Source organism: Priestia sp. JSM ZJ58 (assembly GCF_044383985.1).
GTDB lineage: Bacteria > Bacillota > Bacilli > Bacillales > Bacillaceae_H > Priestia > Priestia zanthoxyli.
Genome location: NZ_JBISEM010000001.1, coordinates 3502034 through 3559704, shown reverse-complemented (window position 1 = coordinate 3559704; position 57671 = coordinate 3502034). Strand labels below are relative to the sequence as shown.

Annotated in this window: 55 protein-coding genes and 4 riboswitches (1 of these 59 cut by a window edge); of the genes, 35 read left to right on the top strand and 20 right to left on the bottom strand. The window is 38.7% G+C overall.

Annotated elements, in window-relative coordinates; genetic code table 11:
* Nucleotides 1-139: 139 nt before the first annotated feature.
* Nucleotides 140-475, bottom strand: a complete 336-nt coding sequence (locus ACH6EI_RS18555) for a LapA family protein (protein WP_099000176.1) — start codon at nt 473-475, stop codon at nt 140-142.
* 290 nt (nt 476-765) lie between these two features.
* Nucleotides 766-1518 (bottom strand): M48 family metallopeptidase, encoded by a 753-nt coding sequence (locus ACH6EI_RS18550; protein WP_098112678.1) that lies wholly within the window; start codon nt 1516-1518, stop codon nt 766-768.
* Between the two features lie 261 nt (nt 1519-1779).
* On the opposite strand from ACH6EI_RS18550, the gene ACH6EI_RS18545 reads away from it, so the two are divergent.
* From ACH6EI_RS18545 to ACH6EI_RS18525, 5 genes are all read left to right on the top strand, one after another.
* On the top strand, nt 1780-3024 hold the full coding sequence (locus ACH6EI_RS18545) for a methyl-accepting chemotaxis protein (RefSeq protein WP_176521401.1): 1245 nt from the start codon (nt 1780-1782) through the stop codon (nt 3022-3024).
* A gap of 206 nt (nt 3025-3230) precedes the next feature.
* Nucleotides 3231-3737: a GNAT family N-acetyltransferase gene (locus ACH6EI_RS18540; protein WP_033578344.1), complete on the top strand. Its 507-nt coding sequence runs from the start codon at nt 3231-3233 to the stop codon at nt 3735-3737.
* Between the two features lie 47 nt (nt 3738-3784).
* Complete coding sequence (locus ACH6EI_RS18535) at nt 3785-4939, top strand: amidohydrolase (RefSeq protein WP_394530602.1); 1155 nt, start codon at nt 3785-3787, stop codon at nt 4937-4939.
* A gap of 63 nt (nt 4940-5002) precedes the next feature.
* Nucleotides 5003-5104, top strand: a riboswitch (SAM riboswitch).
* Between the two features lie 68 nt (nt 5105-5172).
* The gene (locus tag ACH6EI_RS18530; RefSeq protein ID WP_028414204.1) at nt 5173-5415 is read left to right on the top strand and encodes a hypothetical protein; all 243 of its coding nucleotides are present in this window, start codon (nt 5173-5175) and stop codon (nt 5413-5415) included.
* Between the two features lie 466 nt (nt 5416-5881).
* Complete coding sequence (locus ACH6EI_RS18525; RefSeq protein WP_098112675.1) at nt 5882-7495, top strand: M20/M25/M40 family metallo-hydrolase; 1614 nt, start codon at nt 5882-5884, stop codon at nt 7493-7495.
* Between the two features lie 18 nt (nt 7496-7513).
* Here the strand turns inward: ACH6EI_RS18525 and ACH6EI_RS18520 are convergent, their stop codons facing one another.
* On the bottom strand, nt 7514-8311 hold the full coding sequence (locus ACH6EI_RS18520) for a VOC family protein (protein WP_098112674.1): 798 nt from the start codon (nt 8309-8311) through the stop codon (nt 7514-7516).
* Nucleotides 8312-8458: 147 nt separating this feature from the next.
* Nucleotides 8459-8818, bottom strand: coding sequence for a CotG/ExsB N-terminal domain-containing protein (locus ACH6EI_RS18515; protein WP_108674507.1), 360 nt, complete (start codon nt 8816-8818; stop codon nt 8459-8461).
* 113 nt (nt 8819-8931) lie between these two features.
* Here ACH6EI_RS18515 and ACH6EI_RS18510 point away from each other — a divergent pair, with 113 nt between their 5' ends.
* Nucleotides 8932-9378 carry a GNAT family N-acetyltransferase gene (locus ACH6EI_RS18510; protein ID WP_028414200.1) on the top strand — a complete coding sequence of 149 codons (447 nt, stop codon included), beginning with the start codon at nt 8932-8934 and terminating at the stop codon, nt 9376-9378.
* A 232-nt stretch (nt 9379-9610) separates the two neighbouring features.
* On the opposite strand, the gene ACH6EI_RS18505 is transcribed toward ACH6EI_RS18510, so the two are convergent.
* Nucleotides 9611-10780 carry an MFS transporter gene (locus ACH6EI_RS18505; RefSeq protein ID WP_028414199.1) on the bottom strand — a complete coding sequence of 390 codons (1170 nt, stop codon included), beginning with the start codon at nt 10778-10780 and terminating at the stop codon, nt 9611-9613.
* 174 nt (nt 10781-10954) lie between these two features.
* On the opposite strand from ACH6EI_RS18505, the gene ACH6EI_RS18500 reads away from it, so the two are divergent.
* The gene (locus ACH6EI_RS18500; protein ID WP_098112672.1) at nt 10955-11149 is read left to right on the top strand and encodes a hypothetical protein; all 195 of its coding nucleotides are present in this window, start codon (nt 10955-10957) and stop codon (nt 11147-11149) included.
* Between the two features lie 31 nt (nt 11150-11180).
* On the opposite strand, the gene ACH6EI_RS18495 is transcribed toward ACH6EI_RS18500, so the two are convergent.
* The 3 genes from ACH6EI_RS18495 to ACH6EI_RS18485 all read right to left on the bottom strand — a co-directional run bounded on the left by ACH6EI_RS18495 (nt 11181) and on the right by ACH6EI_RS18485 (nt 14368).
* The gene (locus ACH6EI_RS18495) at nt 11181-12482 is read right to left on the bottom strand and encodes an NCS2 family permease (protein WP_099000172.1); all 1302 of its coding nucleotides are present in this window, start codon (nt 12480-12482) and stop codon (nt 11181-11183) included.
* Nucleotides 12483-12701: 219 nt separating this feature from the next.
* Nucleotides 12702-13652: a sensor histidine kinase gene (locus ACH6EI_RS18490; RefSeq protein ID WP_394530604.1), complete on the bottom strand. Its 951-nt coding sequence runs from the start codon at nt 13650-13652 to the stop codon at nt 12702-12704.
* Nucleotides 13653-13669: 17 nt separating this feature from the next.
* Nucleotides 13670-14368 (bottom strand): LytR/AlgR family response regulator transcription factor, encoded by a 699-nt coding sequence (locus ACH6EI_RS18485; protein ID WP_108674508.1) that lies wholly within the window; start codon nt 14366-14368, stop codon nt 13670-13672.
* A 175-nt stretch (nt 14369-14543) separates the two neighbouring features.
* On the opposite strand from ACH6EI_RS18485, the gene ACH6EI_RS18480 reads away from it, so the two are divergent.
* The 6 genes from ACH6EI_RS18480 to msrA all read left to right on the top strand — a co-directional run bounded on the left by ACH6EI_RS18480 (nt 14544) and on the right by msrA (nt 19930).
* Nucleotides 14544-15281, top strand: coding sequence for an ABC transporter ATP-binding protein (locus ACH6EI_RS18480; protein ID WP_108674509.1), 738 nt, complete (start codon nt 14544-14546; stop codon nt 15279-15281).
* 1 nt (nt 15282) lies between these two features.
* Nucleotides 15283-16449 carry an ABC transporter permease gene (locus tag ACH6EI_RS18475; protein ID WP_108674510.1) on the top strand — a complete coding sequence of 389 codons (1167 nt, stop codon included), beginning with the start codon at nt 15283-15285 and terminating at the stop codon, nt 16447-16449.
* Between the two features lie 314 nt (nt 16450-16763).
* Complete coding sequence (locus tag ACH6EI_RS18470) at nt 16764-17546, top strand: aminoglycoside phosphotransferase family protein (RefSeq protein WP_108674511.1); 783 nt, start codon at nt 16764-16766, stop codon at nt 17544-17546.
* A 136-nt stretch (nt 17547-17682) separates the two neighbouring features.
* Nucleotides 17683-18183, top strand: coding sequence for a MerR family transcriptional regulator (locus tag ACH6EI_RS18465; RefSeq protein ID WP_108674512.1), 501 nt, complete (start codon nt 17683-17685; stop codon nt 18181-18183).
* A 202-nt stretch (nt 18184-18385) separates the two neighbouring features.
* Nucleotides 18386-18814, top strand: a complete 429-nt coding sequence (locus ACH6EI_RS18460) for a MarR family winged helix-turn-helix transcriptional regulator (RefSeq protein ID WP_108674513.1) — start codon at nt 18386-18388, stop codon at nt 18812-18814.
* A 153-nt stretch (nt 18815-18967) separates the two neighbouring features.
* Entirely contained in the window at nt 18968-19930 is a 963-nt protein-coding gene (gene msrA, locus ACH6EI_RS18455) for a peptide-methionine (S)-S-oxide reductase MsrA (protein WP_028414192.1), read from the top strand.
* Between the two features lie 25 nt (nt 19931-19955).
* On the opposite strand, the gene ACH6EI_RS18450 is transcribed toward msrA, so the two are convergent.
* Genes ACH6EI_RS18450 through ACH6EI_RS18440 form a run of 3 tightly spaced genes read right to left on the bottom strand, consistent with a single transcriptional unit; the run spans nt 19956 to nt 23713 of the window.
* Nucleotides 19956-21080, bottom strand: a complete 1125-nt coding sequence (locus tag ACH6EI_RS18450; RefSeq protein WP_108674514.1) for a GerAB/ArcD/ProY family transporter — start codon at nt 21078-21080, stop codon at nt 19956-19958.
* A gap of 12 nt (nt 21081-21092) precedes the next feature.
* Nucleotides 21093-22178 (bottom strand): Ger(x)C family spore germination protein, encoded by a 1086-nt coding sequence (locus ACH6EI_RS18445; protein ID WP_108674515.1) that lies wholly within the window; start codon nt 22176-22178, stop codon nt 21093-21095.
* 14 nt (nt 22179-22192) lie between these two features.
* Complete coding sequence (locus ACH6EI_RS18440; protein WP_014461104.1) at nt 22193-23713, bottom strand: spore germination protein; 1521 nt, start codon at nt 23711-23713, stop codon at nt 22193-22195.
* Between the two features lie 202 nt (nt 23714-23915).
* Between ACH6EI_RS18440 and ACH6EI_RS18435 the strand changes: the two genes are divergently transcribed.
* The 5 genes from ACH6EI_RS18435 (at nt 23916) to sigI (ending at nt 32408) form a co-directional block, all read left to right on the top strand.
* Nucleotides 23916-25571, top strand: a complete 1656-nt coding sequence (locus tag ACH6EI_RS18435) for an alkaline phosphatase (protein WP_108674516.1) — start codon at nt 23916-23918, stop codon at nt 25569-25571.
* A 751-nt stretch (nt 25572-26322) separates the two neighbouring features.
* Nucleotides 26323-27066, top strand: coding sequence for a LytR/AlgR family response regulator transcription factor (locus ACH6EI_RS18430; protein ID WP_028414187.1), 744 nt, complete (start codon nt 26323-26325; stop codon nt 27064-27066).
* A gap of 159 nt (nt 27067-27225) precedes the next feature.
* Nucleotides 27226-30249 (top strand): PAS domain S-box protein, encoded by a 3024-nt coding sequence (locus ACH6EI_RS18425; RefSeq protein ID WP_226313279.1) that lies wholly within the window; start codon nt 27226-27228, stop codon nt 30247-30249.
* A 76-nt stretch (nt 30250-30325) separates the two neighbouring features.
* A riboswitch (yybP-ykoY riboswitch) is annotated at nt 30326-30421 on the top strand.
* 96 nt (nt 30422-30517) lie between these two features.
* Entirely contained in the window at nt 30518-31333 is an 816-nt protein-coding gene (locus tag ACH6EI_RS18420) for a TerC family protein (RefSeq protein WP_028414185.1), read from the top strand.
* A gap of 364 nt (nt 31334-31697) precedes the next feature.
* Nucleotides 31698-32408, top strand: a complete 711-nt coding sequence (gene sigI / locus ACH6EI_RS18415; RefSeq protein ID WP_099330746.1) for an RNA polymerase sigma factor SigI — start codon at nt 31698-31700, stop codon at nt 32406-32408.
* 52 nt (nt 32409-32460) lie between these two features.
* On the opposite strand, the gene ACH6EI_RS18410 is transcribed toward sigI, so the two are convergent.
* The 3 genes from ACH6EI_RS18410 to phaQ all read right to left on the bottom strand — a co-directional run bounded on the left by ACH6EI_RS18410 (nt 32461) and on the right by phaQ (nt 33927).
* Nucleotides 32461-32658, bottom strand: coding sequence for an alpha/beta-type small acid-soluble spore protein (locus ACH6EI_RS18410; protein WP_013055933.1), 198 nt, complete (start codon nt 32656-32658; stop codon nt 32461-32463).
* A 143-nt stretch (nt 32659-32801) separates the two neighbouring features.
* Nucleotides 32802-33314, bottom strand: a complete 513-nt coding sequence (gene phaP / locus ACH6EI_RS18405) for a polyhydroxyalkanoic acid inclusion protein PhaP (RefSeq protein WP_014461097.1) — start codon at nt 33312-33314, stop codon at nt 32802-32804.
* 172 nt (nt 33315-33486) lie between these two features.
* A complete protein-coding gene (gene phaQ / locus ACH6EI_RS18400) occupies nt 33487-33927 on the bottom strand; it encodes a poly-beta-hydroxybutyrate-responsive repressor (protein ID WP_013055935.1) in 441 nt (146 codons plus the stop codon).
* Nucleotides 33928-34319: 392 nt separating this feature from the next.
* Between phaQ and phaR the strand changes: the two genes are divergently transcribed.
* The 6 genes from phaR (at nt 34320) to ACH6EI_RS18370 (ending at nt 39249) form a co-directional block, all read left to right on the top strand.
* A complete protein-coding gene (gene phaR / locus ACH6EI_RS18395) occupies nt 34320-34919 on the top strand; it encodes a polyhydroxyalkanoic acid synthase subunit PhaR (RefSeq protein WP_028414183.1) in 600 nt (199 codons plus the stop codon).
* An 81-nt stretch (nt 34920-35000) separates the two neighbouring features.
* The gene (gene phbB / locus ACH6EI_RS18390; RefSeq protein ID WP_099000165.1) at nt 35001-35744 is read left to right on the top strand and encodes an acetoacetyl-CoA reductase; all 744 of its coding nucleotides are present in this window, start codon (nt 35001-35003) and stop codon (nt 35742-35744) included.
* Between the two features lie 76 nt (nt 35745-35820).
* Complete coding sequence (locus tag ACH6EI_RS18385; protein ID WP_013055939.1) at nt 35821-36909, top strand: class III poly(R)-hydroxyalkanoic acid synthase subunit PhaC; 1089 nt, start codon at nt 35821-35823, stop codon at nt 36907-36909.
* A gap of 283 nt (nt 36910-37192) precedes the next feature.
* The gene (locus tag ACH6EI_RS18380; RefSeq protein WP_028414182.1) at nt 37193-38548 is read left to right on the top strand and encodes a TrkH family potassium uptake protein; all 1356 of its coding nucleotides are present in this window, start codon (nt 37193-37195) and stop codon (nt 38546-38548) included.
* Nucleotides 38549-38914: 366 nt separating this feature from the next.
* Nucleotides 38915-39073 carry a hypothetical protein gene (locus ACH6EI_RS18375; protein WP_025749458.1) on the top strand — a complete coding sequence of 53 codons (159 nt, stop codon included), beginning with the start codon at nt 38915-38917 and terminating at the stop codon, nt 39071-39073.
* 2 nt (nt 39074-39075) lie between these two features.
* Nucleotides 39076-39249 (top strand): thiamine pyrophosphate-dependent enzyme, encoded by a 174-nt coding sequence (locus tag ACH6EI_RS18370; RefSeq protein ID WP_014461091.1) that lies wholly within the window; start codon nt 39076-39078, stop codon nt 39247-39249.
* Between the two features lie 27 nt (nt 39250-39276).
* Here ACH6EI_RS18370 and ACH6EI_RS18365 read toward each other — a convergent pair whose 3' ends face one another.
* A complete protein-coding gene (locus ACH6EI_RS18365) occupies nt 39277-41046 on the bottom strand; it encodes a B12-binding domain-containing radical SAM protein (protein ID WP_099330747.1) in 1770 nt (589 codons plus the stop codon).
* Nucleotides 41047-41239: 193 nt separating this feature from the next.
* On the opposite strand from ACH6EI_RS18365, the gene ACH6EI_RS18360 reads away from it, so the two are divergent.
* The 8 genes from ACH6EI_RS18360 to ACH6EI_RS18325 all read left to right on the top strand — a co-directional run bounded on the left by ACH6EI_RS18360 (nt 41240) and on the right by ACH6EI_RS18325 (nt 50600).
* Nucleotides 41240-41959 (top strand): FadR/GntR family transcriptional regulator, encoded by a 720-nt coding sequence (locus ACH6EI_RS18360; protein WP_028414180.1) that lies wholly within the window; start codon nt 41240-41242, stop codon nt 41957-41959.
* A gap of 138 nt (nt 41960-42097) precedes the next feature.
* Nucleotides 42098-43618, top strand: coding sequence for a nicotinate phosphoribosyltransferase (locus ACH6EI_RS18355; protein WP_099330748.1), 1521 nt, complete (start codon nt 42098-42100; stop codon nt 43616-43618).
* 35 nt (nt 43619-43653) lie between these two features.
* A complete protein-coding gene (gene nadE / locus ACH6EI_RS18350) occupies nt 43654-44484 on the top strand; it encodes an ammonia-dependent NAD(+) synthetase (RefSeq protein WP_028414178.1) in 831 nt (276 codons plus the stop codon).
* A gap of 283 nt (nt 44485-44767) precedes the next feature.
* Nucleotides 44768-45487, top strand: coding sequence for a (Fe-S)-binding protein (locus tag ACH6EI_RS18345; protein ID WP_028414177.1), 720 nt, complete (start codon nt 44768-44770; stop codon nt 45485-45487).
* 17 nt (nt 45488-45504) lie between these two features.
* Nucleotides 45505-46944 (top strand): LutB/LldF family L-lactate oxidation iron-sulfur protein, encoded by a 1440-nt coding sequence (locus tag ACH6EI_RS18340; RefSeq protein WP_028414176.1) that lies wholly within the window; start codon nt 45505-45507, stop codon nt 46942-46944.
* A complete protein-coding gene (locus ACH6EI_RS18335) occupies nt 46922-47635 on the top strand; it encodes a LutC/YkgG family protein (protein ID WP_028414175.1) in 714 nt (237 codons plus the stop codon). Before ACH6EI_RS18340 ends, ACH6EI_RS18335 begins: the two co-directional genes overlap by 23 nt.
* Nucleotides 47636-47920: 285 nt before the next feature.
* Complete coding sequence (locus ACH6EI_RS18330) at nt 47921-50077, top strand: PAS domain S-box protein (protein WP_224979971.1); 2157 nt, start codon at nt 47921-47923, stop codon at nt 50075-50077.
* 19 nt (nt 50078-50096) lie between these two features.
* Nucleotides 50097-50600 (top strand): methylated-DNA--[protein]-cysteine S-methyltransferase, encoded by a 504-nt coding sequence (locus tag ACH6EI_RS18325; protein WP_028414173.1) that lies wholly within the window; start codon nt 50097-50099, stop codon nt 50598-50600.
* Here the strand turns inward: ACH6EI_RS18325 and ACH6EI_RS18320 are convergent, their stop codons facing one another.
* The 5 genes from ACH6EI_RS18320 to ACH6EI_RS18300 all read right to left on the bottom strand — a co-directional run bounded on the left by ACH6EI_RS18320 (nt 50601) and on the right by ACH6EI_RS18300 (nt 54633).
* Nucleotides 50601-50765 (bottom strand): hypothetical protein, encoded by a 165-nt coding sequence (locus ACH6EI_RS18320; RefSeq protein WP_014461081.1) that lies wholly within the window; start codon nt 50763-50765, stop codon nt 50601-50603.
* Between the two features lie 74 nt (nt 50766-50839).
* Entirely contained in the window at nt 50840-51013 is a 174-nt protein-coding gene (locus ACH6EI_RS18315; RefSeq protein WP_014461080.1) for a hypothetical protein, read from the bottom strand.
* Nucleotides 51014-51205: 192 nt separating this feature from the next.
* A complete protein-coding gene (gene mtnA, locus ACH6EI_RS18310) occupies nt 51206-52264 on the bottom strand; it encodes an S-methyl-5-thioribose-1-phosphate isomerase (protein WP_028414172.1) in 1059 nt (352 codons plus the stop codon).
* Nucleotides 52265-52299: 35 nt separating this feature from the next.
* Nucleotides 52300-53472 (bottom strand): S-methyl-5-thioribose kinase, encoded by a 1173-nt coding sequence (gene mtnK, locus ACH6EI_RS18305; RefSeq protein ID WP_099330750.1) that lies wholly within the window; start codon nt 53470-53472, stop codon nt 52300-52302.
* Nucleotides 53473-53607: 135 nt separating this feature from the next.
* Nucleotides 53608-53759, bottom strand: a riboswitch (SAM riboswitch).
* A 91-nt stretch (nt 53760-53850) separates the two neighbouring features.
* Nucleotides 53851-54633, bottom strand: a complete 783-nt coding sequence (locus ACH6EI_RS18300; protein WP_028414170.1) for a carbon-nitrogen family hydrolase — start codon at nt 54631-54633, stop codon at nt 53851-53853.
* Nucleotides 54634-54745: 112 nt separating this feature from the next.
* Between ACH6EI_RS18300 and ACH6EI_RS18295 the strand changes: the two genes are divergently transcribed.
* From ACH6EI_RS18295 to ACH6EI_RS18285, 3 genes are all read left to right on the top strand, one after another.
* Nucleotides 54746-55918, top strand: a complete 1173-nt coding sequence (locus tag ACH6EI_RS18295; protein ID WP_028414169.1) for a pyridoxal phosphate-dependent aminotransferase — start codon at nt 54746-54748, stop codon at nt 55916-55918.
* 130 nt (nt 55919-56048) lie between these two features.
* A riboswitch (SAM riboswitch) is annotated at nt 56049-56155 on the top strand.
* A 79-nt stretch (nt 56156-56234) separates the two neighbouring features.
* A complete protein-coding gene (gene mtnW / locus ACH6EI_RS18290; protein WP_099330751.1) occupies nt 56235-57479 on the top strand; it encodes a 2,3-diketo-5-methylthiopentyl-1-phosphate enolase in 1245 nt (414 codons plus the stop codon).
* On the top strand, nt 57476-57671 hold the 5' end (the start) of the coding sequence (locus tag ACH6EI_RS18285) for a 2-hydroxy-3-keto-5-methylthiopentenyl-1-phosphate phosphatase (RefSeq protein ID WP_099330752.1). Its footprint extends 470 nt past the window's final position; only the first 196 of its 666 coding nucleotides appear in the window; it begins with the start codon at nt 57476-57478; its stop codon lies off the right edge, out of view. Before mtnW ends, ACH6EI_RS18285 begins: the two co-directional genes overlap by 4 nt.

The following is a 57671-nucleotide window of genomic DNA, read 5'->3' as shown; positions in this document are numbered from 1 at the left end:
GAGATATAACAGTGTTGATTGTACCATTCAGAACTAAAGTTTTCCATATCTATCTGTTTATGCGTGTATCCCGAAAATATGCTTGGCGGAACAAAAAATGAAAAAAGCCGTTATTCTAGAGAATAACGGCTTTTCTTTATTATAACTGAGCGCGCTCAGTTCGAGTAGCTGGTTGATTTGGCTCTTCTTCCACAACAGGCTCAACAGGCTTATGCTGATTGATTTCTTCTTCCAGTTCAGCAATTCGCTTGTTTTTCTGTTTCACTTGTCCTCTTAGTTGAACAATTTTCACAAAGCTCAATGAAGCAGCAACAACTCCTCCAAACACAGCCGTTGTTAAGATGATTAAAATAAGAGGCCATTTTTGTGAACCAAATACATAGTTAAATTGTACAGGATCGTTGTTAATTACAGCTAAAACAGCAATGATAAGAGCAAATATAAGTCCTAAAATAAAAAAGCTCTGTCCTTTCATAAGCTGCACTTCCTTTCTTTACATGGTCATTACAACTTTTATAGCGTAACCACTCATCTTAAGTGTTTGCTATCTTGCTTATAGGTATACGTATCCACATTTAAACAAAATCAAACATTTTCTTGATTATATATATCTTTCTTTTAAAACACAATATATCGATTGGTGTAGAAGCTTTGACATGTCCAAAGACCTGATAGAGGGGGATTTTTGAGGGAAGGGAGTAGGTATAAGGCTTCATTGTCATAAAAAAAGCACGCGTTCGCCGCGTGCTTTTTTTATGTATAAACTTAAAATGCGTTTAGGGTGTTATCGCTTAACCACTGTTTGCGTTCAGCTGCATCTTCGAATAACTCATCTGCATTTGTAAATTGAGAAGCAATGACATATTCAATTGTTGCAAGAGGAGCTGTTAGCAAACGCCAGTTTAATACGATTGTATTATCTTGAGTCGTAGCATATTCTTCACCTAACTCGTCCCACTTAACAGATTCAGGAGCATTGTCAGCTGTTTTTTTAACAGATTTCAAAGCTTCTTGGAATTTTTCACCTGCGCGGCTTTGGTACCATTCTGTTAATAGTTGTCCAATACCTTCATTTGTTTGCTGCTCGTTCCAGCTTTCAGGTACTGTAGCAATGAATTTTGCACGGAATGTCATTTCAGCCTTTGCTACATCTCCACGAACGATGTTTAAGCGGTATTGACGCCCTAGGTAAGGGAATTTGTCTCCTTCTTCAAAAGAACCAGTTTTAGCTGCAGAAGCTGCTGCTTTAGGAGCCTCTTTTTTAGCTGTTTCTTTTTTTACTGCTTCTTTCTTTGGAGCAGCTGGCTTTTCCTCAGCTGGTTGTGAACCGTTTAGTTGTTTTAAAATCCATGTTGCTTTGCGTGCGATGATTGAACGCACATTGTTTTCATTAAGACCTCTTGGGATAATAACTTTTACCCCTTCTTTGTCACAAATTTGCACCGTGATATCGGTTCTATTTGGAACGACTTCAATTTTGTAGTCAATTGTTTGATTGCCTGTTTGATACGTATACATAAAATTTTTCGTACTCCTTTCTACAAATCTTCATTTTATAAGCAAAGGTAGAGTTTGGTCAAATGAAAGAATAATCAGACAGTTATCAACTGCTGTTGCAGCGCCTTGCAGGAAGATATGTATTCCAATATTTAGTGGAAAAGCGCCAATAATAATTGTTTCAATTCTTCTTTAGTTTTTACAAAAAAATATAAAAATATGCCGATACTACTAATATAGATTAGACATTCTATGTCTTTAGATTGTATAGGGGATGAAAAAATGAAAAAAGCTTTTCAAAGTTTACGCATGAAAATGCTATGTATGATTGCAGCCATGATGGCCATAACATCTACTGTAATTGAAGTAACCAATTATTATCTTATTGTGAAACAAGAGCAAGCAGCTTCGATTACGCTAGTGATTACATTTCTGTTTGTTTCTTTTACAACTACCGTGTTCTATTTTATCATACGTCGCTACATAATTGCGGTTGAAAATTTGTCAAAAACAATGAAAGGGATTTCAAACGGCGATTTATCTGTAGATGTTGTTCCTTTGAAAGGGAAAAATGAGATTAGTACACTCATATCTTCATTTAATGAAATGATGACTCACATGAGAATGCTGCGTCAGAAAATAAGTAAAACAAAGAGAACGGTCAGTCATTCCTCAGAGCAATTGCTTGTAAGCATGGAGGAAACAAAAACAGCTGTGACAGAAGTTACGATGTCTATTCAAGATATTGCTGCGGGTTCTGATAAGCAGTTGCTAAGTGTGGTTGAAACCGAGCAAGCTATGGTGGATATGGCCAAGCTGCTTCAGAAAATGACTGATCATTCTTCAAAGGTACAACAATCGATGAACAGAGCCTCTGAACATGCTTCTACCGGAAATGTTGCGGTGAAAGATGTGACGAATCAAATGAATAAAATCTATGAAACCGTTAAGATATCGACCAGTGAAGTAAAGGGACTCGAAGATCGTTCCGCAGAGATTGGCCGCATTATTAATACGATTACAAGAATTGCTGAACAAACAAATCTTCTTGCACTTAATGCTGCTATTGAAGCTGCAAGGGCTGGAGAACAAGGAAAAGGTTTTGCTGTAGTGGCAGGGGAAGTACGTAAGCTAGCGGAAGAATCTAAAACGTCCGCTATACAAATTAGTCATTTGTTAAAAGAAATTGAAGTACAGGCAAAGCGGGCTTATCAAAACATGGAAGTGAATACGGAAGAAGTCACGCTTGGTATTGCCACTGTCGAAGATGTAACGCAACAGTTTTCCACAATTATGGAAGATGTCTTTGCCGCTCAAGAACAAATGAACAAAATGACAAAAGCAACAGGAGAGATTGATGGGTATTCGTTCAAAGTAATGGAGTCCGTCATGACCCTTTCGGAGGTTGCTAAACAAGCAGCTGCTTACGCTGAAGAAGTAGCTGCGGCTTCACAAGAAGAGTTAGCATCTATAGAAGAACTTGTGATGTTGGCAGCTAATTTAAAAGCTACGGTAAGTGAGTCCTGAAGTCTATCTTGATATGTACGTAATACGCGCAGTTTTCTGCGTGTATTCGTTTTATTTATATCTTTTATAGAAAACGATAAATAGAATTGACACGTTATTAAAGCAGTTGTATAGTGAGTACGCAAGGCGGCAGTCTGTCTTTTTTAATTCTTAGTAAACTTATAAGTTAAATAAAATATTTAAGTACTATATAAGGAGACAAAGAGATGAAAAATGAATTCCGTTTGGCAACAAATGACGACGCGGATAACTTATTGAACTTAACTCTACAAGCATATAAGCCTATTCGAGAGCTAGGCATTCCTTTCTTAGCAGCTACTGCTGATCTTGCCCTCGTTAAGAAAAATATTTCTCAAAACCTTTGCTATGTATATGAAGAAGATAAAAGAATCGCTGCCACTGTATCTATACGAATGCCTTGGGGAGAACATCCAGGTCCGTTTGCTGTTCCGCACTTTTGGTGGTTTGCAGTGGACCCGTCGTTTGCCAGGAAAGGCGTTGGATCTAAGCTGCTGCATCTAGTAGAGGAAGAGGTAATAAAGAATACGTTTAAATCGCCAGGTGTGTCTTTAGGAACAGCAAAAGAACATCCTTGGTTAGTTGAGATGTATGAACGAAAAGGATATGTTCAAGCTAAAGAAAAGCACCTTGCACAAGGCTATACGACCGTATTTCTTTATAAAAAATTCAATGAGGTACACTCTTTGTCGTAAAAGATAGAGAAGTGGTCTAAATTAAGAAATGTGAAAGAGTGATAAATATGACAGATCAATTACTACTAAATACGCTAATAGACATACGCCGTGAGCTGCACCGGTTTCCAGAGCTTTCAATGAAAGAATATGAAACAACTAAACGTATTAAAAAGTGGTTAAAGCACTACGATATTTCTATAGCGGATGCATTCCATTTAGACGTGGGAGCAGTAGCGGAAATTGTGGGAGGAAAGCCGGGACCTACTATCGCTATTCGAGCTGATATTGATGCGCTGCCAATTGAAGAAAAAACCAATCTGCCATTTGCTTCTGAAGTGAACGGTGTTATGCACGCATGCGGCCATGATTTTCATACGGCTTCTATAATCGGAGCAGCCATTCTTCTCAAAGAGCGTCAGCAGGAGCTTTGCGGTACGGTTCGATTTATCTTTCAACCGGCCGAAGAAACGGCTTCTGGGGCAAAAATGCTCGTTGAAAAAGGTGTGCTCGAAGGAGTAGAAGCGATATTTGGGATGCATAACAAACCGAATCTTCCTGTAGGAACCATTGGTGTCAAATCGGGACCTTTAATGGCAAGCGTTGATCGTTTTGAAATTGACGTCAAAGGAGTAGGCGGTCACGCAGGTATTCCAGAAAAAACAGTAGATCCGATTGCTGCTGCTGGTCAAATTGTTACTAGTTTACAAACCATTGTCAGCCGTAATCTCAGCCCATTTCAAAATGTTGTTGTCAGCATAACTCAAATCCACGGAGGGAGCTCGTGGAACGTCATTCCTGACAAAGTAACGCTTGAAGGAACGGTGCGTACCTTTCAAGAAGAAGCGAGAGAAAAAATACCGGCTCTTATGAAACGATCTGCTGAAGGGATTGGAGCAGCTTTCGGGGCTTCAGTAGACGTTAAATGGTATCCGTATCTTCCTGTAGTAAACAATGATGATACGCTGGAAAAATTGGTTATTAACGCTGCAGAGAATCTTAGTTATCAATTCGTAGAAGCTGAACAATCGCCTGGAGGAGAAGATTTTGCCGTATATCAGCAGCGTGTACCAGGATTTTTTGTATGGATGGGTACGGCTGGAGAATATGAATGGCACCATCCTTCTTTTTCATTAAATGAAGAGGCATTACTTGTAGCAGCTTCTTATTTTGCTAATCTAAGCTTTGACTTTTTGAATTCATTCCATTACCAAAAAAATTAAAATATTTTTATTTCTCTATTTACGCGGATGGAATTGTTTGATAGAATAAATTTTAAATTAAAAAAGTTATCACGAGTGGACGAGAGATCTGGCTCTTTGACTCCACAGCAACCTACGAATGTAAGGTGCTCCTACCAGCAAAGCATGTGCTTTGGGTGATAAAACGGGTGAAAAACTCATTTTGCATCAAAGCAAAATGAGTTTTTTTTATTTTTCTAAAAGGAGAGGGTTTTATGAGTCATACAGCAGTTGCAGCACATACAGGAGAGAAAGCATTAAAGGAAGCCGTAAAATTATTAGGAAAGCATTATCAAGTAGCTTATCGTGAATTAGAAACATTTTATGAAATTGTGGTCGAAAACCATGTTCGTACATATGCTGTAGGCATAGATATTAAAGATGTACAAAAAGCAAATGAACTAGAAATTTATTCATCATGCTGTTCCAAGCTTGAGCGAGTAGGCTGTCTTTTATAGAAGTCTGCTCGCGCCTCTATTTTTAAAGTGTTTTTAAATAGAAAGCATGTTTTTTGACAATTGAAGAATCTGGTGGGTATAATCATTACTCACTAGGTTTTAAAATTAATCATAAATTGTCGAAATTTTTACACAAATTAAAGGTTACATTCGAAATGAATTGTGGTATGTTATAAAACAAGAATATTTTATGAAAGGAGCATTGAAATGGAAATGTCTCTTGAACATGGAAACGATGCAGGAAGCGAACAGCTTATTGATCGTATCCTAGACTTTTTAGAAGATGACGAAAAGTAAAAAAAAGAGTGTGCGGTGCTAGCCCTAGCCGCGCACTCTTTTTTTATCATGTGCGTCAAGGAAGCGCATACTATGATACATAGGGATAGAATGAAAGGGTCTCTGTCAAAGGGATTGACGAATCGTTTTGTTTGATGGAAAATTTAGAAAAAGGAAAGAGATGAAGGGTATGTCGAACAAAACATCTTTGTATCAAACAAAAGAACAGTTAAAGAAGCTTGTAAGCGAATTGGTTTCTATACCTAGCGTGACAGGAACGATGGCAGAAGTGGAAATGGCTGAATCGATAGCGTCGTATTTATTGAAGCTGCCTTACTTTCAAAAAAACGAGCAAGTTGAGCTTCATTCAACAGGAGACGGGCGATCGATTGTCACAGCTTTTGTTGAAGGGAAAAATACGAATAAAACAGTTGTATTAATCAGTCATTACGACGTAGTGGATGTACAAGATTATGGACAGTGGAAAAAGGATGCTTTTCACGCTGATACGTTAACGAGTACTTTTTATAATGATATGGAACAAGTTCCGGCGCACGTACAAAAAGATATGATAAAAGGAGACTGGCTTTTTGGCCGAGGAACGATGGACATGAAAGCAGGTATTGCTCTGCATATCAGTATGATTGAACGAGCATGCAACGGAGAGTTTGACGGAAACATCCTGCTTCTGTCGGTACCGGATGAAGAAGTAAATTCGCTCGGAATGAGAAAAGCAGTGCCTGTTCTTTTAGAACTTGCGTGCAAACATCAGCTGGATTTTTCTCTCATGCTAAATGCAGAACCGGTATTCAGCCGCTATCCTGGTGATCAAACGAACTATGTGTACTCAGGATCGATTGGCAAGATCATGCCAAGCTTTTTGTGTTATGGAAAAGAAACTCATGTAGGGGAACCGCTAGCTGGTTTAAATGCTAATTTACTAGCTTCTTATTTAACAAAAGAAATAGAACTAAACGTTGATTTTTGCGAAAAAGTAAGAGATGAAACGAGTCCACCTCCTACGGTACTGATACAAAAAGATTTAAAAGAAGAGTATTCCGTTCAAGTTCCGCACTCTGCCGTTGTATTATTTAATTTATTTATGTTAAACCGCTCTCTTAAAGAAGTAACAGATCTGCTGTTGAAATCGGCTGACAAAGCGGCTTTGAATGTAAAAAAACATTATAATAAAGCTGCTAGGCAGTACGCTGCGGGAATGGAGGGTTCATCCCTTGACGTGAACGTATGGACGTATGAAGAACTTTATACTCATGCAGTCAAACAGCACGGTGAAAAATATGTGCAAGAAATGGAAGCAGCACTTTTGGCACAAGAAGATGATGACAGAAATAAAACCATTAAATTAGTAAACTCTTTAGCTGGTTTATGTAAAGAAGCAGCTCCGATGATAGTCTTATTTTTTACGCCGCCTTTTTATCCGGCCGTTTGTTCACATGATGATCTCTTTGTACAAAGGATTTTGTCAAACGTACAGGCAGCTGCCAAAGAGCAATTCCAAGTAGAGCTAGTTGAACAAAGTTATTTTGGCGGAATTTCGGATTTAAGCTATGCCAGCCTGCAGCACCCGCTTCATACATTTAACACGTTAGTAGCCAATATGCCTCTATGGAATAAAGGATATCATATCCCGCTAGAAGAGCTAGAGGAGCTGAAGATGCCGGTGCTGAACATTGGACCGCTGGGAAGAGATGCGCATCAATGGACCGAAAGATTAGACGTTCAGTATTCCTTTGAGATTTTGCCTCACTTCATTTATCAAGCTATAAAAGAAGCACAGAAATAAACATCCGCCCGCGGATGTTTATTTGTTGAATTTAAAAGAAGCTCCTTGTACGGTAATTTGTTGCGGTGTTAGAGCGTGATCCAATTCAACCAAAAATGGACGCTCTCCAACTTTTTTTAATGTATCGTGGACAACACCTTGTGTTCCGCTGCAAAAAATAAGGTTTCCTCCATTGACATATAGTTTTTGACAACGTGCATCAAGTAAAGAGTCTTTGTAGCTTTCGCCAGCCTGAACGTCCAGCAGTTTTGTCCATTTGCTGATGGATTCTTCAAGGTTATGTACAGCACAGTAAATGTTTTTTAGCTGCAGCTGACCAGCTTGGTGGGAAGAAAGAGCGGCTAGCTTTGGCTTGCGTTTTTCTTCTGGTTCACCCCACTCAATAAAAAAAGGAAGAGGCAAGGAATCGTGGTCAGCTTCAATAAAACACATTCTCCATTGAAGTCTTTCTCCATCATTGGTTTGACGAGAACCCGCTACAGGACCTTTTACAGTGACGTTCTTGCTTTCCAGCTCTTTTATCAGCAAATCCATATCATCTGTACGGAGTGCAAATCGACCAAAATGACCAAGTGACGTATGTTCGTTAACAAGCTGCTGAATAAGATCATTATCTGTAACTGTTTGAGCTAATGCGATATCTTTAAGCCCAAGCCATTCAATATAGCTGAGGTGAAAATAAGCCAACGTGTTAAAAGTGCCCCATTTTTCATGGATACCGCCTTTAATAACATTTATTCCGTATCCGTTTAGTTCTTTCTGAGCTTTAATAGGATCAGGTGAAAAATGCACAAGATGATCAAACGATAAGTGCATGGATAGGCCTCCTTTTAAGAGAGATTCTTTCCTACTATTATACGTCGTTTTCTTTTTTAAGAAGAGTAAAACGAATGATTATGTAAAATGAAAATCTATAAAAAAGCAAGCCGCGTATGTTTTAGACTCGGCTTGCTTTAGAGTTAGTTAGCGACGGCAGCCATGCCCTTTAAAGCAGCAGCCAAATGATTTATTAAACCATGGGTATGAGCAGCAAGGTGAACCGCAGCGACAGCGGCGACGGCTAGAACGGCGAGTAGAACGACGAGTAGAACGACGAGTAGTGCGACGAGTAGAACGACGAGTAGAACGACGAGTAGTGCGGCGAGTAGAACGACGAGTAGTGCGGCGAGTAGAACGACGAGTAGTGCGGCGAGTAGAACGGCGAGTAGAACGACGAGTAGAACGGCCGCGACGGGCAGTTGGCTCTTGGTACATAAATGTTTCAAGCTCAGTAGAAGCAATCGCTTCTGTTGCTTCTCTAATTCTTTCAGCAGTGATATGCATATAAACACCTCCTGGCTAATTCGGTACATAATACAATATGTACAAGGAAGGCGTTTGGATATAGTGAAAACATGGAATTTGTCTAAATTTGTGAAAGAAATGGAGTGGTTTTCATGCTTCAAATCCTCGAACATCAAAGAGTGGATATCGCTCTTCAAATAGTAGCTGTGCAAGTAGAAGCTTATCAAGAAGAAGCAAGGCTCATTGGTTTTTCGGATATTCCTCAGCTTACAGAAAGCAAAGAAGATATTATGAAAAGCAAGGAAGTGTTTATCGGAGAAATGATTGAAGGTAAGCTAGCAGGAGTGCTGTCGTTTGAAAAAGAAAATGAGCGATTAACGATTTGCCGCCTCGTTGTGCGTCCTCAGTACTTTCGAAAAGGAATTGGAAGCCGTCTTTTAACATATGTACTTCAAAGATATTCAGAATGTGAGTGTATGGTTTCCACAGCCGAAAAAAATACACCTGCGATTAAGCTATACGAAGCTCATCGGTTTTCAATTATAAAACACACTGCAGCTGCGGATAATCTTGTGTTAGTAACGATGAAAAGAGATTGAGCCATAGCTAAATTAATCCAAAGACTAACAAATTGGCTACATGAGCTAGTAGGAATCGGCTGTTGCTTTCCCTACAAGGCTTCGCTTTCCGCAGGAGTCTTCGCCTTGCCTACATACATGAAACTTACGTTTACCATAGCAATAAAAAAATCCGAACGCGTTGGATTCTTCATCAAGAATCTCGATTCATCGTTCGGATTTTCCTTCAGCTAAAATACTTTTGTCTCAGCCTCTATGATGATAGTGTTTGCTCAGAATAATCTAGAGCTGTATGACGCTGAATCAGCAGTAAAGCAGCTAAAGTGACAACTGCTCCGATAATAAAAGGCAGCGTCATATTGAGTTTAAAGGCAAATGCACCAAGCAGAGGGCCAAAAATACGCCCTAAGCTATCCATTGAGGCAGTTAACCCTGAAGCAGAGCCATATCCTACTTTGGTTCTCATCGTAATTAATGAGAGGACACAAGGACGAATAAGGGCATTTCCTGCTGTAAATATGCACAGAAATAAGGTAGCATTAACGGCACTAGAAGATAACAAAATAGACGTAAATCCTATTGCTGAAACCAATAAGCCAATAGCCATCAGTTTTTTTTCATTTCCTTTTTTAAATCGCTGCAGTACACCGCCTTGAATCAGGGCTTGAGTTAAACCGCTCGCCATAAACATCCATCCGATTGTCGTGGGAGTAGCATTGATTTTCGCTATTTGAAAAAATTGAAAAGTAGCTTCTAAACCAGCGAGCGTAAAAGTAGCTAAAAATGAAAGAACATATAAATACTTCATAGCTCCTTGAAAATCTGACGTGAAGTCATGCCATCTGGATGTCTGTACTTTGGCAGCAGGTTCTTTTCGTAACGATTCTTTTAACGTAAAGAATGAGAACGCTGTCATAATCAGTGACAAGATACCAGAGATAACGAAGGGAACAAACAAGCCGAAAGACGAAAGGACACCGCCTAATGCCGGTCCAAAAATAAAGCCTAAGCCAATTGACATCCCTAACAGTCCCATTGCTTTCGTGCGGTTTTCTTCATCTGTACTATCAGAAGCGTATGCAAAAGCACAAGGAATAACAGCTCCTGCAAACAAACCTCCGATGATGCGTGACGTATACATCAGAGTCAGAGAGTTTTCTGCCACCGAAAAAAGAAAAAAGCTTGCGCTAAAGCCAAGTAAGCCCCAAAGTAAGATGGGACGGCGGCCTTTTATATCGGAAAGCTTCCCCCAAAAAGGTGCGGTAATAAAAGATGCGATCGAATAGCTAGCCATCAGTATCCCTAAATTGACCGTGCTTGCACCCGTGGCACGAATAACTTCAGGTACGATGGGGATGATCACTCCAAAGCCGACAAATACCATAAAAATAACAAACATTAACGTTCCAAGCTGTTTGTTCATATGCAATTAAGCCCCTTTCTCTGTAGAACATGCCGTGAGTTTAGTATACCAAATACCAAGACGTTTTTTACGTATATTTGGTAAAAAGCGCTTTATTTATAAATGGATAACTATGTTAATATTTACCTGTTGCGCTGAAGCTGATACAATTAAAAGAAAAGGGACGTGAAGCGATTGCCAATATGGATTGTATTTGCTGGGATTATAGGCGGTCTTTTAGGATTTGGGGCGCTAGTGGATTATATAGCTAAAAAGAGAAGTATCGAGCTAGATCCAGAAGAAGGGATAAAGAATGCTTCTGAGGCAGAACAAATCTATGTGGAAAATTATCTTTATCAAACAAAAGAAAATAACAATCACTTTCAATAAAAAAAGCTTGGAGAAAAATCTCCAAGCTTTTTTAATGAGGTAAAAAGATGAGCTGATAGAGAAATAAAACAGCAAAGACATACACAAGCGGATGAACTTGTTTGCCTTTTCCTTTTACCAGCTTCATTAACGGATAAGAAATGAAGCCAAGGGCAATTCCTGTTGCAATACTTGATGTAAGAGGCATTGCTAGAACAACTAAAAAGGCAGGGAACGCTTCATCAAAGTCATTCCAATTAATTTTAGCTACAGCACCCATCATCAAGCTTCCGACAATAATTAATGCAGGTGAAGTAATAGCTGCTACGCCAGAAACCGAGCTTACAACCGGACTAAAGAATGCTGCCACAATAAATAGAATGGCTACCGTCACGCCCGTTAGACCTGTACGTCCGCCTGCTGCTACACCAGATGAAGATTCAACGTAAGCCGTTGTTGGGCTTGTACCAAATAAAGCGCCAATCGTTGTACCAAATGAGTCAGCAAGCAATGCTTGACGCACGCGAGGCATCTTATTACCTTTCATAAGACCGGCCTGTTGAGCTACGCCTACCATTGTACCTGTTGTATCAAAAATCGTCACAAGTAAGAAAGAAAAAACAACTGTGTACAAATCATGATGAATAACATCTCCAAAAGCAGCAAAAGGATTTGAAATTATTAAGCCATCTGGAAGGTGAGGGGAAGCAAACAAACCTTTATCAAATGAAAGCTGTCCTCTAAAGAAAGCAATTAATCCGGTAATAATCATACCGAAGAATAAAGCGCCGTTTACATTTAGCGTATATAAAATGATTGTAATCGCAAGTCCGATCAGTGTTAAAACTACTTTTTCAGACTGCAAATCACCAAGTCCAATTAAATTTGATTTATTTGCAACAATAATACCGGCTGAACGAAGCCCGATAAAAGCAATAAATAAACCGATACCAGCACTGATTGCGTGCTTTAAATTGTTTGGAATAGCTTCAATTAATTTTTCACGAAACGATGTTAACGATAGGATGATAAAGATAATACCCGCTACGAATACAGCTGAAAAAGCAGTAGCATAGTCGATACTTCCATTTGAACCGACAACTAAAGCAGCAAAGTATGCATTCATTCCCATACCGGGAGCAATAGCGATTGGATAGTTAGCTGCAAGAGCCATCCATAGCGTAGCTACGACTGCTGAAATAATAGTAGCTGTAAATACTTGATCAAAAGGAACGCCGGCGCTGGACAAAATAACTGGGTTCACAATGACGATATAAATCATGGTTAAAAACGTTGTAATACCAGCTAAAATCTCCGTTTTAGCATCCGTGTTATATTCTTTTAACTTAAACATAAGTAACCTCCAAAAATAACGAACATTAAAAGCAACATGATATATAATATTCGTTTTTTACTTGAAATGCAATAGATTTGCATATAAAAAATCAAAAACTAAAAAAGTGACGATAAAAGAGCTAAAACAAGTGTGAAATATTTCTTTTTTTCGGTGCTTTTTATAGTGTGTGCGTATAGAAGAGGCTCATACGAAAAAAAGCCGCTTAGGCTATAGCGGCTATGTTGCTTGTTTTGATGAAACGACTATTGGAAATTTTATTTTAATGGAAAGAGTTAAATCGTGATACGTATATTCCAAGCGTCCGTGGTAGTTGGAAACAAGTTCAGAAATGATCCACGTGCCAAGGCCTTCGTGGCGTTCTTTCTTTTCTGTCACATGAAAAGAAGTAAACAAGTGATCTTGACGCTCTCGTGATAAAGGAGCGGTAGAATTGCTGACTTCTAAAATGTAAATGCCACTTCGAATCATACTCGAAACGGTTATCTCTTTTTTCTCAGAAGAATGAGCGGCTTCTAAAGCATTATGCAGTAAATTCATGATGAGATTCATTTGGTCAAGGTGCTTTAAAGGCAGGTGTGATAACGGTGAATCTAATTGAACATTCATATGTATTCCCCACGTATGTGCTTGATTCTTGCTTTGATGTACAACAGAAGCAACGTGCGAATGTTCACCTTGAATATATGAATGGGTATCATTCAAAGCTTCAACGTAATCTTGAATATACTCTTGTGCCTGCTGTCTTTGGTTTGTTTCTAGAAGATAGGATACGGCGCTGACATGTTTAATAAAATCATGTCTTTCAGCTCTTAACGCTTGAAAAAGCTCATTGTTTTTTTGAATTTCACGTGAAGCACTGCTTTCCCGGTTAGCTACGAATATGTATTGTTGATAAGACGAAAACATGTCGGTCATGTAACCAATCATTGTGATAACGATAAGGCCAATACTAAGAGGTGAAGATAGGCTAAATAAAAGCAGAAAAAAAGACGTCAGTACGATTGCTTTTTTTATCGTTAGTGAAGGAGCCGTTTGATATTTCTTTCTCCATATAAAAAATGAACCAATTATAAAAGAACTAAGTAGGAGATGTAAACTAACAGGCAGGTCTTTAAAAAAGAGGAGCACGAAAACAGTTAGTAAAACTAGTGTGTAAAATAGTTTCATTTTAGATAGTCCCTCCTTTAAAAGTACTCTTTTTGCAAGATGTCTAAATTTGTTTTCGTGATTAAAGCTGTTTTTTCGGTGCTTTGAAACATCACGGAGTAGGAGTGCTTAGTATACAGGGAGAAATTTTGAATATAGGAAATGTTGATAATAAAAGCTCGATGCGACCTTAGAAAATGACTCGCTGTTAATTCTTTTTCAATTTCGTTTAATGATTGATAGGTACTAAATTCTCCATTTGTCGTTATGATGGTGGTAGAGCGACCCGTTCGCTCTGCAAATATAATATCTTGTTTGTTCAGCACTTGCATTTCGGTTTTTTGTTTTAAAATAAGCTTATCTCTTGTGTTATTTGATTGGTTTTTTTGATGAAAACGCTGAATGCCTTTTAACAGACGCTCTTTAGAATAAGGCTTCATAATGTAGTCTAAAACGTTGAGTTCAAATGCATGAACGGCAAAGCCGCTGTGCCCAGTGACAAAGATGACTTGAATATCAAGCGCGTAAGCATTGATAAAGTCTGCAAGCTCATAACCTGATAGCTTTGGCATTTCAATATCTGTAATTAATAAATCAATTTCATTTTTTTTAATTTCGTTATAAGCTTCCTCCGCGCTGCTAGTCGAAAAAAGTATGTCTATATCATCTTCTCTTTCTAAAGAAATCCTCAATTTTTCTAAATCATATGAATGATCATCCACTAATCCTACCTTCATAAATAAAAACCCTCTTTGTTTCATTCTATTGGATATTACCACACTATTTTACCATGATTTACAAGATGGAAAGGACGTTTCGTGACATAAAAAACCCTCTTTATGACAAGATGGAAGATGCTGTATGAAAAATAAGCTAAGATATAGTCAATCACAGTAAAAGGGGAGAGCGGATATGATTGAAATCAAAGGTGTTACGAAATATTTTAAAGAGAAAAAGAAAACAATTGCAGCTGTTCAAGATGTTCATGTAACCATCGCACAAGGAGAAATTGTAGGACTATTAGGTGAAAATGGAGCGGGGAAAACAACTCTTTTACGTATGCTGTCGACTGTACTTGAACCATCGGAAGGTAATATGTTCATTCACGGAATTAACATTCATAAACAGCCCGATAAAATAAAACAAAGAATTGGCGTGCTTTTTGGCGGTGAAACAGGTTTATACGACCGTTTGACAGCTCGTGAAAACTTAGCTTATTTTGCTAAGTTTTATGGAATGAGCAAACATGAAACAAAGATAAGGATTGAGGAGCTGGCCAAACGTTTTGGAATGAAAGATTACTTGGATCGCCGCGTTGGAGGCTTTTCAAAAGGAATGCGTCAAAAAGTAGCCATTGCACGCACTATTCTTCATAACCCGGACGTTATACTATTTGATGAGCCGACTACAGGATTAGACATTACATCAGCAAACATGTTTCGTGAGCTTATTAAAAGTCTGCAAAGAGAAGGGAAAACGATTATTTTTTCCAGTCACATTATGGAAGAAGTGGAGATGCTGTGTCAGTCTATCATCATGATTCATAAAGGGAAAATGATTTATCAAGGAACAAACGAACAGCTGTATAAAGAAGAAGAAAGCACAGACTTAAATTACATCTTTATGTCGCGTATCGTGAGGGGGGCTTAAGATGATTTGGCATATTTATAAAAAAGAGTTAATTGATTGTCTGCGAGATCGAAAGACGATTATCTTTAGTGTGTTGATTCCTATTTTGTTAAATATAGGGATTATCTTTTTTGCCGACAAAATGATGGCTAGTAATCAAACAGATTCCATGTCTGTAGCTGTTACAAAGGATTCTGATGCCAGTGTGATTGACTGGTTAAAAAACGATGACAATATTAAAGTAATCGAAAGCAGAAACCCACTCAGTGCTGTAGAACAAGGGAAAGCGTTAGCGGCGTTAAAGGTGCCAGACGATTTTTCTTCAGAAGTGCGTAAGATGAAATCGCCAGAAGTTACTGTTTATACGGATTCAGCGAGCATGAACTCAGGTGCTACCGCGGAGTATATACAAAATATACTGAATAAACATCGAGAAGCTATAGTTAGCGAACGCTTAGATCAACTAAATGTGAATAGTGAAACGATGGCTCCGTTTAATGTGGTTGAAAAAGGAGTGTCTAAAGAAGATGACGGCTCTTTAACAATGATTGCGATGTTTGCGCCAATGATTATCATTATGGGCGTTTTAGGTGGCATTCTTCCTTCTGCCAATGATATTTTTGCAGGTGAAAAAGAACGGAAGACGATGGAAGCTCTATTGATGGCTCCTGTCAAACGAACGCAATTACTGGTTGGAAAATGGCTTACGATCTCTACATTCGGTATCGTAAGCGGCCTTTTGTCTACATTGGCATTTGTTTTCTCTGTACGTTATTTAACAACTATATTAAATGATGCACTGCAGCTTAAGGGTCATGTTACAACCTTTATCTTCTCGTTTTTAGTCACCCTTACCCTGCTAGCGCTGCTAGGAGCCATAGTATTATGTATCCTTAGCCTTTTAGCAAATTCGGTTAAAGAAGCGCAGAGCTATACATCTCAAATTATGATGGTAGCGATACTTCCATACTTTTTACTGATGGGAAAATCCGTACACGAACTGCAACCAAGCGGATTTTTAATTCCTATTTATAACGTATTTGCACTTATGAAACAGCTTCTCTACGGTGTCTACGACATGCAGAGTCTCGTCTATACAATAGGAAGCTTATCGGTTTGTACGGTTGTTTTATTTGCGGTTGGTTATACGATGTTTACGAAAAGCCGCTGGGTGCTTGGTAAAGGGTAAGAGACTGGGCAAAAGTAGTTTAGTTGAAGGAAGGTCCGAACGAGTAATCGTTCGGATTTTTTTATTGGAATGGTGAACGTAGGTTTCAAGTATGCAGTTAGTTGCTTCTAGCTGTTGATTGGAGGGAAAGACGGAGACTGCTGCGGGGAAAGCGAAGTCTTGCACGGAAATCAACAGCGGTGTCACAAGCGCTTCATAATAGCTCATTCACCCCATTTGTTTGTATTAAATTGAAGTGATTTCGTTATGTCTCAACTTTTTTGTAGGGAAAGAGCAACAAAAAGAGAATGTAGAAAGAAAGGGGAGTGGAACAATTGCATCCTATTATAGTAGAAGAAATTCCTCATTCGATAAAAAAGTATGTAAAGCAAATCGAAAAAGTGACGTTTCCGAAGCAAGGGTGTACATCGGATGTCGGTATTCTTCATACCGCTAAAGGGAGATATGTTTTAAAACGGGCAAAAAGGGAAAAGTACAGAAAATGGTTATATAAGGAATATTATGTATTAAAAAATATACGCGCTCTGGAAGAATGTCAAAGCCCGATCGCTTACAAATTCGTTCAAACAGCAGAAGAGAGCTGGCTGCTGCTAGAATTTTTTGAAGGAAAGACGGTAAGAGAGTATTTAAAGAAGGAAGATAATGAAAAAAAGCGTGAGCACGTTGTCTATGAAATGGGGCGTCTTCTTGCTCGTATTCACAATGCTGAGTGTCCAGAACGATTAGTGAGTAAGCAGCCGTGGATCCACCGAATGCTGCAAGAGGCAGAGTACAATTTAACCCACTATGAGGTAGACGGGAATCAACGGCTGCTAAAACAACTGCAGAAGCAAAACATGATATGCAAACAAGAGGTACTTATTCACGGAGACTACACGATTGATAATGTACTTGTACACGACGGTCAGATAACAGCTGTTATTGACTGGAGCGGAGGAACTTTAGGAGACGCTCGTTATGATATGGCGCTGGCTGTTCGTTTTGAAGACGGAATCTTTACAGGTAAAGAGCGCGCGTCTTTTTTTAAGGGATACGGCAAGGGGATTTCACAGGGCGAATTTTGTTATTTTGCAGAAGGTTTATACGAGTTTTTCTAGGGAATAATGACATCATTTTCTTCATTTGTTGAACGTCCACTTTCTTTGACGAATTCATACTAGTTTTGTCACGTATGAAGGGATTTAAAGATTTCTCTCGAAATGGCTAGTAAATGAAAAAATGGAGGGATGGAACATGACGATGAAAACGGTAGATGTGGCAAAGTCACTGGGAATACATCCAAGTACGGTATTAAAGTGGGTCAAAATGGCGGATATCGAGCTAGAGAGAAATGAATCGGGACACTGTGAGTTTACAGAAGAAAATGTTGAGGCACTTAAAAACTTTCAAAAAAACCGCAATCGTCAAGCCGTCGTCAAAGTGGTAGAAAAAGTAGTAGAAAAAGAGGAAGTCGTTATATCTGATGAACGTGCACAAGATATGCAAAAGCAGCTTGATCAGCTTTTTTTAAGACTGATTGAAAATGAAAAGCGTACAGAAGAAAAAGCGGGAGAAGTAGTGACCTTTCAAATTTTAGAGCATCGTTCAGAAATCGATCGATTAAATAAAGCTATTACAAAATTAGAAAATCGAGTAGTAGAACTTGAAAGTCAGTTAAAAAGTGAAGACAGCTTAAAAGGTAAAAAGCCTGTTCCAAGATGGAGAAGCTTTTTAACCGGTATTTTTAGCTACTAGCAGCGATTTACCATAACGGTAAATCGCTTTTTTTATGGAATTTTATGAAAAATACATCAATTCGTACAGGTTTGTGGAAAAAAATCTCAATAATAGTTGACGAAACGCTTAGTAATTTGATAAAACTAATTAAGTTAAGAAAGTGAAATACTTTCGTAAATACATATTCGTTATCATGCGGTAGCGTTAAGGAGAGTGACAAGTGAAAAAAAGAGAAGAGCTCGTTCAAGAAATGGAGACGCTGTTTCGCTTTGTGTTCAGACAGCTTCGCCAAGAAATTAATGAAGTATATAATTCAGAGCTATCAACAAATGAATTTATGGTGCTTCGTATGCTGGTTGATTCCGGCAGGCAGCGATCAACTGATTTATCCAAGTATCTTCAAGTGTCAGCAAGCCACATTACGGCGGTAACCGACTTGCTTTTGTCAAAAGGCTATATTGCACGCAAACGGTCTGAAAATGATCGACGTATTATTGATATTGAACTGACCAAAGAAGGGCAAGATATTTTTAATGTGATTCAAGAAAAAAAACGAGCGTATTTCCTCGAGCGGTTTGAGCACTTTACAGATAAAGAAATTGAAACGATGAATAAACTGTTTCACAAAATTAAAGTTGATCAAAAATAAAGCGCTTTAAATGCGGAAGAATAATCAGTGAAGACGAGCTTCACTGATTATTTTTTTGTCTTAAAACGGAAAGAGTACAAGAAGCAAGTTAGTTGGTGAGAACATCAAATCAGCGTATAATAATAGAAAGAATACATGAAGGAGGTCATCTTTTTGACAGAACAATATGAAGTAGCAACTTTTGCCGGCGGCTGTTTTTGGTGTATGGTGAAGCCCTTTGATGAACAGCCAGGCATTATAAAAGTTGTATCTGGTTATACAGGCGGTCACAAAGAGAACCCGACGTACAAAGAAGTATGCTCAGAAACAACGGGCCACTATGAAGCGGTCCAAATTACATTTGACCCAGAAGTTTTTCCATATGAAAAGCTTTTAGAACTATACTGGCCTCAAATTGATCCAACGGATGCAGGCGGACAATTTGCGGATCGAGGCGACTCGTATCGAACAGCTATCTTTTACCACAACGAACACCAAAAGGAACTAGCCGAAGAATCGAAGCAGCAATTAGAAGCAAGCGGTCGTTTTTCTGAGCCGATTGCTACACAAATTCTACCGGCAAAACCGTTTTACGAAGCGGAAGAATACCATCAAGGTTATTATAAGAAAAATAAATTCCGCTATGCTATGTATCGACGAGGATCTGGACGTGATCGTTTTATTAAAGAAAACTGGAAAGACTTTGGCCGCGACGAGCAGCTGAAAACGACATTAACGCCTATTCAATATGAAGTTACTCAAAATGACGCAACGGAACCTCCGTTTCGCAATGAATTTTGGGATCATACAGAAGATGGTATTTATGTAGATATCGTGTCAGGAGAGCCGTTGTTTAGTTCAACTGATAAATATGATGCCGGATGCGGATGGCCGTCTTTCACAAAAGCGATTAATAAAGATGAAGTAAAAGAAAACATGGACGTTAGTCATAATATGGTTCGTACAGAAGTACGAAGCAAAACGGCTAACTCTCATTTAGGTCATTTATTTGATGATGGTCCGCAAGATGCAGGCGGCTTGCGTTACTGCATCAACTCAGCAGCTCTTCGATTTGTTCCGAAGGAAGATTTAGAAAAAGAAGGATACGGGGAATACGCTGTTTTATTTAACAAATAAAATAATATGAAAAAAAGAGCGTGATTCAACTTAAAGTTGGCTCACGCTCTTCTTTTCGTGCTTTCTTTTGTTTTATTTTGGCTCGAATGAGGCTATAGAGAAAAAGGAAAGGAATGTAGCCATAAATAAAGTAAAAGCCGGTCATGGATAATCGTGTATTAAGATGATCGATAGTTTCTCGATCATCAAAGAAAATAGAAAAACCAAGAAGGGCAATAAGAACTAATATGAGAAAAATCGTAGGCGGTTTATTAAATGTTTTACTAAATCCACGAATTGTACACCATACGCTGACAGCAATAGTAGGAAGAACGACTAAAAGCCACAGAGAAATTAAAATATATTCAAAACGCTGTAAAAATGGGATTTCAATAATTTTAGCCATTGTTAAAGTTGGCCAGATTGTATGCATTAACTGTCCCTGGCTAAAGTAGGCAAATGAAACTAATGCCGTGCCCAAATATAAAAAAGCACTGAACCAAATCCCAAGCTGACCCCATTTTTGGCTAGTAGCGCCATTTTTTATAAAAGGATAGAAAAAAAGCACAGATTCAAATCCCAAATTCTCAAAAGTCATCATCTTAGTTGAAATTAAAAATTCCCATATCGTGTGATCAAACAAAGGAAATAAATTATTAAGGTGCCCATATTTTAACGGGTAAATCAATGCAAGTGCGAGTGGCAAGGGAAGCATAACCCCAAAAACAGCAATTCCAGTGATCACACGAAACCCGCCGGAAACTGTATAGTAAATAATAGGTAAGTAAACGAGTGATACAATCCATGTTTCTAACTGTGGAAACATCCATATTTGTAAAATTTCTACGTACGTCCGGTAAATGGTTAGCGCAAAAATAAAATAATAAGCCGATGCCGCAAGAGTTAAAGCTCCTCCAAGGTATTTACCGAAATATAACCGGTGAATATCAACAATATCACTGTTTTCACGAGTTAAGATATTAAAGATCATGGCTAATAAAATACAAACGCTGATTGCAGCAAGAAAGATGGATATCCAAGCTTCATATCCAGCTCCTTTAATAATATAACGTTGAAATCCTAGTATCCCAACGCCAATCTGCGTAGAGTGCACTAAGAAAAAAAGAAAAGAAGGGGAAACTTGATTTTCTTCTTTAATTGTATTATGCATCTTTTCTTCCTCCTAGTTGCTAATACCGGTTTGAATAAGGTGAACGCGAGCTTTTACTTCAATATTCATATCCGGATATTGCGCTTTAAATTCTTCACTGTTAAACCTTCTTGTTTTACTTCGAACATAATCTGTAAAACAAATGGGGTCGATCCTATGTTGCTGAAGTTTCTTAATAAAGACATCCCCATCTTTTTCAATATCTTTTTGGAGCATTTTTTCAACCATTTTAATACGAGCCGGATCAGTTAGGTCCACCCATCCAGGAAATTCTTTTACAAGGCCGTCGATAGTTAAGTGCGCAACAATACTTGGGTTTTGATGATTTCCTTTAATTTCATACTTTGTTTTGGTGCGCAAGTTTTGAAGAATGATCTCGCCTTTACGGTCACTTTCTTTAATTTTTACTGAATAGCGGCCGTGCTTTGTTCCGCTTGTTAGCAGCTTAAATAAAAACGTTTCTTTCATTCCGATGGTTGTAACGACTTTTTGTTCTTTGAAAAGCGCCAGCCCCTTTAATTTAATAGCATCTTTTTCTTGTGCTAAAACAGGAAGGTACGGGTCACGGTCGTCGCTAAAAAAACTGAATAAAAAAATTTGTAAATTGGTGTTAGGCAAATTTTCTGTGCGGATATTTTGTTCGATTAAATTAGAAATAAACTGATAGTCCTTAATTTTCTTTTTTGTAACAGAGCTTAATAATTCATGTGCGTTGCCGTCTACAATGCTTAATTTAATATTACGTCCAAGGTCTGGGTTTCTAGCAATTGTATTTACTAACTCATCTACTCCATGTGTTGCAAATTCTTTTCCCATAACGATGCTTCTCAGCTGCCCAAACGCGACGGGAAGAGATGATTTATTGTTTAAACGGAGTGGAATATCAAATGATGAATTAGCAGTAGCCGCAATAATACTCGGTTCTTCCGTTGGTCCGTATTTATAGATAGGGTATAAAATAGTTCCTCTGACTTTATTGCTTTGAGGAATATAATCATATCCGATGGAGTTGACTACTTGAATTTCGTCAATCGTTTCACGGTCTGCACAGCTCGTTAAAAAAGTAAGGCAAGTGCATAAAATTAGTATTCTTTTCATGACGTTTCCCCGCTTTACTCATTATCTAAATTACTTTTTCGTTTCATCTTATTCGCTTTATTAGGGTTATAGCGGAAGCGTTCTAAAGGACGTAAGTAGCTTGGGCGCTTTGCTGTATGACTATAGGGCAATCGCAGAAATGTATCCCTATACTCTGTGGGACGAAACGGAAAAAGCGGAACAAGATAAGGCATGCCCAAAGATTTTAAACGAAGCAAATGAACCAGCAAGAAACAAAAGCCAAATGTGATGCCGACTAAACCGAACGCAGTGGCAAACAAAATAAACGGAAAACGTAGCAGCCGGATCGTGTTAGACATTTTAAAAATAGGCGTTGTAAAAGAGGCTAAAGCTGTCAGTGAAACAATAATAAGCAAAATATTGCTTGTTAACGCAGCTTCTACTGTTGCTTGCCCAATAACAATCCCGCCTACGATTCCCAGTGTTTGCCCTACTTTTGTTGGAAGTCTGGCTCCTGCCTCCCGAAGCAGCTCAATGGTTATTTCTAAAAAAAGCACTTCGATAACGGGTGGAAAAGGAACGTTTGTCCTTGAAAAGATAATAGGCCCCAGCAAATCTTTTGGAAGCATCTCATAATGATACGTAACAATGGCTACATAAAGAGGCGTAGCAAAAATAGAGAAAAAGACGCCCAAAATACGAATAACCCGGAAAAATGACCCTAGAACCCACGGTAAATAGTAGTCCTCAGGTGAAATAAAGAAGTCAAGCAATGTTGACGGTCCGGTAACTGCGTAGGGTGAACCACTCGAAAAGAAGGCAGCTTGCCCGTTTAACAGACTAAACAGAACTCGATCAATCCGCTCTGTTGTTAAAAAAAGCGGAAACGCCGTAGAAGAATTATCGGAAATCAATTGATCAAGCATTGTACTATCAAAAATGACGTCAAAATCTATTTCTTCAAGGCGCTGGGTCATGGTCTCTACGTGCTGAGGATTCGTTACGCCTTCTAAGTAAACAAGCACCACGCGCGTTTTCGATTTATTTCCTACGGTGAGTTCTTTAAAAATAAGGTTTTCGGAAATGACCGTTTTTCTCATTAAATAGAGATTGACATCTAAATCCTCCACAAAACCAATTTTAGGACCAACGACGCTGAACTCATTTTCCGTTTCATTTTCTTTTCGAAACCCCGTATCAAAGCTTTGAACTTTAATAAGAGCTACTAGCTTATCGTCTTTATGCAGTTGAAACATCACATAGCCGCGCAGCAGCTTTTCTAAAATTTCTTTTGTATCTTTTGTAACGGAAATATCTTCAATCGGCAGAACATTTTCGACTTCATATACACTGCTTAACGTGAAGTCTAGTTTTTGAAAGGGTTCAAGTATTTTATCTTCAACGCTTTGCATGTTTACGAGCTGCTTAAAATACGTAATGATGTATTTTCGATGCTGCGAACCAATAGCTAATGTTGTGAAATCACTTGATTTTTTAAATTGTTTAATCAGTTCATCCAATGTTTTTTTGGGCTGATCGTCTGCATTCTTTTTTTTAAATAAATGTTTAAACATAACCGTGCCCCTCGCATGACTTTCTATTACTGGTAGTTTGTTCATGTACTTCCTTTTTATTCGACTATTTTTTCTCAAGAAGAAAGGAAGAATATAAAGACAAACTTTACACTCTTTTACAATGGATAAACAGTGGGTTTACGTTTAAATGATAACTTTAGAAATGTCAAAGATAATTACATAAAGGAGCGGGTACATTTATATGAAGAAAAAATTAGCAGGTATTACACTGGCAGGAGCGGTAGCATTGGCCTCGTTTGGTGTAGGAAACTCACTTATTCAAACGGAAGCAAAAGTGGAGCATAAGTCAGCTAAGAAACCTCAAAATGTCATTATGATGGTAATGGACGGGACGAGTTCAAATGCTACTACACTCGCAAGATGGTACAAAGGAAAACCGTTACACATGGATCAGCTAATGGCCGGGGGAGTACGGGCGTATTCGGCAGAATCTGCTATTACCGATTCCGCTCCGGCAGCTACTGCTTTAGCAACAGGAAATAAATCAAATTCAGGCTATGTAGGCGTGTTGCCTTCGGTAGTAAATACGCCTGGAGTTAAATCTGTAGAGAAAGAGGATCAGTTTCGTCCGGTAGCAAACGTTCTAGAAGGAGCAAAGCTTTCAGGGCGCGCGACAGGAATCGTGGCTACTTCTGAAATCCAGCATGCCACACCAGCTGGGTTTTCAGCTCATAACTATAACCGTGATGACTTCCAAACGTTAGCTGAGCAGCAAGTATATCAAAACATGGATGTAGTGCTTGGAGGAGGTAAGCAGTCTCTTCTTCCAGGAGCAGAAGAAAAAAGCCGAAAAGACGGTGAAAACTTAGTCAATGTATTGAATAAAAGAGGATATGACTTTGTAGAAAACAAAAAAGAATTAGAGCAGTCGCGCTCTAAAAAAATCTGGGGGAACTTCGCTGACCGAGACTTGGCGTATGATATGGACCGCCCACAGACAAAAGCAGAACAGCCAAAGTTGTCCGAGATGACAAATAAAGCAATAACGACGTTGTCAAAAGATAAAGATGGTTTTTTCTTATTTGTTGAAGGGAGCAAAACGGATTGGGCAGCTCATGCCAATGATCCAGTAGGAATGATTAGCGATGTATTAGCGTTTGATGAAGCAGTGGGCAAGGCAGTAGAGTTCGCTAAAAAAGATGGAAATACGATGGTTATTGCGATTGCTGATCACGGAAACAGCGGTCTTTCAATCGGTAATGCAAATACAACAAAAGGATATGATACCACACCTGTTTCTGCTTATATTGATCCATTAAAAAAAGCAAAAATGACGTTAGAAGGTGCTACGTCTAACTTAAAAGAAGATTTATCAAATAAAGAAGAAGTAGCTGCTTTGTATGGTTTATCAAACCTAACTTCAGAGGAAAAAGCGCAGCTGACTAAAGCAAGAGATAAAAAAGAAATCAGTGCTACACTATCGAAGCTATTAGCCAACCGAGCAAACCTTGGATTCACAACGGGCGGTCATACGGGTGAGGATGTATTTCTGTATTCATACGGCGTCAATCGACCAACGGGGCACTTTGATAATACGGATATTGCCAAACATATGGCCAAGTCAATGAATATTAACTTAAACGAGTTAACAAATGAATTATTTATTGAAGCAAATAAAGCGTTTAAAGGCTCAAATGTAGCGGTGGACTCAAAAGATAAAAACAACCCTGTGCTCGTTGTTACAAACAATAAGCGAACGGTACGTTTTCCGGTAAATAAAAATATTGCGATTGTAAATGGAAAAGAGATACAGATGGACAGCGTGGTGGTACAGGATAAAAAGGGTCGCTTCTTTGTATCGAAACAGGCACAGCAAATTGTAAAAAATGCAAAATAAGAAATGAATGTAAAACAGGCCGAAGTATAACTTTAGGCCTGTTTTTTTACAGATAATAGATGGATAATTAGATGTATTAGCCTTTAGAGAGGAATGAATTGATTTATTTTACAAATAAATAGCTTTGAACTCTTAAAGGAATGGAAAGTCTTCACCTTTAAATATATGTGATTTATACTATGAAATGGTATAATAATCATAGTTCTAAAAGGAACTAGTTCGGAATACATATGTAAGTTCATAACGTTATATGCTAGAATTTTTATAATAAAATGAATAAAAAATACATAAATTTCTTCAAGTGAAATTACAAATACAGGGTTATTAAGGGTTGTATGTAAGTAATTACCTTGAATAAAAAGTAAAAAAATGAATAAAAGTATGGGTGGAAGAACGTAGAACATGTTTTAATAGTAAGAGAAGACAAAATGATTGAAAATAGCGTGTCGCCTTTATTAAAAATATTAAATAAAGATTCTGGCATGCTGATTTGCAGATTATAAAAAGGGTATTAAATCATTGTTAGGAAAATAAATGATAATAGATAAATGGTTTTATTTCTTCTTCTAGAAAACCTACAATTATTGCAATATTCCCCATGAACAATCGTTGTGCGTTCCATTAACGATTAGCGTCCGTGTAGATCATTCATCTCAACATAAAAACACTATAAAGATGTGTAGACATGCATAAAACAGAATGGGCAATAGTTCGTACTATACTTTAACATTGTATCCTAGGGGGAGTCAGGATGAACAAAATCAACTTAATTATTGCCGATGATAACGAAGATTCGGTTGAAATTTTAGATTATTTTATAGAACAGCTTCCGGAATTTGAAGTGATTGGCATCTGCAAAGACGGAGAGCAGCTTGTACAGGAAGTGATGGCTAAGAGTCCAGACCTTTTGCTCGTAGACATTAATATGCCTACGATTAACGGTGTAGATGCCATAAAAAAGTGCCTGCGCATTAAGCCGAATTTAAACTTCATTTTTATCACCGGTTATGATGAATTTGCTGTGAAGGCATTCGAGTTGTCGGCACTGGATTACATTGTAAAACCAATTGAAAAAACCAGACTTTATATGGCGCTAGAGCGGGCAAAAAACTCCATTGGAATTGATAAAAATCAGTCAAAAAAGCCAGGTGAGCAATTAAAAAGACTGCCTGTAAAATTTAACGGATCTACTTATTACATTCCAATTGATCAAATTATTTTTATCGAAAAGTCCGGAAAAAAATGCTTAATCTATACTCAATCACGTGTCTATGAGACATATGAAAATATTAGTGATATCTATATGTATTTGAACCCTTCTGTATTCAGTCAAACACATCGGTCTTATATCGTAAATTTGCAGAAAGTTTCGCACATCACGCCAAAAAACGAAACATATCTTGTTTATTTCTTAGAAATTGATGAATATGCTCATATCTCAAAATTAAAAATCCAAGACGTTCAAAAACAGCTGCATCAGTTAATGACAAATTAAGAGATGCTGCTGCTTCTAAAATAGTTATGTTGATGAAAGGACGAAGCTTATGTAAGTTTCGTCTATTTCATGTGTCTGCTTTCGGAATAAATGATCGTAATATAGTTCTTATAAGGAGAGTTAGATAGAAGAAGTAACGTTAAAGTGAAAGGAAAGAAAATGATTTCAATTACTGGTCACTATAATGAATTTACCGTATTTCTTGCTGTCATTGTAGGGATTCTTGCCTCTTATACAGCACTTGATATTATGAGCAAAATGATAAAAAAACAGCGAAACAATTATTTGTGGCTTACACTGTCAGCAACTTCAATGGGGCTTGGAGTGGGGGCGATGCACTATATTGCGATGCTTGCTTATTATGTTCCTGTTAGCTTTCATTTTGATGCTGTACTTTCTGTTCTTGCTTTAATAATAGCAATTAGCGGGTCATTAGTTGCGTTTTGGACATTCTGGAAATGGCGCACGTCGGTATGGTCAGGGCTTATTTTAGGAAGCAGTATTCTGGGTACGCATTACATTGCAATGGCAGCAATCGAAACAGAAGCACACATTCATTATGCGATGCTATCTGTTTTGCTTTCCATCATCATCGCCCTGGTCGTTGCATTTTATGCGATGCACTTGTTTTTTCGTTCGAAAAGCGTGAAAGCTAATCCATTTCTTAAACTTGTTAGCTCCATTTTGCTAGGCATTGGCATTTCAGCTATGCATTTCATTAGTATGTATGGAATGAAGCTGCATATTGCACATTCAGTTGCTAGAAGGTGGGGCCAGTGGCTGCCGTATCAAGCGCCGTTTTCCAATATTATTGCAAGCATCACAATTACGCTACTGATTGTCTTCCTGCTCGTTGCTGCTTTTAAGCGTCAGGAAGAAGTGAGGGAAAGTCAATTAAAAGAAGAGTATTATCAATCCCTTTTTAACTACAATCCCAATATTGTGTGTGCAGTTGATTTGTACGGCAATATTCAAACGATTAACCCAAAAGGAATCGAGCTAACAGGATACACGTTAAATAAAATGGAGACAATCCCGTTTCCTTCTATGTTCAGAGAAGCTGAAAGAGCTGAAGAATATATGTGGAAATCCCTGAGCGGAGACTCTGTATATTATGAGGCAACGCTGATTCGAAAAGATAATCAGCCTGTATACGTTGAAGTCACGCAAATGCCCATTATTGTTTATGATCAAATTAAAGGAAGTTACGTTATCGCCAAAGATGTGACAGATCGAAAAAGGGCTCAACAGCAGCTTCTGGATTTACAAAAAGATTTAAAACGCACGCTTTCACAGCAAGATGGTACTATTTTTAAATTTGTGAAGAACAGTAAAGGATATGTCTATACGATGTGCGAAGGCAAAATGATTCGTGAAATGGGATATGAGGAAATAGATGTTGTCGGAAAAACACCTGAGGAATTTTTACCTGAATCCTACGCAAGAGATAATAGGAGTTACTATGATAAAGCATGGGCGGGAGAGAAAGTGTCGTATGAAGTACTTTTGAACGACTTTGCTTACTATACGAAATTAACACCTCATATCTACAAAGGAGAAGTACAAGAAGTTATTGGTTCTATAGTAGATATTACTGATCTTCACGAAGCAAGAGAAAAGCTGGCTAAAAGTGAAAGCATGTATCGATCCGTTCTTTCTACAATGTCAGAAGGCGTGGTGTTTCATGACCTTGAAGGTAACTTAATTGCTGCCAATGCATACGCTGCTAAGATTCTAAACGTGCCTTATGACCAAATGTTATCGGTTAACCCGTTTGGTTTAGACTGGGAAATTATTCATCCTGATGGCACAGCTTTTGCACTCGAAGATATTCCATCTGTCCGCTGTCTTCATACAAAAGAGCCTGTGCGAAATACAGTCATGGGCATTTATTTAAATGAGAAAAAGTTGACTTGGCTTTCGGTGAATGCTGAACCTCTGCAAGAAAGCAAATATTATAAAGGCGTAGTTGTCACATTTTATGATATTACAAAGCAGCAGGAACAAGAACAAGACCTGCTTCATTCCAATCAGCAAATGATTATAGCCAAAGAAGAAGCCGAAAAAGCAAATCAGGCTAAGTCAGAATTTTTATCAAAAGTAAGCCATGAACTTCGAACGCCTTTAAACAGTATTTTAGGCTATGCACAGATATTGGAAGAGCAAGGAGAAAAAGATTTAACAGAAAAACAATTGAATCGTATACGAAAAATTTTAAAAGCAGGTAACCATCTTCTTTATTTAATAAATGAAACGCTTGATTTATCGAAAATTGAATCAGGTCACTTAGCGATTAACCTTGAACCAGTGTCGGTAAAAGAAGCAATTGAAGACGCGCTTAAAATTATGAAACCATTAGCAAAAGATAAGCATAGTATATTTTATACTCGCTTTCACGCATACCAAGAAGTCTTTGTTGAAGTAGATGAGCTTCGGTTTCAGCAGATCTTATTAAATCTGCTTACAAACGCCATTAAATATTCGCCCGCTTATCGCGATATCATTATCTATACCGACATCACTCAGCATCACGTAACCATATTGATTGAAGATAGGGGTTTTGGAATTCCAGCTTCAGAATTAAATCGGATTTTTGAGCCTTTCTACCGCGTGAATAGACTAGAAAAAGATGGAACAGGGATTGGGCTGGCGCTTGTAAAGCAGCTTGTTGTCTTAATGAATGGAACGTGCGGAGTGCGAAGTGAAGAAGGAAAAGGCAGTACATTTTGGGTTCGTTTTCCCTTAGTACATCCACCTGTTCCTAAACGCTTATCCAATGAAGGGGAAGGCGAGTCATTTTTAGGTTTTTCCATGCCGATCTCAATTGTGTATATTGAGGATAACGATACAAATATTGAGCTTATGCAATCGATTCTTTCTCCATATAAAAACGTTAAGCTCTTAGTTGCCAAAACAGGAGAAAACGGCATCGGGCTAATCAAGTCCATTTCACCGGATATGATCTTAATTGATATTGATCTGCCTGATATGAATGGTTTTGAGGTATGCACACAGCTTCAGCTGGAAAAAGAGTTGAAGAATATTCCGCGAGTTGCCTTGAGTGCAAGCGCAATGCAAAGCGACATCGATCAAGCTTTTTTAGTCGGTTTTAGTGAATACGTAACAAAGCCTATTCATATTGCCACGTTTTTAAACGTATTAAAACGCTTAACAAAAGCTTAACAAAAGTTTAGAGGGCTTTTCATTGACTTATTAGTGGACCTTTTGTAAAATAAAAACAACTTAATACATTTACTTCTTACGGAGTAAAGGGGAGTAGCGTCAGGGAAACCTGAAACAAAGTCGTCATTACATGGAGTATTCCATCGGCTTTGTTGGCATAATGATTATGCTTAGCAAGACCTTTGCCATATTTGGCAAAGGTCTTTTTGTGTTTTATTCCGGTAATGAGAATAAATCAACTTATACAAAGAAACGAGAGGGGATTTTTATGGATGCATCGCTTTTGTTAGAATATGGATGGGTATTGTTGGTGCTGGTTGCATTAGAAGGAATTTTGGCGGCGGATAATGCTCTTGTAATGGCCATTATGGTCAAACATTTACCGGAAGAAAAACGCAAGAAGGCATTGTTTTACGGATTAGCCGGTGCCTTTATTTTTAGATTCGGTTCATTGTTTTTGATTTCATTTTTGGTAGATGTATGGCAGCTTCAAGCAATAGGAGCCATTTACTTATTGTTCATTTCCATTAATCATATTGTGAAGCGATATGTGAAAAAAGGTGATCATGAAAAAGTAAAAGAAGCGGACGGAAAAAAGGGCTCAGGTTTCTGGATGACGGTTTTAAAAGTAGAAGTAGCGGACATTGCTTTTGCGGTTGATTCAATTTTGGCTGCTGTGGCTCTTGCCGTTACGTTGCCAACAACCAATCTTCCTAAAATTGGCGGACTCGATGGCGGACAATTCTTGGTGATCTTTGCCGGAGGAATTATGGGACTAATCATTATGCGTTTTGCTGCAACTTGGTTCGTCAAGCTATTAAATACGCGCCCGGGGCTAGAAACGGCGGCTTTTGCTATCGTAGGCTGGGTAGGGGTTAAGCTAGCAGTTTACACTCTTGCTCATCCGGAGTTAGGTATTATTAATGAACACTTCCCTGAATCAAAAGTATGGAAAATTACGTTTTGGGTTGTGTTACTTGGCATAGCAGCTTCAGGCTGGTTTTTATCTAAAAACAAAGAACAAACTGATCTTGAAGGTTCAGAGAAAGAAAAAGACTCACTAAAGAAAATTGAAAATCAATAATACAAAAAAACGCGCTTTTAATGCGCGTTTTTTTGTATATTAAGATAAAATACCTAGTTTAAATTGTTTTGGGAAAGGGTAAAAGAACTAACTGATGTTTAATTACTGTATATCCGAATGTTTTGCTTTTTCGTTCATATTCTGTAAAGAACAGAAGCAGCGTTGGATAATTCAGTTCAATGAAGTTTATTTCAGTTCATAAACATATATTTCAAATGTATGTTAATTGGTAAAATTGAGCTATTATGGGTTATAATAAAGAGAAATTAAAAGGAGCGGAGTGCTTCTTGACCCTGTTCGTCATCAAAAGAATGGATATTAACATGGTATAAAGCAACTGAGTATAGTAAAAGAGGTGAAGCCAATGCTCACAAAAGTTCAAACGCCTCCATCGCTTGAAACGCTTGTACTGACGATTCAGCAAGGGGATAAACAATTACATAACGAAATGATTCAACAATATAAACCGTTTATTGCTAAAGTTGTTTCAGCTGTATGTAAACGTTATATAAGTGAAGCTGACGATGAATTTAGCATTGGTCTGATTGCGTTTAATGAAGCCATTGAAAATTACACAATCCAAAAAGGAAGATCCCTTCTTGCATTTGCGGAACTGATTATTAAAAGAAGAGTCATCGACTATATTCGAAAAGAAAAGCGAAACCAAACGCTTCTCTATAGCCGAATTGACAATGAAGGTTTTATTCAAGGTAAGGTAGAAAGGGATATATCGCTTTCTAACTATAAAAGGCAAAGTGAAACTTCATATATTCAAGAGGAAATGACTTATTTTTGTCAGACGCTGGAACTGTTTAAATTAACTCTTGAAGACATAATTAACACGTCTCCTAAACATAAGGATGCAAGGGGAAACGCAGTGGAAGTTGCATCTTTTATCGTCAATGAAAAAGAATTAAAAGATAAGCTGTTTTTAAAGCGGCAGCTTCCCATTCGCTTGATTGAAAAACATGTCAAAGTGAGCCGGAAAACAATTGAAAGAAACCGGAAATATATCATCGCAATGGTTATTATATTAGCGGGGGATTACGTGTATTTAAAAGACTATATTATGTAAGAAAAAGGCACACGCAGGTGCCTTTTTTTTAGCCATGTTATGAAGTTATGTTTTATTTTTGTGTGCTGCCGCTTAAGTGAGCTTGAGCTTGTTGCACCAAGCGTTTTGTGATTTCTCCGCCTACTGAACCGTTGCTGCGTGCAGCAGTGTCAGAACCTAGAGTTACCCCAAATTCTTGAGCGATTTCGTATTTATATTGATCTAAAAATTGTTCTACTCCTGGTGTTAATAGTTTATTTGTTCTAGCCATGATTAGTCATCTCCTTTTTTAGTTGTACAGCAGTTCACTGCTGTACCTGTATTATTTGCTGTTTACTATTTTGCATACTGGTAATGGTTTGCAAGAAAGTATAAAAAAGCCCAGCTTTCAAAGAAGCTGGGCTTTTTTATATATTATTTTACAACCGCATATTGCTCAAGAGACTGAGCAAATGATTTTTGAAGAGATTTTACTTGCTCTACGTATGCATCAGATACGTGTTGGAACTCTTGACGCGTTTTCTTTTGCTCTTCTACTAATTGTGTTACTACTTGATGATATTGTTCTTGAGCTTGCTTTACTAAAGAATAGCTTGATTTGCTTTGGTTAAGAGAAAGCTCTTGTAATTTATTTAATGCTTCATGCGTGCGGTTTGTCCATTCTTCATAAGAATCGGCAACAGCGTTACCAGCTGTTTTACGTAAGTTTTCAACTGTTTTTTGTTGAAGATCTTCTAATTCAGCTTTCCACTGTTTGTCTGTTGCTTGAAGTTGTTCAACTGCTTTTGTTACAAATTCTTGCTGTTGCTCAAGTGCTTTTAACGTCCATTGCTCAATTTGTTTGTTTCCGTCTGCAATGTTTTGTAACCCCTTTGTCCATTGTTCCCACATTGCATCAATTACTGTATCATACTTTACTGTTGACATAATCAAATTCCTCCTTGAATAATTTGGTCTGGCGAACAGTTATCGTAATGAACAAAACGTTAAAGAAGAAATTCGTAGTTGTGTAATAAACCTAACATTCCGCGCTCGCTGGTTGACCGTGAAATTTATTTAACATTATATTAGGAAACGCAGATGTACTGCGTGAATCCCTTTAATCGTTTTCTTCCTCTTTTGATTCTTTTGACTTTTTAGAAGAAGAAGAGCTAAAAGGGAACAACATGTCGGTATACATGTGAAAAAATGAATCTAACATGTTTTGATACTGTTCAAGTGAATTAGCCCACATGCTTAAATATTGTTCACCGGCATCTGTTAATGAGTAAATCCGGCGTGCAGGTCCTTCAGCTGACGTATCCCATTGCGATGTAATCAAGTTGTCTTTTTCAAGCTGTCTCAGCGTGCGGTAGACATTTCCTTGATCAACTGATGTGAATCCAAAGCTCATTAGTTGCTGAATGAGCTTGTAACCATGTAGATTCCAACCTCTTAAACTTAAAAGAAGAAAAGGAACCATCAAGTTTTTTGGTGCACCGCTAATCGATTTTTCTAAGTTGTTTGAATTAGAGGTGTTATCTTTTTCACTTGATCCCAAGGTAATCACCCCTTCGAAAAAAGAGAATTTGTTTTCTATATGTGTAATTTACACCTAGATGAAAAAATTGTCAACACTTTAAAACAGGTCTTTCAAATACAGGAAAAAAGAACGATTTTTTGAATTTCGACAAAAAGCGTCAAAAAAATTCAAAAATAAACAAAGATTTAGAATTGTTTATTTTGGGAAACGAATTTATAATAGTACATGTAGGTAATTTTTATAACATTTATAATTTGTTGGTAAGTGAATTGTGAAAAGATTTACATTATCCAATAAATAAACGCAAAATTGGTTGCGTTTACTTAGAGCTTCTAATATGTCGCTTGTCACATTAAGTGTCCATATTGAAAGCCATCACTTTTAACGTACACAAGAAAGGAGATGGAGTTTTGGAACAGCAAAAAGTATTTGATCCGTTTCAAGCATGGAAAGACGTATATGACAAAACCGAATCTTACTGGGGTAAAGTTATTGGGGACAATATGAATCGTGAAGAATTTTCCCAGCTCATGGGAAATGTGCTAAATATGAACCTTCAATATCAACAAGCAGTAAATGAAGTAACGGGGCGCTATCTGCACCAAGTAAATGTACCCACAAAGGAAGATGTAGCAAACGTTGCGTCATTAGTCATCAATGTGGAAGAAAAAGTAGAATTATTAGAAGAGCAATTTGATGATCGTTTTGATGAATTAGAAGCACAGCAAGAAAGTGCATCCGCTTTGAAAAAAGATGTAACTAAGCTGAAATCTGATGTCAAATCATTAGACAAAAAACTCGACAAAGTGTTATCTCTTCTTGAAGGGCAGCAAAAAACACAAGACGAGTTAAAAGAAACGATTCAACAACAAATTAAAACTCAAGGTGAGCAGCTTCAGGCTCAGCTGTTAGAAAAACAAGAAAAATTAGCTGAAAAGCCAAAGGCAGAAGCTAAAGCTGAAGCAAAACCATCAAACGCTCAAAAAACTGAGCAACCGGCTCGCAAGTAGGGCATAGGGGATTTTAAAACAACATTAACTGCTGTATTTACAGTAAAAATCATCGCTGAAGAAGCAAGGGGGAAATTTTTCATGACAACATTACAAGGTAAAGTAGCAATCGTAACAGGCGGATCTAAAGGTATCGGGGCAGCAATTACACGTGAGCTTGCTTCTAATGGAGTAAAAGTAGCAGTAAACTATAACAGCAGTAAAGAATCTGCAGAAGCAATTGTAAAAGAAATTAAAGACAACGGCGGAGAAGCTATTGCGGTTCAAGCTGACGTGTCTTATGTAGATCAAGCAAAACACCTAATCGAAGAAACAAAAGCTGAGTTTGGTCAATTAGACATTCTAGTAAACAATGCTGGAATTACGCGCGACCGTTCATTCAAGAAATTAGGTGAAGAAGATTGGAAAAAAGTAATTGATGTAAACTTACATAGCGTATACAACACAACATCAGCTGCGCTAACGCACCTTTTAGAATCTGAAGGCGGTCGTGTTATCAATATTTCATCAATTATTGGTCAAGCGGGCGGATTTGGTCAAACAAACTACTCAGCTGCTAAAGCAGGTATGCTAGGATTCACCAAATCATTAGCTCTTGAACTAGCTAAAAGTGGCGTAACGGTTAATGCAATTTGCCCAGGATTTATTGAAACAGAAATGGTAATGGCAATGCCTGAAGAAGTACGTGCAAAAGTTGTAGCAAAAATCCCAACTCGTCGCTTAGGTCACGCTGAAGAAATTGCACGTGGAGTTGTTTACTTAGCAAAAGACGGCGCGTACATTACAGGACAACAGTTAAACATTAACGGCGGCTTATACATGTAATAAATGCTGGCCCTGACTTTTGTCGGGGCTGTGCTTGTTAACTAACTACTAATGAAATGAAAGGGTGTGTATATTCGTGGCAATTCCTTACGTGCAAGAGTGGGAAAAATTAATCAAATCAATGCCAAGTGAATATAAAAGTTCTGCAAGACGTTTTAAGCGTGCATATGAAATTATGACAACAGAAGCGGAACCGGAAGTTGGATTAACACCAAAAGAGGTTATTTGGAAAAAGAATAAGGCAAAATTATATCGCTATACGCCTGTAAAAGATAACCTGCATAAAACACCAATCTTACTCGTATATGCACTGATCAATAAACCGTATATTTTGGATTTAACACCTGGAAACAGCCTTGTTGAATACTTATTAAACCGCGGTTTTGACGTGTATTTGCTTGACTGGGGAACTCCTGGGCTTGAAGACAGCAATATGAAGCTAGATGATTATATTGTAGATTATATTCCAAAAGCGGCGAAAAAGGTGCTTCGCACTTCTAAGTCTCCTGATTTGTCTGTTCTTGGTTACTGCATGGGCGGAACTATGACATCTATTTTTGCTGCATTAAATGAAGACTTGCCGATTAAAAACTTAATTTTTATGACAAGTCCATTTGATTTTTCAGATACAGGTTTATACGGAGCATTCCTAGACGATCGCTACTTTAATTTAGATAAAGCAGTAGATACATTCGGAAACATCCCTCCAGAGATGATTGACTTTGGAAACAAGATGCTAAAGCCAATCACGAATTTTTACGGTCCGTATGTAACGCTGGTGGATCGTTCGGAAAATCAGCGCTTTGTTGAAAGCTGGAAGCTAATGCAAAAGTGGGTTGCTGACGGAATCCCATTTGCTGGTGAAGCTTATCGTCAGTGGATTCGCGACTTCTATCAACAAAACAAATTAATCAATGGTGAACTTGAAGTTCGCGGCCGAAAAGTAGATTTGAAAAATATTAAAGCTAATATTTTAAACATTGCTGCTAGCCGTGATCATATTGCGATGCCGCATCAAGTGGCAGCTTTAATGGACGCTGTTTCAAGTGAAGATAAAGAATATAAATTACTGCAAACAGGTCACGTATCTGTTGTATTTGGTCCAAAAGCAGTAAAGGAAACATATCCTTCAATCGGCGATTGGCTAGAAAAGCGCTCTAAATAAAATAAAAACGAGGCTGGCACAAAAGTATTTCAGCCGAAGTAAAAAACGAACCACTGATATCAGTGGTTCGTTTTTTGTTATGGTGAACGCAGGTTTCAAGTATGCGGCTGCTTGGATTTATGATATCTAATGACAAGTGAGGTGACTTCTTTTATACTAATGTAGTCACCTTCTTGAACATGGGATTTTTTACATGGATATTGCGATCCATGTAACAATGAGTATGCTTTGGGAAGAAAGAAGAAAACTATTAGTATTATAACAAAAAAAGGAATGTCAGATTATGCCGCAACCATGGAAACGACGAGTAAGGCAGATGTCTTCAGCTCAAATTATTGTTACATTTTACATAGTGGCTGTTACGCTTGGATTTCTATTGCTTAGTATTCCAGAAGCTTTAAAGCCGGGAGTGAAGTTAGCATTTATTGATCGCTTATTTATTGCCGTTAGTGCGGTAAGTGTAACAGGGCTGACACCTGTTTCTACTCCGGATACATTTAGTACGACGGGCTATTTTTTGCTCGCTTTTATCTTTCAAATCGGTGGTATTGGTGTGATGACACTCAGTACATTCATTTGGATGATTTTAGGTAAAAAAATTGGTTTAAAGGAACGTCAGCTCATTATGACAGATCATAACCAATCCCGTTTATCAGGATTAGTTGACTTGATGAGAAATATTTTATTTATTATTTTTGCTATTGAACTAGTTGGTGCCATTATTTTAGGATTACATTTTCTCCGTTACTATTCGAGCTGGACAGATGCGTTTCTGCATGGTTTCTTTGCTTCTGTCAGCGCTACAACAAATGCCGGCTTCGATATTACAGGATCTTCATTTATTCCGTATGCCCATGATTATTTTGTACAAGTGGTAACTGTTATTTTAATTACGCTTGGAGCGATTGGATTCCCTGTGTTAATTGAGATTAAGCACTATTTTTTAACATTTAAAGATAAGCGTAAATTTCAATTTTCTCTATTTACGAAGCTAACGACCATTATGTTTTTTCTGCTGTTAGCGGGGGGAACCATTTTAATTCTCGTGCTAGAGCATTCAGGGTTTTTAGCAGATAAGTCTTGGGATGAATCGTTCTTTTATGCGTTTTTCCAATCCGCTGCCACAAGGAGCGGAGGAGTGGCGACCATGAATATTAATGAGTTTTCACTTCCTACGTTAATTATGATGAGCGCGATGATGTTTATCGGGGCTTCACCGAGCTCAGTAGGAGGAGGAATTCGTACGACGACGTTTGCATTAAATATTCTTTTCCTGTTTTATTACGTAAGAGGAAATAAGACGATTAAAATCTTTCGCCGCGAAATTCATGAAGATGATATTATCAAATCAGTAGCCGTGTCGATGTTAGCCGTGATCATTTGCTCGATTTCTCTTCTTATTTTAAGTGTTACAGAACATTTTTCTCTCATTGAGCTTATTTTTGAAGTGTGTTCAGCTTTTGGGACAACCGGTTTATCAATGGGAATTACAGGAGGGCTTTCTGATATCGGTAAATGCGTTATTATGATTTTAATGTTCATTGGCCGAATTGGCATGTTTTCATTCATTTTAATGCTTCGCCGTCCAACGTCTGGACCGGATTATCACTATCCGAAAGAACGTATTATTATTGGATAAAAGAGGATGGGACAAAAATATGTTAGTTGAAGGAAGATCCGAATGAGTTTGTTTCTTGATTAAGAATCCAACTCGTTCGGGTTTTTTTTATTATGATGGTGAACGTAGGTTTCATGTAGCTGCTTCTAGCTGTTGATGGGAGGGCGAGGCTTATCGACCGCCCGCGGAAAGCGAAGCTTTGCACGGAAATCAACAGCGGTGTCACAAGCGGTTCAACGCATTTATCCTAGTTGTTCGTATTTAGAGTAAAGTGATTTTGTTATGTTTCAACCGCTTTTTTACAGCTTTTTCTGCTTATATTTCTTAGCAAAAGGCACATTCTAAGAAAAGGAAGTTCAATGGACTTCCAAGCATAGGAGGGATATGATGGCAAAGCGTAAAGTAGGGTACAAATCAGCACTAACTAACAACAATACACCAAAAGAGAGCCTTTCAGATGCAGAATTTGCTGCTGAATATGCTGGCGGCGAGGAGCCGGCTAAAGGCGCGAATCGCAATTCTAAAAAAGGAAAGCAAGGTAAGTAACGATGAGCAAACATAAACAAAATAATAAGCACATCGCGAGCACCGAAGCAAAACAAAAACAATTACTGCAAGAAGAGTTTGGAACGGAAATGGGCGATCCGAACGCAGCTAAAATATATGAATCCCTTGGAAAGACAAAGTCTGATAAAGAGCATGAAAAGAAAAAAGAATGCTAAAGAAAAAAACCTCGGATATCCGAGGTTTTAGCTTACAACTGGAAGACCAAATGCTTCTACAGGTGCTGAATAAAGTTTTGTATCATTTGCTTTTTGATCATAATAAGCAAGAAGAACAGATGGTTGTTCATTGATTTGTCCCGTTTGTTTATAATACATATAATCAAATGGAAGAATCTCTAAAACAGTGTGCTTGTATAATTCTTTTTCAGCAAGCTGTTCAGCTTCAAAAGCCTGTCCCATGATAGAAGGATTAGCAAGCATTTGCTGATAGTAATGAGAGCGGACTTGTTTTTCTACTTTATCGTCCCACCAAGGCTTACGAGGCTTATGCTTTTGGTTTTGTAAATAATCAATTTTCATAAACCCTTCAATTACTTCTTCATTTGAAAAACTTTCTGTTTGAATATACTGTTTAAGGCGTCTGAATAAATCTTCAAGCTGATGACCGATTCGAACCCAGCCCATTTCATCCCAATACGTCCCAAAGTTTTGGAAAAAATCAAAAGGCGTATCATAGCAGTGTTCTACTAAAAACTCGATCGTTTCATCCATTCGGTGGTCATTCCAAAACTTTTCTAAAATATCTTCTACATGCTTGATGCGTACGACATCTGAAAATGGCAAGACGTTATTGCTTAAAATTTCATAAGGCGACTGATCCATGTATTGATAATTATAGCTAGGCGCACTTAAACGTAAGCCAGTGCCGCGAAGCATTTTTAAAAAGCCTAGCTGAAGCTCTTCAGGACGAAGTGCAAATACATCATTAAACGTATTTTTAAATGAGTTGTAATCTTCGTCTGGCAGTCCGGCGATTAAATCTAAATGCTGGTCAATCTTTCCGCCTTCTTTTACCATTGTTACGGTACGCGTTAATTTTTTGAAGTTTTGTTTGCGTTTGACTAGCTCATTAACGGCATCATTTGTAGATTGAACGCCAATTTCAAAGCGGAATAATCCTTTTGGCGCGTTATCGTTTAAGAACTGAATAACTTCTGGGCGCATAATATCGGCAGTAATTTCAAACTGAAATACGGTACCTTCACGATGTTCATCAATTAAAAATTGGAACATTTCCATGGCGTAGCTGCGGCTGATGTTGAACGTGCGGTCTACGAACTTAATGGTGCGCGCTCCGTTATCCATCAAATAGCGAATATCTTCTTTTACTTTTTCTCGGTCGAAATAACGAACGCCTACTTCAATAGAAGAGAGACAGAACTGACAGCTAAACGGACAGCCGCGGCTTGTTTCAATATACACAACGCGTTTTGAAAGTTCTTGGCGGTCTTCTTCAAAACGGAAAGGAGAAGGCATTTCGCGCAGATCAATTTTATTGCGCTGTGGGTTAACAACTGGTTTTCCTTCTTTTCGGAAAGCCACGCCGCTTACGTTTTCAAACTGACGCTCGCCGTGAAGTTCATCTAACAGCTGCTTGAATGTTTCTTCACCTTCACCAATAGCGATAAAGTCAGCTTCAGGAATACGCTCTAACCAGTGAGTTACATCATAGGTTACTTCTGGTCCACCGAATATAATGATGAGCTCAGGATTGATCTTTTTAAGCATTTGTGCGACTTTAATCGTTTCTTCAATATTCCAAATGTAACAGCTGAAACCAATAATATCTGGGTTGCGTTTATATAAATCTGTGACAATGTTCATAGCAGGATCTTTAATCGTATATTCGGCCATATCCACTTTATAGTCAGGGTCGGCATAGGCTTTTAAACATCGAAGGGCTAAAGAAGTATGAATATACTTCGCATTCAATGTACTGACAACAATGTTCATTCAAAAAGCTCCTTTTAACTCGTAATATGAAATCAATTTACTATTTTAGCACATTTGAGAAATAAAGTATAAATACCTTTGCACTTTTGTTGTGGCGGGGAAAAGATTTCGGTAAAATGTAACAGAAACGTAAAAGAAGAAAGAGTCTCGGTTAATGTGAACCTTGGTGAACGAAAAAAATGAGGTGGAAAACGTGGAATATAAGCGAATTAAGCCAAAAAAAATATACGAAGAAGTAGCCGAAACGCTTCTTGAGAATATAAAAGAAGGCAGCTTGAAGCCTGGAGACCGTTTGGATTCAGTGCAGCAGCTGGCGGAAAACTTTCAGGTAGGACGCTCAGCTATTCGTGAAGCTCTTAGCGCTTTGCGGGCGATGGGGCTTCTGGAGATGAAGCAAGGAGAAGGCACATTTGTACGCGAATTTAACTCAGATATGCTGTCTTTGCCTGTAACTAGCGCTGTATTAATGAATAAAAACGATATTGAGCATTTGCTTGAAGTGAGAAAAGTATTAGAAATTGGAGCTGTTCGAGCGGCAGCTCAAAAGAGAACGGATGCGGACCTTAAACAGCTGTCTAATAGTCTGGAACAAATGAAAGGAGCGTTTGGCAATGAAGAACTGGGAGAGAAAGCAGATTTTGCTTTTCATTTAGCCATTGCCAAAGCCTCACAAAACCCTCTTTTAGTGAAGCTTATGAATAACGTATCAGAAATGATGATTGAAACGATGAAAGAGACAAGACGCATCTGGCTTTATGCAGAAGAGAAAACGGCTGAACGGATTTATAAAGAGCATCAGCAAATTTATGAAGCTATTCTTTCTCAGCATGCAGAAGATGCTCAGCATTTTATGATGAGTCACCTTGATAATGTTGAACATGTACTAATGAAATACATACCGGAAGAAAAATAACGCCATTTCAGGCAGAAAAGTGCGCTCTAAACAACAGAAAAACTAAAATTCAAGCACCTTCCGATAATTTATGCTTGCTCTATTGTGAAAAGATTTACATAATAGAAACTAGGATTGTCAAATGGAGGGTTACAAAGTATGAAAAAGCAATATAGAGATGATAGTCTAGCTTTGCATACAGATCTATACGAGCTGAATATGGCGCATACGTATTTTCAAGACCAGATTCATAAACGTCGTTCTGTATTTGAAGCTTACTTTCGTCGGATGCCGTTTGAAAGCGGTTATGCGGTGTTTGCCGGGCTAGAAAGAGTAATTGATTTTATTGCTAATTTCAGATTTAGCGAAACGGACTTAGATTATTTATATGAAGAATTACATTATGAAGCGGAGTTTATCGACTATCTAAAACAGGTTCGATTTAGCGGTAATATTCGTTCGGTCGTAGAAGGCGAAATGATTTTTGCTAATGAACCGATGCTGCAAATTGACGCTCCTTTAGCAGAAGCGCAGCTTATTGAAACGCCGCTTTTAAATATTTTAAATTTCCATCCGCTGATTGCCACAAAAGCATCGCGTATTCGCTTAGCCGCGGGAGAAGATAATTTATATGAACATACGGGTACAAATCAGCTTATGGAATTTGGTTCAAGAAGAGCACATGAGCTGGATGCTGCTTTTTACGGGGCAAGAGCTGCTTATATTGGAGGCTTTGACGCAACCAGTAATGTAAGAGCGGGAAAAGTGTTTGGAATTCCCGTGTCCGGCACTCACGCCCACGCGCTTGTTCAAGTCTATCGTGATGAATATAGTGCGTTTAAAAAATATGCCGAATCACACCGTAACTGTATCTTTTTAGTAGATACATATAATACGTTAAAATCAGGTATTCCAAATGCTATTAAAGTAGCAAAAGAAATGGGAGAACAAATTAATTTTATCGGTATTCGATTAGACAGCGGAAGACTTCCATATCTTTCTCAAGAGGCAAGAAAAATGCTTGATGAAGCGGGCTATCATGATGTGAAAATTTTCGCTTCGAATGACCTTGATGAGTACAGCATTCTAGATTTGAAAGCGCAAGGTGCCAAAATTGATGGATGGGGAGTTGGAACAAAGCTCATGACGTCCTTTGATCAGCCAGCGCTAGGAGCGGTGTACAAGCTGGTTTCTATTGAAGATGATCATGGAAACATGGTGGATACGATTAAGCTGTCAGAAAATCCAGAGAAAATTTCAACTCCTGGTCTAAAAGAAGTATATCGAATTGTAAATCAAGTGAATCACAAATGGGAAGGCGATTATATTACGATGCAAGACGAAGTGCCGAATGAAGAGGAGCATTTAAAAATGTTTCATCCTATTCATACGCACGTCAGCAAGTTTGTCACGAACTTTAACGCACGTAAAATTCACCAGCCAATCTTTGCACAGGGAAAGCTTGTGTATGAGCAGCCTACCATTGAAGAAATGAGAGCCTACTGCTTACAAAACTTAAAGCATCTATGGGATGACTACAAAGTTATTACAAAATCGAACGAAGATGTATTTCGTCCTACAGAGTATCCAGTAGACTTAAGTACAAACTGCTGGGATAACAAAATGCAAAATATCGAAGAGACTAGAAGCAAGTTACTATCTGATACCGTACTTGTGTAGATTCCGTCAGCTAGTAATGAGAGGAGAGTTTTTTTATGAAAGAGCTACAAAAGCAAATTATTGAAGAAATGCATGTGCAAAAAGAAATTAATCCCGCGGAAGAAATTCGCCGCAGCGTTGATTTTCTGAAATCCTACATGAACAAATATCCTTTTTTACGTTCGTTTGTACTAGGTATTTCCGGCGGCCAAGATTCTACGTTAACTGGAAAGCTGGCGCAGCTAGCGGTTAATGAGTTGAATGAAGAAGCCGAAGAAGAGCGCTATCAGTTTATTGCTGTTCGTCTTCCATACGGTGTGCAGGCAGATGAAGCAGACTGTCAAGATGCACTTGCTTTTATTCAACCAACAAAATCTATTTCTATTAATGTAAAACCAGCAGTAGATGCGATGCTTTCTGCTGTTGAAGAAGCGGCAGATGATAAAGTTTCCGACTTCAACAAAGGAAATGTAAAAGCACGTGAACGAATGATTGCGCAATATACGGTAGCAGGCATGTACAGTGGAGTCGTACTTGGAACGGATCACTCCGCTGAAGCTGTTACAGGATTTTATACAAAATTTGGTGACGGAGGAGCTGACTTAGTGCCTATCTTCCGTCTAAACAAGCGACAAGGGAAACAAATGCTAAAAGAATTAGGCTGTCCCGAGCATCTATATATGAAAAAACCAACGGCTGATTTGGAAGAAGATCGTCCACAGCTTCCGGATGAAGAAGCGCTTGGCGTAACGTATGAGCAAATCGACGATTATTTAGAAGGCAAAGATGTAGGTGAACATGCAAGTAACGTCATTGAAGGTCACTTCTTAAAAACGCAGCATAAACGCCAATTGCCAATCACAGTGTTTGATGATTTTTGGAAATAAATAAGTAAGAAGCTGAGACAAACGTAGTTTAGTTGAAGGAAGATCCGAACGGTTTTGATTCTTGATGGAGAATCAAATTCGTTCGGATCTTTTTTAATAATAGGACAAACGTAGGTTTCACGTGTCTCAATTTCTTATTATTTTGTGGGAAAAATATCAAACAAAGAAATGTATTTTTGAAAAACTAGTGAAATTAGAAAAACATAGGAGTATAATAGCATTAAGTCATCTGATGACCTGTTAACTAAAAGAAGTAAAATGATCAGCTTGGAGGGAGCAAATGATGAAAGTATCTTTATTTGCCACATGTTTGATTGATATGTTTCAAACAAATGTAGGAAAAGCGACGGTAGAATTGTTAGAACGATTAGGATGCGAAGTGGATTTTCCAAAGAGTCAAGTATGCTGCGGGCAGCCTGCGTATAACAGCGGTTACGTAAAAGAATCAAAAGAAGCAATGAAAAACATGATAAAAGCGTTTGAGCATGCAGAGTACGTTGTATCTCCATCAGGCTCGTGTGTGACAATGTTTAAAGAGTATCCTCATCTTTTTAAAGGTGATGCTGCATGGCATGAGTCTGCCGTGAAGCTTGCTGATAAAACGTATGAGCTAACGGATTTTATTGTAAACGTTTTAAAAGTAGAAGACGTGGGAGCCAGCTTAAATGGGAAAGCCACTTATCATTCTTCCTGTCATATGACGCGTTTGCTAAACGTAAAAAAAGAACCTTTTACACTATTAAACAATGTAAAGGGTCTTGAAATGGAGAATCTTGAAAACAGTCATAACTGCTGCGGATTTGGCGGGACGTTTTCGGTTAAGATGGGGCAAATCTCTGAACAAATGGTCGATGAAAAAGTGGGCTGTATAGCTAAAACAAACGCGGAGTACTTAATTGGAGCTGACTGCGGCTGTCTTATGAATATTGGAGGAAGAATTGAACGAAAAGGACAGCCTGTAAAAGTGATGCATATCGCTGAAGTGTTAAATAGCAGAATGTAAAGAAAGGAGAATACCGAATGTCTATGAAAATAGGAAACGATCAGTTTAAAAAACGCGTCGATGACGGAGTCAATAATGCGTTTATGCGCTTTGCGGTTTCAGGTGCTCAAGAGCGCTTAAGAAGCCGTAGATTAGATGCGGCGGAAGAATTAGGGAACTGGGAAGAATGGAGAGCGCTTGGCGAAGAAATTCGTCAGCATACGCTTGAAAATTTAGATTACTATTTAGAGCAGCTCACGGATAATGTAGCTAAACGCGGAGGCCACGTTTTTTTCGCTCAAACAGCTGAAGAAGCGAATGAGTACATAAAAAATGTAGCGAGGCAAAAGCAGGCAAAGAAAGTCGTTAAATCCAAGTCAATGGTTACAGAAGAAATTCATATGAACGCTGCTTTAGAAGAACTGGGCTGTGAAGTTATTGAAACGGATTTAGGAGAATATATCCTGCAAGTAGATGATCACGATCCGCCTTCTCATATCGTAGCTCCTGCACTTCATAAAAATAAAGAACAAATTAGAGATGTATTTCAGGAAAAGCTTTCTTATAAAAAAACGGAAAAACCTGAAGAACTAGCTCTTCACGCCCGGGAAATGCTGCGAAAAGAATTTTTATCAGCTGATATTGGCATCACGGGATGTAATTTTGCGATTGCAGAATCTGGGTCTATTTCACTTGTAACCAATGAAGGAAATGCAAGGTTAACAACTGCCCTTCCTAAAACGCAAATTACGGTTATGGGAATGGAACGAATTGTGCCAACGTTTGAAGAGTTTGAAGTGTTGGTAAGCCTTTTAACTAGAAGTGCAGTAGGTCAGCGGCTTACAAGTTACGTAACAGCGCTTACAGGGCCTAGACTTCCAGGGGAAGTAGACGGACCGGAAGAATTTCACCTAGTGATTGTGGATAACGGACGATCTGCGATTTTAGGAACTGAGTTTCAATCTGTTTTACAGTGTATTCGCTGTGCGGCATGTGTGAATGTATGTCCCGTGTATCGCCATATTGGAGGGCATTCATATGGATCTATTTATTCAGGTCCGATTGGAGCTGTATTATCTCCTTTGCTTGGAGGCTATGAAGACTACAAAGAGCTTCCATATGCCTCAACGCTATGCGCAGCCTGTACAGATGCCTGTCCGGTCAAAATTCCGCTGCATGAGCTATTGCACAAGCATCGTCAGCGAATTGTCGAGAAAGAAGGAAAAGCACCTATTTCGGAAAAGCTGGCGATGAAAGCATTTGGCTTGGGAGCAGCTTCTTCTTCTCTATATACAGTGGGCGCTAAAGTAGCACCGGCAGCTCTTACTCCTTTTATGTCAGGAAGCAGTATTTCCAAAGGACCTGGTCCATTAAAAGCGTGGACGGAAAGCAGAGAGTTTCCGGCGCCTACAAAAGAGCGCTTACGAGATTGGTTTGATAAAAGGAGTGATGATGATGAACGGAAGCATTCAAAATAGAGACAGTTTTTTAGACAATATTGCGGCTAATCTTAAGCGAAGCAGGCGAACAAGCGGCGTAGTAAAGCCCCAATGGAAGCATGCTCCTCAGCATGAGGTCTACCGCAGCTATTCGCCAGATCAATTAAAGAAAGAGCTTGAAAACCATTGCGAACGTATTCATACTCGCTATGTAGAAACATCATCACAACACTTGCCAGCTGTCCTTGAGGAAGCCGTAGCGAACTATGGAAATGGTCTTGTGAGCACGTGGGATGATCCTAGGTTTTCCGAATATGGATTGAATCTGCTGATGGAGAAATGGGAAACAAGCAGTAGCCTTCACGTATGGAATTCTGCAAAAGGCGATGAGAATATTAAACTAGCTGAACAAGCAAATGTAGGCATCACATTCAGTGATTTGACGCTAGCGGAATCCGGCACAGTTGTTTTGTTCAGCAGCGCTGCAAAAGGACGATCGGTCAGTTTGCTGCCGGCCACTTATATTGCGATCATTCCTCAAAGCTCCATTGTCCCTCGCATGACACAAGCTGCTGAAATGATTCATGAAAAAGTAGAGCGAGGAGAAACGATTGCTTCTTGCATTAACTTTATTACGGGACCGAGCAATTCAGCTGATATTGAAATGAATCTAGTCGTTGGCGTGCATGGACCTATTCAAGCCACTTATATTGTAGTGAATGATCGATAGAGGCTGGGGAAAACGTATTTTAGCCGAAGTGAAAAACGAACCGTGAATCAAACATGTTGATTCACGGTTCGTTTTCTTTGTTATGTTGAGCATAGGTTTCATTTTGTTATGTCCCAGCCTCTTTTATTCATGCTCCTTTTTTAAATAACGGGAGAATGTGAAGAAATGTCGCATTTTGAATAAACGTGACTAATTTTAAAAAGGTAAAAAGCAAATCTTGTAGAATACTAAGTCTATAGATAAAAGGTGGGGAAATGGGAAGTGCAAAAGAAAGGAGCAATGAGCATGTCACCACACAGAGAATTAACATCTGAAGCTGCGCAAAAGCAGCAAGGTGAATTAGAGCAGCTACGAGCTATTTTTAATGACGTATTAGATGCCATTGTCGTATTTGATGAGTATTTTCAAGTTATAAATGCAAACGAATCAGCCTGCGGGCTGTTTGAAAAAACAAAGGATGAGCTATTAACGTATCAAATGAAAGATTTTCTCATGTATTTTCCGTATGACATGATTGAAGCGTACTATCCAGCGCTTTTAGAAGAAAGCTATTTCAAATATGAAGGCGCGATGACGCTTCAAAGCGGCATGATGAAACATGTTGAATTTACTTCACACAAACATAGTCACATGTCGGGCATTATTGTGTGTACATTTCGAGATATTACGCAGCACAAGATGATGGAAAATGAAAGGTTTATTAGTCATCATATGTTTATGGATGTATTTAATGAAGCGGTAGATGGAATTGTTATTTTTGATCGAACTGGTCAGCTTATCGACGCGAACCCTTCATTTTGCGAGCGATTAAATTATACAAGAGCACAGCTTTTAACTAAAACGTTAGAAGAGCTTGTAGAACCTACTTATCATTATAAAGTGAAAAAATTATGGAGAACTCTGCATCAAGAAGGAAAGACAAGCGGCGAGCTGCCGATTAAGCTCGAAAATGGAGACGTTACTTTTTTTGAATTTACCACAACGGCTAATATATACAGTCAATACTATATGTCCATTATGAGAGACGTGACGGAAAAACGGCTGATGGAGCAGCAGCTGTTGAGAAGCGAAAAAAATTTCAGGGCTATTTTTGAAAATGCGATTGAAGCCATTTTGATTTGGAAAGACGATGGGGAAATCTTAAACGCTAATCTTGCTTCGTCCCGTACATTCGAGCTGCCGTTGAACAAATTGATTGGAAGTAATTTGTATACGTTTATCGATAAGCAAAGCTTTAGTGCATTAAAAATGCTGCAAACATTTCAAAAAGAAGGAGAAATTCGCAATCAGCTTCCTTTTTACATGCCAAATGGAGAAATCAAACAGTTGGAATTCACAGGGAAAAAAGGCATTATAGAAGGAGACCATTTAACCATTTTTCGAAACATTAGTGAACGTACAAAAATCGAACAAGAGCTTCGGAATAACGAAGAGAAATTCAGACAGATTTTTAATGGTTCGATCGATGGGTTAGTTTTATGGGACGGCAAGCGAAATATTATTGATGTGAATTCTTCTCTTTGTGATATTCTCGAACTCAGCAAAGAGGAGATTTGTGCGCATTCCATGGAGGATTTTATTTCTTCAGCGAATTTAGATGCGGTCATTGAGCATAAAGAAACAATTGAGCAAAAAGGGGAAGCTGAAGGAGAGATTACGTACGTTACGGGGAACGAAAAAGTTAAAAATATCGAATTCTCTACGAAAAAAGATATCTTGCCAGGTCTATATATGACGCTTTTAAGAGACGTAACGGAACGAAATCAAATGCAGGAGCAGATTCGGAAATCGGATACGCTTCAAGTAGTCGGACAGTTAGCAGCTGGGATTGCGCATGAAATCCGCAATCCGATGACGGCTTTAAAAGGGTTTGTTCAGCTGCTAGAAAGCAGCATTCAAGAAGATCACTCTCTTTATTTTGATATTATTAAATCCGAATTAAAAAGAATCGAAACCATTATTACAGAGTTTCTAGTACTCGCTAAGCCACAGGCCGTAAAGTTCGAAAAGAAAAATCTAGCTGCGGTTGTTAAAGAAACGATTGATTTATTAAATGCTCAAGCGCTTTTAGAAAATATTCAGTTTGAACTAAGTGTGTCCCCTCAGCTGCCAATGGTATACTGCGAGCCGAACCAAATTAAACAAGTACTAATAAATGTAATTAAAAACGCAATTGAAGTCACGTCAAACGGGGGAAGAATTTTTGTTGAAGTCTATTCTACAGAGCCGCACTACGTGACGGTCTCCATTCGAGATCAAGGAGACGGAATGCCCGAAGAGCGCATCAAGCGCTTAGGAGAACCATTTTATACGACAAAAGAAAAAGGAACGGGGCTTGGTTTGATGGTCTCATATAAAATTATCGAAGAACATAAAGGGCGAATTGAAGTGGAAAGCAAAATAAGAGAAGGAACGGCTTTTCGTGTTATTCTTCCAGCCTAATTAGAAAGGATAAGCGAGTATGTACTATGGAGAAATGAACTTATTTTCTGATTTGAAAATTTATATTGTAGCCTCGGAAAAAGGGGTTCAACATATTTGGTTTGATAGCGATGATCACAACGAGCAACTTAAAAAACTTGTCCATGACGAGAATTATCACCTTGTGAAAGAAGCGAAGCGGCAGCTTCAGGATTATGCTGAAGGGCGCACGCTAACATTTGATGTGCCTTTGGATATAAAAGGAACAGACTTTCAAAAAGAAGTGTGGTTAACTCTTAAAGGTATACCTTATGGACAAACGTGGTCTTATAGTGATGTAGCGGAGTCTGTTAATCGCTCTAAAGCCGTAAGGGCTGTGGGACAAGCGAATCGTCGAAATCCACTGCCTATTATTTTACCTTGTCACCGTGTTATTGGTAAAAATGGAGCTTTAACAGGTTATGCAGGTTCCCAAACTCATATAAAAGAAAAACTATTAATGCTTGAAAGAAATGTAGCAAAAGGCGCTCTGGAGTTAAAATAACTATTCACCGTCTAATTTCCAGCCTTCTCCTTGCACAAACACACCGTCAATTTGCTGAGGAGAAGGGAGGGAATTTAGTTCTTCATCTTTGGATAAATCGAATAGCTGATATTGCTGCTTGCGATTCAACGCTTTGTTTTTATCCGTTTTTTGCTCTGCACTCATATTTACTCCCCCTTATTCAAAAAGAATCCCCTATAATATATGTAGAAAAAGCAGAGAGTACTGTTACAATTGTGTTACAAATGCAGCCGAAAAGCACTGTTTAATAACAGAGGTTGAGACATAACAAAATTAATGCCATCTAAAGACGAACAACTCGTACACATGAGCTGAATCGCTTGTGACACCGACGTTGATTTCCGTGCAAGACTTCGCTTTCCGCGGGCGGCCGCTGAGCCTCCTCGTCGCATACGCTCCTGTGGGGTCTCACCTGTTCCGCTTTTCCCGCAGGAGTCTTCGCCTTGCCCTCCAATCCACTGTTAGAAGGAACGAAACAGATGAAACTACATTCACCATAACAAAAAAAACGAACCATTAATCAAACGTGTTGATTAATGGTTCGTTTTGCAGTGGGGCTAAAATACTTTTGTCTCAGCCTCTTGTTATTGAGCGGATTGCAGCAAAACTTTCTGAATGGATTCAAAAGACGGGGAATGGATAACTCCATGCTCTGTAATAATGGCCGTAATCAGTTCGCTTGGCGTCACATCAAAAGCTGGATTGTACACAGAGATTCCGTCTGGAGCAATTTGCGTATCTCCAATGTGCGTTACTTCTTTAGGTGAACGTTCTTCAATAGGGATACTGCTTCCGTCTTGAATAGATAAATCAAATGTGGACTGCGGCGCTGCTACGTAAAATGGAATACCGAATGCTTTCGCTAAAAGAGCAAGTCCGTACGTTCCAATTTTGTTAGCCGTATCGCCATTCGCTGCAATACGATCAGCTCCTACAATAATTCCATTGATTCCTTTTGTTTTAATGGTATGAGCGGCCATATTATCCGTAATCAGCGTAACGTCTACTCCCGACTGCTGAAGTTCCCATGCGGTTAAGCGGGAACCTTGAAGTACGGGTCTTGTTTCACAGGCAAACACTTCAAGCGGAATATCCCGCTGTTTAGACAAGTGAAAAGGTGCTAATGCTGTTCCGTAATAAGCGGTAGCAATTGAACCAGCATTACATATGGTCATGATTTTATCTTTCTTTTTGAATAAAGATAGAGCATGATCGCCAATTCGGTAGCACGTTTCTTCATCTTCTACTTGAATTTGAATCGCTTCATGAACAACTTTTGTTTTAGCTTCATTAACGGACGAAGCGGATTCAGCGCTTTTCGCTACGCGGTCCAGTGCCCAAAATAAATTGACGGCAGTCGGGCGTGAACTAGCTAAATACTGTTGATCAAGAGCTAGCTTTTTGTTAAATTCCTTGACTGAATCCGTGTCATAGCTAAGCGCAGAAAGAGCAAGACCAAAAGCCGCCGTAATGCCAATTGCAGGGGCTCCGCGTACTTTCAAGGTAGTGATAGCATCCCATACGTCTTTAATGGTTTGCAGCTTAATATATTCAACTTTGCCAGGAAGCTGCTGCTGATCTAATAAAGTAATATATGATTCATTCCATTCCACTGAGCGCGGAAGTGATAGTGTATTTGTCATGCTGATACCGATCCTTTCATTGTGTACATTATTCGTTATCGAAGTAAATGTTCAAATTCATTTGGTGAAACGTCTTGTTGATGCAGAAGCAAATAGCGTCCAATTTTTAACGCAGTACGTTTAGCGTTAATTTTTCTTTCTTCTAAAGAAATTTCGTCTAAGTCCGCCACGTGAGCTAAGCCAATCGTACGTCGAATGATTTCACACCCTGCATACCCAACAGCATCTTGCCACGTTTGCGTTAAAATTTCATGTAACAAGCGCTCATCTTTAGCGAAAGGTTCAGTGTTTTCAGAATGCCAAAGCGCAGTAAAGGTATCTTTAAATACGTTCCATGTGTTCGTAATGTGTGCAAATAATGGTTCGCGATCTGTTTCTCGAGAAAGAGCATTTAAAAATAAATTCGCAACAAATTGGCCTAAATCGAATCCAAACGGACCGTAAAAAGCAAATTCTGGATCAATCACTTTCGTTTCTTGACTGCTAGCAAATATGCTTCCTGTATGTAAATCACCGTGAATTAGCGTTTGGGCATTTGTTAAAAATTTATATTTTAATTTTGCTGCTTGTAGCTTTACATCTCCATCGTTCCACAATTCTTCTACATCAGGACGCAGCGCTTCTTCAAATTCATTTGTATCGATATCAAAAAAAGGATCTGTAAAAACTAAATCTTCCGTAATATTGCATAAGTCCGGATTGCTGTACTTGACGACTTCTTCTTTTTTATCCTGAGGCTTTAAGGCAAAATCCGACGTTTTGAACGCAATATGTCCTAGAAAAGAACCGATATGCTGTGAAAGCAGGGGATAACTTTCTCCTTGAATAAGTCCGGCGCGGGAAATCGTTAAATGAGACAGATCTTCCATGACCGTAACAGCAAGCGTTTCATCGTGGTAATACACAGCTGGTACGAGTTCAGGGGTAAATGCACCGAATTGCCTGAGCGCATTGCTTTCAATCGTGGCACGGTTCAAGGATAGAGGCCAGCTTTCGCCTACAACTTTTGCATAGGGAAGTGCTTGTTTGACGATAATGGATTTATTCGTTTGATCATTTATGATGTGAAAGACGAGATTTAAGTTGCCATCACCGATTTCACGGGCAGTCAGTGCTTCTGTGGCATCAAAGAGACCTAGCTTTTTCACAAGTTTGATTGCTGAAATTTCTGTTAAAGGCTGATACTTCTCTGTTTTTGTTGTTGACATTAGAATCCCTCCATAGTTTATTAAACTGATTTGTTTACTAAGTTAATAGGTTTAAGAATGTATGGAGGCTTTTATAATTTTAGAAAATATAAAAGCCTCTTTCGTTGGAAAGAGGCTTGATTGTAGTGTTCAAACCTCTTATCTGCCAGAAAGAATTACTTTCTGTTGGAATTAGCACCGTGCCTTTGTAAAAACATGTTTTACGGGTGTGATCCATCTTAGGATGGAATGACGGTCGGTTGCTGGGCTTCACAGGGCCAAATCCCTCAGCCAACTCTTGATAAGAGTACGATTACTTATTCAATTTTGATTTGTTTGAAAATTTTATGTTATCTGGTGAAAATCGTATCATGCAAAAAAACGGCTGTCAATACATAATTAATAAAATTCTGTGCGGCGATCTGTAAAGACAGGAATTTGTTTACGAATTTCTTTTACAAGTTCCAGGTTAACGTCGGCACTTAAAAGTTCTTCGCTATCGCCAGCTTCAGCGATTATTTCTCCCCACGGATCGATGACTAAGGAATGTCCGGCAAATGTATTATTAGGATCTTGGCCTACACGATTACACGCGATTACATAGCATTGATTTTCGATTGCGCGGCTAATGAGCAGTGCTTTCCAATGGGCAAGTCTTGGAGCCGGCCACTGAGCAACAACAAATAAGACTTCTGCTCCGCTGCTAGTATGCACGCGAATCCATTCTGGAAAACGAATATCGTAACAAATAACTCCTGCGCATAAAGACTGTTCAAGTGTAAAAAGATTTTTTGCTGTTCCTGCTTCTAGATAGAGGTGCTCATCCATTAATTTAAATAAGTGCAGCTTACTGTATTGTGACACTTCACGACCTTTTCGGTCAAAAATATACATCGTATTTGTGACGCCTTGCTCTGTTTTTTTCGCGATCGAACCTGCTACAATATTTACTTCGTTCGTTTTAGCAAATTGAGAGATTAATTGCTTGGCCTGCTGTCCTTCATCATCGGCAATTTCGTCTAGCCGCGTCAAATCATAAGCTGTATCCCATAGCTCAGGAAGCACAAGGATGTCAGGGTTTTCTTTCAGAGCTTCCGTCATTTTTTGTTGAATATATTTTCGGTTTTTAGTTGGGTTTCCAAACGCAATATCAAGCTGCAAACACGTGATTTTTACACTCACTTTATCATCCGTCCTTTTTGTAGTAGTTGAAAAAAATGACTTTACAAGTTGAGTATTACAATATATTATTTGTGACTAGAATTTCAAGAATTTTTTGAGAAGGTGTGCGATGATGAAACAATTTGAGCAATCGGAACTATTAAAAAGTTTACCAAAACAATTTTTTGCATCACTTGTAGGCAAGGTAGGAAAAGTAATGGCCCAAGGGCACGACGTTATTAACTTAGGGCAGGGCAATCCTGATCAGCCTACTCCTTCACATATTGTAGAAACACTGCAAAAAGCAAGTGCTAATCCTATGCATCATAAATATTCTCCATTTCGGGGGCACCAGTTTTTGAAAGAGGCCGTTGCGACTTTTTATAAACGAGAATATGGCGTTGATGTGGATCCTGAAAAAGAAGTAGCTATTTTGTTTGGCGGGAAGGGTGGACTTGTTGAAATCCCGCAGTGCTTATTAAACCCTGGAGATACGGTGCTGGTTCCGGATCCTGGATATCCTGATTACTGGTCTGGAGTAGAGCTTGCAAAAGCAAAGATGGAAGTGATGCCGCTCACGGCTGAAAATCATTTTCTGCCCGTATACGAAGAGATAGGTGAACGTGCTAAAGAACAGGCAAAGCTCATGTTTTTAAACTATCCGAATAATCCTACCGGTGCAGTGGCAACGGCAGAATTTTTTGAAGACACCGTGGCGTTTGCTGCCAAGCACGATATTTGTGTGGTACACGACTTTGCCTACGGAGCCATTGGATTTGATGGTAAAAAGCCAATCAGCTTTTTACAGACTCCTGGTGCAAAAGAGACGGGAATTGAAATTTATACTCTTTCTAAAACGTATAACATGGCGGGATGGCGAGTTGGATTTGCTGTAGGAAATGAAAGTGTAGTAGAAGCTATTAATCTTCTTCAAGATCATATGTATGTCAGCCTCTTTGGGGCGGTTCAAGAGGCAGCAGCGGCAGCTCTGTTAGAATCTCAACAATGTGTGAATGATTTAGTTAAGCGCTATGAATCTAGACGCAATACCTTTATTCAAGGGCTTCAAGAAATTGGTTGGGACGTTACATCTCCAGCGGGTTCCTTTTTTGCATGGCTAAAAGTTCCTAAAGGATATACTTCTGAACAATTTTCAGATTTACTTCTTGAAAAAGCCCACGTTGTAGTGGCACCTGGAGTAGGCTTCGGAACATATGGTGAAGGCTATGTGCGCGTAGGACTGCTGACGGATGAAGAGCGCATGAGAGAAGCTGTATCTCGAATAAAAAAATTAAATTTATTTTAAAAACGCATTGACAATCCTTTTTGAGTTGGCTTAATATGTAAGAAGTTAACGAGATTAATAACCGATAAATCCTAGCGGTATTTTTTATTTAGTATATAATCTACGAATTCAATTTAAATAAATAGCAACTTTCTTATTAAGAGTAGGTGGAGGGACTAGCCCGATGAAGCCCGGCAACCGACTTAACGCATGTTAAGCACGGTGCTAATTCTTGCAGCAGCAGCTGAGAGATAAGAAGAGCAACGAAAGCCTCTTCTTAATCACAGAAGAGGTTTTTTTATTAACGATATTAAACAGCAAGGGAGTTTTTAGCATAATGAGTGAAATCGTTGCAAGCTACTTACTACATGACAATAAAGGAAATTTTCATAAAAAAGCGGAAGGAATCGCTTTAGGACTAACCGTCGGCTCATGGACAGATCTGCCGCTTTTAGATCAACAGCAGCTTCAAAAGCATAAAGGGCGCGTCGTATCCGTAACTGAGCTTCAAGACTGCGAACGTGTTAACGGATATTTAGGCGGAGAGGTTAAGCAGGCTATTGTCAAAATTGCTTATCCTACTGCCAACTTTTCAAGAGATTTACCGGCTATTTTAGTTACGGTTTTCGGAAAACTATCACTTGATGGAAAAGTGAAATTATTAGACTTGGATTTTCCTGATGAATTATTAGCTGAATTCCCAGGACCGCGCTTTGGAATAGAAGGTATACGAGAGAAACTAGGCGTTTATGACCGTCCGCTTGTGATGAGTATTTTTAAAGGCGTGATTGGAAGAGACATGACGTACTTAACAACTCAGTTGCGTGAGCAAGCGCTTGGCGGAGTGGATTTGGTTAAAGACGACGAGATTTTGTTTGATAGTGAACGAACACCTTTTGAAACTCGCGTTACAGAAGGAAAAAAAGTACTGAATGACGTATACGAAAAAACGGGACACCGCACGCTGTATGCTGTTAATTTAACGGGACGAACGTTTGAATTAAAAGAAAAAGCGAGAAAAGCAGCTGAGCTAGGAGCCGATGTTCTTTTATTCAACGTATTTGCTTACGGGTTAGACGTACTGCAGGCACTTCGAGAAGATGATGAAATTAACTTGCCGATTATGGCACACCCAGCTGTTAGCGGAGCGCTTACGCCATCAGAGTTTTACGGTTTTTCAAATTCATTACTGCTTGGAAAACTATTGCGCTTAGCCGGAGCGGATTTCTCACTGTTTCCATCACCATACGGAACCGTAGCGCTTTCTCTTGAAGATACGACAGGCATTGCCTACGAATTAACGCGTCCTGTGTACAAATATAAGCAGACTTTCCCGGTTCCTTCAGCAGGAATTCATCCTGGAATGGTACCGCAGCTTGTGAAGGACTTTGGAATCGACAGCATTATTAATGCAGGAGGCGGAGTTCACGGTCATCCAGACGGCGCTATCGGAGGAGGAAAAGCATTCCGTGCGGCGATAGATGCAGTACTCTCTCATCAAACACTAGCCGAAAAAGCGGAAGAATCAAAAGAGTTGCAAAAAGCTTTGCAACTATGGGGAACAGCAGAGGTGAAAGCATGACATCGTTAAAAATCTTTTGTGACTTTGATGGAACAATCACAAATAGCGATAACATTATTGCTATTATGAAACAATTTGCTCCTCCGGAGTGGGAAAGTATTAAAGACGACGTGCTAGCACAGCGCGTCTCCATTCAAGAAGGAGTAGGGCAAATGTTTGCCTTGCTTCCCGTGGAATTAAAGGAAGATATTA

What these genes read in the sequence shown, in the direction of transcription:
- ACH6EI_RS18445 (WP_108674515.1), bottom strand. Translation starts at nt 22,178, where the DNA reads ATGAAAAGAATACTAATTTTATGCACTTGCCTTACTTTTTTAACGAGC.
- ACH6EI_RS18545 (WP_176521401.1), top strand. Translation starts at nt 1,780, where the DNA reads ATGAAAAAAGCTTTTCAAAGTTTACGCATGAAAATGCTATGTATGATT.
- ACH6EI_RS18485 (WP_108674508.1), bottom strand. Translation starts at nt 14,368, where the DNA reads ATGAAGGTAGGATTAGTGGATGATCATTCATATGATTTAGAAAAATTG.
- ACH6EI_RS18420 (WP_028414185.1), top strand. Translation starts at nt 30,518, where the DNA reads ATGGATGCATCGCTTTTGTTAGAATATGGATGGGTATTGTTGGTGCTG.
- ACH6EI_RS18540 (WP_033578344.1), top strand. Translation starts at nt 3,231, where the DNA reads ATGAAAAATGAATTCCGTTTGGCAACAAATGACGACGCGGATAACTTA.
- ACH6EI_RS18535 (WP_394530602.1), top strand. Translation starts at nt 3,785, where the DNA reads ATGACAGATCAATTACTACTAAATACGCTAATAGACATACGCCGTGAG.
- phbB (WP_099000165.1), top strand. Translation starts at nt 35,001, where the DNA reads ATGACAACATTACAAGGTAAAGTAGCAATCGTAACAGGCGGATCTAAA.
- ACH6EI_RS18515 (WP_108674507.1), bottom strand. Translation starts at nt 8,818, where the DNA reads ATGCATATCACTGCTGAAAGAATTAGAGAAGCAACAGAAGCGATTGCT.
- ACH6EI_RS18340 (WP_028414176.1), top strand. Translation starts at nt 45,505, where the DNA reads ATGTCTATGAAAATAGGAAACGATCAGTTTAAAAAACGCGTCGATGAC.
- ACH6EI_RS18330 (WP_224979971.1), top strand. Translation starts at nt 47,921, where the DNA reads ATGTCACCACACAGAGAATTAACATCTGAAGCTGCGCAAAAGCAGCAA.
- ACH6EI_RS18430 (WP_028414187.1), top strand. Translation starts at nt 26,323, where the DNA reads ATGAACAAAATCAACTTAATTATTGCCGATGATAACGAAGATTCGGTT.
- ACH6EI_RS18345 (WP_028414177.1), top strand. Translation starts at nt 44,768, where the DNA reads ATGAAAGTATCTTTATTTGCCACATGTTTGATTGATATGTTTCAAACA.
- ACH6EI_RS18510 (WP_028414200.1), top strand. Translation starts at nt 8,932, where the DNA reads ATGCTTCAAATCCTCGAACATCAAAGAGTGGATATCGCTCTTCAAATA.
- ACH6EI_RS18425 (WP_226313279.1), top strand. Translation starts at nt 27,226, where the DNA reads ATGATTTCAATTACTGGTCACTATAATGAATTTACCGTATTTCTTGCT.
- ACH6EI_RS18475 (WP_108674510.1), top strand. Translation starts at nt 15,283, where the DNA reads ATGATTTGGCATATTTATAAAAAAGAGTTAATTGATTGTCTGCGAGAT.
- ACH6EI_RS18505 (WP_028414199.1), bottom strand. Translation starts at nt 10,780, where the DNA reads ATGAACAAACAGCTTGGAACGTTAATGTTTGTTATTTTTATGGTATTT.
- ACH6EI_RS18355 (WP_099330748.1), top strand. Translation starts at nt 42,098, where the DNA reads ATGAAAAAGCAATATAGAGATGATAGTCTAGCTTTGCATACAGATCTA.
- ACH6EI_RS18435 (WP_108674516.1), top strand. Translation starts at nt 23,916, where the DNA reads ATGAAGAAAAAATTAGCAGGTATTACACTGGCAGGAGCGGTAGCATTG.
- ACH6EI_RS18555 (WP_099000176.1), bottom strand. Translation starts at nt 475, where the DNA reads ATGAAAGGACAGAGCTTTTTTATTTTAGGACTTATATTTGCTCTTATC.
- ACH6EI_RS18520 (WP_098112674.1), bottom strand. Translation starts at nt 8,311, where the DNA reads ATGCACTTATCGTTTGATCATCTTGTGCATTTTTCACCTGATCCTATT.
- mtnA (WP_028414172.1), bottom strand. Translation starts at nt 52,264, where the DNA reads ATGACAAATACACTATCACTTCCGCGCTCAGTGGAATGGAATGAATCA.
- ACH6EI_RS18315 (WP_014461080.1), bottom strand. Translation starts at nt 51,013, where the DNA reads ATGCGACGAGGAGGCTCAGCGGCCGCCCGCGGAAAGCGAAGTCTTGCA.
- ACH6EI_RS18525 (WP_098112675.1), top strand. Translation starts at nt 5,882, where the DNA reads ATGTCGAACAAAACATCTTTGTATCAAACAAAAGAACAGTTAAAGAAG.
- ACH6EI_RS18380 (WP_028414182.1), top strand. Translation starts at nt 37,193, where the DNA reads ATGCCGCAACCATGGAAACGACGAGTAAGGCAGATGTCTTCAGCTCAA.
- ACH6EI_RS18375 (WP_025749458.1), top strand. Translation starts at nt 38,915, where the DNA reads ATGGCAAAGCGTAAAGTAGGGTACAAATCAGCACTAACTAACAACAAT.
- phaP (WP_014461097.1), bottom strand. Translation starts at nt 33,314, where the DNA reads ATGTCAACAGTAAAGTATGATACAGTAATTGATGCAATGTGGGAACAA.
- ACH6EI_RS18530 (WP_028414204.1), top strand. Translation starts at nt 5,173, where the DNA reads ATGAGTCATACAGCAGTTGCAGCACATACAGGAGAGAAAGCATTAAAG.
- ACH6EI_RS18490 (WP_394530604.1), bottom strand. Translation starts at nt 13,652, where the DNA reads ATGAAACTATTTTACACACTAGTTTTACTAACTGTTTTCGTGCTCCTC.
- mtnW (WP_099330751.1), top strand. Translation starts at nt 56,235, where the DNA reads ATGAGTGAAATCGTTGCAAGCTACTTACTACATGACAATAAAGGAAAT.
- ACH6EI_RS18440 (WP_014461104.1), bottom strand. Translation starts at nt 23,713, where the DNA reads ATGTTTAAACATTTATTTAAAAAAAAGAATGCAGACGATCAGCCCAAA.
- ACH6EI_RS18550 (WP_098112678.1), bottom strand. Translation starts at nt 1,518, where the DNA reads ATGTATACGTATCAAACAGGCAATCAAACAATTGACTACAAAATTGAA.
- sigI (WP_099330746.1), top strand. Translation starts at nt 31,698, where the DNA reads ATGCTCACAAAAGTTCAAACGCCTCCATCGCTTGAAACGCTTGTACTG.
- ACH6EI_RS18465 (WP_108674512.1), top strand. Translation starts at nt 17,683, where the DNA reads ATGACGATGAAAACGGTAGATGTGGCAAAGTCACTGGGAATACATCCA.
- ACH6EI_RS18450 (WP_108674514.1), bottom strand. Translation starts at nt 21,080, where the DNA reads ATGCATAATACAATTAAAGAAGAAAATCAAGTTTCCCCTTCTTTTCTT.
- nadE (WP_028414178.1), top strand. Translation starts at nt 43,654, where the DNA reads ATGAAAGAGCTACAAAAGCAAATTATTGAAGAAATGCATGTGCAAAAA.
- ACH6EI_RS18480 (WP_108674509.1), top strand. Translation starts at nt 14,544, where the DNA reads ATGATTGAAATCAAAGGTGTTACGAAATATTTTAAAGAGAAAAAGAAA.
- ACH6EI_RS18370 (WP_014461091.1), top strand. Translation starts at nt 39,076, where the DNA reads ATGAGCAAACATAAACAAAATAATAAGCACATCGCGAGCACCGAAGCA.
- ACH6EI_RS18410 (WP_013055933.1), bottom strand. Translation starts at nt 32,658, where the DNA reads ATGGCTAGAACAAATAAACTATTAACACCAGGAGTAGAACAATTTTTA.
- ACH6EI_RS18325 (WP_028414173.1), top strand. Translation starts at nt 50,097, where the DNA reads ATGTACTATGGAGAAATGAACTTATTTTCTGATTTGAAAATTTATATT.
- ACH6EI_RS18295 (WP_028414169.1), top strand. Translation starts at nt 54,746, where the DNA reads ATGAAACAATTTGAGCAATCGGAACTATTAAAAAGTTTACCAAAACAA.
- mtnK (WP_099330750.1), bottom strand. Translation starts at nt 53,472, where the DNA reads ATGTCAACAACAAAAACAGAGAAGTATCAGCCTTTAACAGAAATTTCA.
- ACH6EI_RS18335 (WP_028414175.1), top strand. Translation starts at nt 46,922, where the DNA reads ATGAACGGAAGCATTCAAAATAGAGACAGTTTTTTAGACAATATTGCG.
- ACH6EI_RS18495 (WP_099000172.1), bottom strand. Translation starts at nt 12,482, where the DNA reads ATGTTTAAGTTAAAAGAATATAACACGGATGCTAAAACGGAGATTTTA.
- ACH6EI_RS18365 (WP_099330747.1), bottom strand. Translation starts at nt 41,046, where the DNA reads ATGAACATTGTTGTCAGTACATTGAATGCGAAGTATATTCATACTTCT.
- ACH6EI_RS18320 (WP_014461081.1), bottom strand. Translation starts at nt 50,765, where the DNA reads ATGAGTGCAGAGCAAAAAACGGATAAAAACAAAGCGTTGAATCGCAAG.